General features: G+C 62.4%; 51 protein-coding genes (1 of these 51 cut by a window edge). 24 read left to right on the forward strand and 27 right to left on the reverse strand.

The window, feature by feature from the left end:
* The 9 genes from HMPREF1267_RS10770 to dacB all read right to left on the reverse strand — a co-directional run.
* On the reverse strand, positions 1–299 hold the 5' portion of the coding sequence (locus HMPREF1267_RS10770) for a DUF3180 domain-containing protein (RefSeq protein WP_005284844.1). 175 nt of this gene lie to the left of the window's left edge; 299 of the gene's 474 nt are visible here — the first part of the coding sequence; its start codon is at positions 297–299; the stop codon falls past the left edge of the window.
* Positions 296–781: a 2-amino-4-hydroxy-6-hydroxymethyldihydropteridine diphosphokinase gene (gene folK / locus HMPREF1267_RS10775; protein WP_023017989.1), complete on the reverse strand. Its 486-nt coding sequence runs from the start codon at positions 779–781 to the stop codon at positions 296–298. Before folK ends, HMPREF1267_RS10770 begins: the two co-directional genes overlap by 4 nt.
* On the reverse strand, positions 781–1,179 hold the full coding sequence (folB, locus tag HMPREF1267_RS10780) for a dihydroneopterin aldolase (protein ID WP_023017990.1): 399 nt from the start codon (positions 1,177–1,179) through the stop codon (positions 781–783). Before folB ends, folK begins: the two co-directional genes overlap by 1 nt.
* Positions 1,180–1,181: 2 nt before the next feature.
* Positions 1,182–2,087: a dihydropteroate synthase gene (gene folP / locus HMPREF1267_RS10785; protein ID WP_051141776.1), complete on the reverse strand. Its 906-nt coding sequence runs from the start codon at positions 2,085–2,087 to the stop codon at positions 1,182–1,184.
* A 95-nt stretch (positions 2,088–2,182) separates the two neighbouring features.
* On the reverse strand, positions 2,183–2,791 hold the full coding sequence (gene folE / locus HMPREF1267_RS10790; RefSeq protein WP_005284855.1) for a GTP cyclohydrolase I FolE: 609 nt from the start codon (positions 2,789–2,791) through the stop codon (positions 2,183–2,185).
* A gap of 11 nt (positions 2,792–2,802) precedes the next feature.
* Complete coding sequence (gene ftsH / locus HMPREF1267_RS10795) at positions 2,803–5,229, reverse strand: ATP-dependent zinc metalloprotease FtsH (protein ID WP_023029250.1); 2,427 nt, start codon at positions 5,227–5,229, stop codon at positions 2,803–2,805.
* Positions 5,230–5,241: 12 nt separating this feature from the next.
* Positions 5,242–5,829, reverse strand: coding sequence for a hypoxanthine phosphoribosyltransferase (gene hpt, locus HMPREF1267_RS10800; RefSeq protein ID WP_005284864.1), 588 nt, complete (start codon positions 5,827–5,829; stop codon positions 5,242–5,244).
* Positions 5,830–5,841: 12 nt separating this feature from the next.
* Positions 5,842–6,816, reverse strand: coding sequence for a tRNA lysidine(34) synthetase TilS (gene tilS, locus HMPREF1267_RS10805; RefSeq protein WP_232215140.1), 975 nt, complete (start codon positions 6,814–6,816; stop codon positions 5,842–5,844).
* Between the two features lie 21 nt (positions 6,817–6,837).
* Complete coding sequence (gene dacB / locus HMPREF1267_RS10810; protein WP_034667254.1) at positions 6,838–8,124, reverse strand: D-alanyl-D-alanine carboxypeptidase/D-alanyl-D-alanine-endopeptidase; 1,287 nt, start codon at positions 8,122–8,124, stop codon at positions 6,838–6,840.
* An 82-nt stretch (positions 8,125–8,206) separates the two neighbouring features.
* On the opposite strand from dacB, the gene HMPREF1267_RS10815 reads away from it, so the two are divergent.
* Both HMPREF1267_RS10815 and HMPREF1267_RS10820 read left to right on the forward strand, forming a co-directional pair.
* Complete coding sequence (locus tag HMPREF1267_RS10815) at positions 8,207–8,680, forward strand: inorganic diphosphatase (protein ID WP_023017995.1); 474 nt, start codon at positions 8,207–8,209, stop codon at positions 8,678–8,680.
* A gap of 258 nt (positions 8,681–8,938) precedes the next feature.
* Positions 8,939–9,769: a DUF559 domain-containing protein gene (locus HMPREF1267_RS10820; protein WP_005279489.1), complete on the forward strand. Its 831-nt coding sequence runs from the start codon at positions 8,939–8,941 to the stop codon at positions 9,767–9,769.
* A gap of 122 nt (positions 9,770–9,891) precedes the next feature.
* On the opposite strand, the gene HMPREF1267_RS10825 is transcribed toward HMPREF1267_RS10820, so the two are convergent.
* Positions 9,892–11,292, reverse strand: coding sequence for an FtsX-like permease family protein (locus HMPREF1267_RS10825; RefSeq protein ID WP_023029253.1), 1,401 nt, complete (start codon positions 11,290–11,292; stop codon positions 9,892–9,894).
* Entirely contained in the window at positions 11,289–11,975 is a 687-nt protein-coding gene (locus HMPREF1267_RS10830; RefSeq protein ID WP_034657794.1) for an ABC transporter ATP-binding protein, read from the reverse strand. Before HMPREF1267_RS10830 ends, HMPREF1267_RS10825 begins: the two co-directional genes overlap by 4 nt.
* Between HMPREF1267_RS10830 and HMPREF1267_RS10835 the strand changes: the two genes are divergently transcribed.
* From HMPREF1267_RS10835 to HMPREF1267_RS12855, 6 genes are all read left to right on the forward strand, one after another.
* Complete coding sequence (locus HMPREF1267_RS10835; RefSeq protein ID WP_232215141.1) at positions 11,974–12,783, forward strand: sensor histidine kinase; 810 nt, start codon at positions 11,974–11,976, stop codon at positions 12,781–12,783. The two genes, HMPREF1267_RS10830 and HMPREF1267_RS10835, sit on opposite strands and share 2 nt — an antisense overlap.
* On the forward strand, positions 12,780–13,448 hold the full coding sequence (locus HMPREF1267_RS10840; protein WP_023029255.1) for a response regulator transcription factor: 669 nt from the start codon (positions 12,780–12,782) through the stop codon (positions 13,446–13,448). The genes HMPREF1267_RS10835 and HMPREF1267_RS10840 overlap by 4 nt, the downstream gene beginning before the upstream one ends.
* Positions 13,449–13,472: 24 nt before the next feature.
* Positions 13,473–13,769, forward strand: coding sequence for a rhodanese-like domain-containing protein (locus HMPREF1267_RS10845; protein WP_023029256.1), 297 nt, complete (start codon positions 13,473–13,475; stop codon positions 13,767–13,769).
* A 37-nt stretch (positions 13,770–13,806) separates the two neighbouring features.
* Positions 13,807–14,265: a MarR family winged helix-turn-helix transcriptional regulator gene (locus HMPREF1267_RS10850; RefSeq protein ID WP_005284892.1), complete on the forward strand. Its 459-nt coding sequence runs from the start codon at positions 13,807–13,809 to the stop codon at positions 14,263–14,265.
* A 2-nt stretch (positions 14,266–14,267) separates the two neighbouring features.
* Complete coding sequence (locus tag HMPREF1267_RS10855) at positions 14,268–18,176, forward strand: Pls/PosA family non-ribosomal peptide synthetase (RefSeq protein ID WP_023029257.1); 3,909 nt, start codon at positions 14,268–14,270, stop codon at positions 18,174–18,176.
* Between the two features lie 156 nt (positions 18,177–18,332).
* Entirely contained in the window at positions 18,333–19,124 is a 792-nt protein-coding gene (locus HMPREF1267_RS12855) for an Abi family protein (RefSeq protein WP_023029258.1), read from the forward strand.
* A 103-nt stretch (positions 19,125–19,227) separates the two neighbouring features.
* Here the strand turns inward: HMPREF1267_RS12855 and HMPREF1267_RS10860 are convergent, their stop codons facing one another.
* The 6 genes from HMPREF1267_RS10860 to HMPREF1267_RS10880 all read right to left on the reverse strand — a co-directional run bounded on the left by HMPREF1267_RS10860 (position 19,228) and on the right by HMPREF1267_RS10880 (position 26,674).
* Positions 19,228–20,376 carry an alpha/beta hydrolase gene (locus HMPREF1267_RS10860; RefSeq protein WP_023029259.1) on the reverse strand — a complete coding sequence of 383 codons (1,149 nt, stop codon included), beginning with the start codon at positions 20,374–20,376 and terminating at the stop codon, positions 19,228–19,230.
* Positions 20,377–20,630: 254 nt separating this feature from the next.
* Positions 20,631–21,530, reverse strand: a complete 900-nt coding sequence (gene ppk2, locus HMPREF1267_RS10865) for a polyphosphate kinase 2 (protein ID WP_023029260.1) — start codon at positions 21,528–21,530, stop codon at positions 20,631–20,633.
* Between the two features lie 160 nt (positions 21,531–21,690).
* Positions 21,691–21,816 (reverse strand): hypothetical protein, encoded by a 126-nt coding sequence (locus HMPREF1267_RS13505; RefSeq protein ID WP_023029261.1) that lies wholly within the window; start codon positions 21,814–21,816, stop codon positions 21,691–21,693.
* A 24-nt stretch (positions 21,817–21,840) separates the two neighbouring features.
* Positions 21,841–22,020, reverse strand: a complete 180-nt coding sequence (locus tag HMPREF1267_RS10870; protein ID WP_023029262.1) for a hypothetical protein — start codon at positions 22,018–22,020, stop codon at positions 21,841–21,843.
* 727 nt (positions 22,021–22,747) lie between these two features.
* On the reverse strand, positions 22,748–24,391 hold the full coding sequence (groL, locus tag HMPREF1267_RS10875) for a chaperonin GroEL (protein WP_005279471.1): 1,644 nt from the start codon (positions 24,389–24,391) through the stop codon (positions 22,748–22,750).
* Between the two features lie 267 nt (positions 24,392–24,658).
* Positions 24,659–26,674: an OPT family oligopeptide transporter gene (locus HMPREF1267_RS10880; protein WP_023029263.1), complete on the reverse strand. Its 2,016-nt coding sequence runs from the start codon at positions 26,672–26,674 to the stop codon at positions 24,659–24,661.
* 179 nt (positions 26,675–26,853) lie between these two features.
* On the opposite strand from HMPREF1267_RS10880, the gene HMPREF1267_RS10885 reads away from it, so the two are divergent.
* The 8 genes from HMPREF1267_RS10885 (at position 26,854) to HMPREF1267_RS10920 (ending at position 36,600) form a co-directional block, all read left to right on the forward strand.
* Positions 26,854–28,221: a dipeptidase gene (locus tag HMPREF1267_RS10885; protein ID WP_034667402.1), complete on the forward strand. Its 1,368-nt coding sequence runs from the start codon at positions 26,854–26,856 to the stop codon at positions 28,219–28,221.
* A 246-nt stretch (positions 28,222–28,467) separates the two neighbouring features.
* Positions 28,468–31,476: a Na+/H+ antiporter subunit A gene (locus HMPREF1267_RS10890; RefSeq protein ID WP_023029265.1), complete on the forward strand. Its 3,009-nt coding sequence runs from the start codon at positions 28,468–28,470 to the stop codon at positions 31,474–31,476.
* Positions 31,477–31,977, forward strand: a complete 501-nt coding sequence (locus HMPREF1267_RS10895; protein WP_005279466.1) for a Na(+)/H(+) antiporter subunit C — start codon at positions 31,477–31,479, stop codon at positions 31,975–31,977. It begins immediately after the preceding gene.
* Positions 31,970–33,850, forward strand: coding sequence for a Na+/H+ antiporter subunit D (locus HMPREF1267_RS10900; RefSeq protein ID WP_023029266.1), 1,881 nt, complete (start codon positions 31,970–31,972; stop codon positions 33,848–33,850). Before HMPREF1267_RS10895 ends, HMPREF1267_RS10900 begins: the two co-directional genes overlap by 8 nt.
* Positions 33,843–34,370 (forward strand): Na+/H+ antiporter subunit E, encoded by a 528-nt coding sequence (locus tag HMPREF1267_RS10905; protein WP_023029267.1) that lies wholly within the window; start codon positions 33,843–33,845, stop codon positions 34,368–34,370. Before HMPREF1267_RS10900 ends, HMPREF1267_RS10905 begins: the two co-directional genes overlap by 8 nt.
* Positions 34,370–34,645, forward strand: coding sequence for a monovalent cation/H+ antiporter complex subunit F (locus tag HMPREF1267_RS10910; protein ID WP_023018012.1), 276 nt, complete (start codon positions 34,370–34,372; stop codon positions 34,643–34,645). The genes HMPREF1267_RS10905 and HMPREF1267_RS10910 overlap by 1 nt, the downstream gene beginning before the upstream one ends.
* Positions 34,642–35,022 carry a monovalent cation/H(+) antiporter subunit G gene (locus HMPREF1267_RS10915; protein ID WP_005279458.1) on the forward strand — a complete coding sequence of 127 codons (381 nt, stop codon included), beginning with the start codon at positions 34,642–34,644 and terminating at the stop codon, positions 35,020–35,022. Before HMPREF1267_RS10910 ends, HMPREF1267_RS10915 begins: the two co-directional genes overlap by 4 nt.
* 15 nt (positions 35,023–35,037) lie before the next feature.
* Complete coding sequence (locus HMPREF1267_RS10920; protein WP_023029268.1) at positions 35,038–36,600, forward strand: glycosyltransferase 87 family protein; 1,563 nt, start codon at positions 35,038–35,040, stop codon at positions 36,598–36,600.
* Between the two features lie 108 nt (positions 36,601–36,708).
* Here HMPREF1267_RS10920 and HMPREF1267_RS10925 read toward each other — a convergent pair whose 3' ends face one another.
* Genes HMPREF1267_RS10925 through HMPREF1267_RS10935 form a run of 3 tightly spaced genes read right to left on the reverse strand, consistent with a single transcriptional unit; the run spans position 36,709 to position 39,133 of the window.
* Positions 36,709–37,848, reverse strand: coding sequence for a glutamate--cysteine ligase (locus tag HMPREF1267_RS10925; RefSeq protein ID WP_023029269.1), 1,140 nt, complete (start codon positions 37,846–37,848; stop codon positions 36,709–36,711).
* Between the two features lie 44 nt (positions 37,849–37,892).
* On the reverse strand, positions 37,893–38,834 hold the full coding sequence (locus tag HMPREF1267_RS10930; RefSeq protein WP_023029270.1) for a LytR C-terminal domain-containing protein: 942 nt from the start codon (positions 38,832–38,834) through the stop codon (positions 37,893–37,895).
* A gap of 23 nt (positions 38,835–38,857) precedes the next feature.
* Entirely contained in the window at positions 38,858–39,133 is a 276-nt protein-coding gene (locus HMPREF1267_RS10935; protein WP_005279449.1) for a DUF3263 domain-containing protein, read from the reverse strand.
* On the opposite strand from HMPREF1267_RS10935, the gene HMPREF1267_RS10940 reads away from it, so the two are divergent.
* Genes HMPREF1267_RS10940 through HMPREF1267_RS10955 form a run of 4 tightly spaced genes read left to right on the forward strand, consistent with a single transcriptional unit; the run spans position 39,132 to position 43,091 of the window.
* Positions 39,132–39,755: a peptide deformylase gene (locus tag HMPREF1267_RS10940; protein WP_023029271.1), complete on the forward strand. Its 624-nt coding sequence runs from the start codon at positions 39,132–39,134 to the stop codon at positions 39,753–39,755. The genes HMPREF1267_RS10935 and HMPREF1267_RS10940 overlap by 2 nt on opposite strands.
* Positions 39,756–39,757: 2 nt before the next feature.
* A complete protein-coding gene (locus HMPREF1267_RS10945; protein ID WP_023029272.1) occupies positions 39,758–40,759 on the forward strand; it encodes an N-acetyltransferase in 1,002 nt (333 codons plus the stop codon).
* 58 nt (positions 40,760–40,817) lie between these two features.
* Positions 40,818–41,627, forward strand: a complete 810-nt coding sequence (locus HMPREF1267_RS10950; protein WP_023029273.1) for an exodeoxyribonuclease III — start codon at positions 40,818–40,820, stop codon at positions 41,625–41,627.
* On the forward strand, positions 41,628–43,091 hold the full coding sequence (locus tag HMPREF1267_RS10955) for a phospholipase D-like domain-containing protein (RefSeq protein WP_023029274.1): 1,464 nt from the start codon (positions 41,628–41,630) through the stop codon (positions 43,089–43,091).
* Positions 43,092–43,202: 111 nt separating this feature from the next.
* Here the strand turns inward: HMPREF1267_RS10955 and HMPREF1267_RS10960 are convergent, their stop codons facing one another.
* From HMPREF1267_RS10960 to HMPREF1267_RS10970, 3 genes are read right to left on the reverse strand one after another with little or no spacing between them, the layout of a single operon-like run.
* On the reverse strand, positions 43,203–43,979 hold the full coding sequence (locus HMPREF1267_RS10960; protein ID WP_023029275.1) for an ABC transporter permease: 777 nt from the start codon (positions 43,977–43,979) through the stop codon (positions 43,203–43,205).
* Positions 43,980–43,985: 6 nt separating this feature from the next.
* Entirely contained in the window at positions 43,986–45,005 is a 1,020-nt protein-coding gene (locus HMPREF1267_RS10965; protein WP_023029276.1) for an ABC transporter ATP-binding protein, read from the reverse strand.
* A 30-nt stretch (positions 45,006–45,035) separates the two neighbouring features.
* Positions 45,036–45,530: an NUDIX domain-containing protein gene (locus HMPREF1267_RS10970; protein ID WP_023029277.1), complete on the reverse strand. Its 495-nt coding sequence runs from the start codon at positions 45,528–45,530 to the stop codon at positions 45,036–45,038.
* Between the two features lie 70 nt (positions 45,531–45,600).
* On the opposite strand from HMPREF1267_RS10970, the gene HMPREF1267_RS10975 reads away from it, so the two are divergent.
* Genes HMPREF1267_RS10975 through HMPREF1267_RS10985 form a run of 3 tightly spaced genes read left to right on the forward strand, consistent with a single transcriptional unit; the run spans position 45,601 to position 51,082 of the window.
* On the forward strand, positions 45,601–47,046 hold the full coding sequence (locus HMPREF1267_RS10975; protein WP_023029278.1) for a hypothetical protein: 1,446 nt from the start codon (positions 45,601–45,603) through the stop codon (positions 47,044–47,046).
* Positions 47,046–48,065, forward strand: coding sequence for a glutamate ABC transporter substrate-binding protein (locus HMPREF1267_RS10980; protein WP_023029279.1), 1,020 nt, complete (start codon positions 47,046–47,048; stop codon positions 48,063–48,065). The genes HMPREF1267_RS10975 and HMPREF1267_RS10980 overlap by 1 nt, the downstream gene beginning before the upstream one ends.
* Positions 48,062–51,082 carry a serine/threonine protein kinase gene (locus HMPREF1267_RS10985; protein WP_023029280.1) on the forward strand — a complete coding sequence of 1,007 codons (3,021 nt, stop codon included), beginning with the start codon at positions 48,062–48,064 and terminating at the stop codon, positions 51,080–51,082. The genes HMPREF1267_RS10980 and HMPREF1267_RS10985 overlap by 4 nt, the downstream gene beginning before the upstream one ends.
* A 3-nt stretch (positions 51,083–51,085) precedes the next feature.
* Here the strand turns inward: HMPREF1267_RS10985 and HMPREF1267_RS10990 are convergent, their stop codons facing one another.
* Both HMPREF1267_RS10990 and pta read right to left on the reverse strand, forming a co-directional pair.
* On the reverse strand, positions 51,086–52,309 hold the full coding sequence (locus tag HMPREF1267_RS10990) for an acetate kinase (protein WP_023029281.1): 1,224 nt from the start codon (positions 52,307–52,309) through the stop codon (positions 51,086–51,088).
* A complete protein-coding gene (pta, locus tag HMPREF1267_RS10995; RefSeq protein WP_023029282.1) occupies positions 52,310–53,677 on the reverse strand; it encodes a phosphate acetyltransferase in 1,368 nt (455 codons plus the stop codon). It lies immediately after the preceding gene.
* A 228-nt stretch (positions 53,678–53,905) separates the two neighbouring features.
* On the opposite strand from pta, the gene HMPREF1267_RS11000 reads away from it, so the two are divergent.
* Positions 53,906–55,267: an FAD-dependent oxidoreductase gene (locus HMPREF1267_RS11000; RefSeq protein WP_005284969.1), complete on the forward strand. Its 1,362-nt coding sequence runs from the start codon at positions 53,906–53,908 to the stop codon at positions 55,265–55,267.
* 37 nt (positions 55,268–55,304) lie between these two features.
* On the opposite strand, the gene purT is transcribed toward HMPREF1267_RS11000, so the two are convergent.
* Positions 55,305–56,657 (reverse strand): formate-dependent phosphoribosylglycinamide formyltransferase, encoded by a 1,353-nt coding sequence (gene purT, locus HMPREF1267_RS11005; protein WP_023029283.1) that lies wholly within the window; start codon positions 56,655–56,657, stop codon positions 55,305–55,307.
* A 164-nt stretch (positions 56,658–56,821) separates the two neighbouring features.
* Positions 56,822–57,544 (reverse strand): class F sortase, encoded by a 723-nt coding sequence (locus tag HMPREF1267_RS11010; protein WP_023029284.1) that lies wholly within the window; start codon positions 57,542–57,544, stop codon positions 56,822–56,824.
* Positions 57,545–57,671 lie beyond the last annotated feature (127 nt).

The following is a 57,671-nucleotide window of genomic DNA, read 5'->3' on the forward strand; positions in this document are numbered from 1 at the left end:
GCATAGAGCCCGCCGACGATCGCACCCGTCCACGCCGATGCCTTGCCCACCAGCATAAACTGCGCGATGGTCATGGGATTAAGCTGCGAATTATCCAACCCGATGCCGTGATCCTCATCGGTGGCCTTATCCACCTTCCAGGTAAGCCCCAGGCACACCACCACCATGAGCCATAGCGTGGCAGAGACCGTAACCGGGATGGCCATCATCGAGCCATAAAAGCGCGTAGTGAGGATGGCGGCCGCGGCGGCCATGAATACCCCAACGCCGATAAGCGCACCGAGCGAGGTTCGTTTCATAGCTCCTCCATCAGACCCAAGCGGTGGATATCGGCGGTTTCCTGCGGGTCCAACGCGGCAACCAGCGCGGAGACATCCTTTCCCTTCAACTTAGCAGCGCCATCGGCGGCTAACCAGGGGATAAGCACGAATGCGCGCTCGTGGGCATAGGGGTGTGGGACGGTAAGTTCCGCATCGGCGGAGCTATAGCCCTCAATATCGACGATGTCCACGTCCAGGGTGCGCGGACCCCAGTGGCGCACGCGCACGCGCTCTGCCGCTTCTTCCAGCTTCTGGCCGCGGCGCAAGAGCTCCAGCGGGCTCTCCTCGACGTCCACGATGAGCACCGCATTCAAGAATTCATCCTGGTCCGTTACTCCCCACGGCGGGGTGGCATACACGGGCGAGGCTGCCACGATGTCCTCGCGGAACTCCGTAAATACCGTGCGCAAAAGCTCCACGCGGTCATCCATATTGGAGCCGATGGATAGTACCGCGCGCATTACCTACTCCCGGGGTTCGTGCCGGTGCGCGCGTGCTTGCGGGAGCGGCGGGCGACGACGGCGACATCGGCAAAAGTGCGCGGGATGGGCGCCTTGGGTTTGTGCACGGTCACTTCCACCGCGTGCAGGTCTGCGAAGGAAGCCATGATGGTATCGGCCACCTCGCTGGCGACGGTCTCGATGAGGTCGCGGGAGGGGCCTTCGACGATATTGGCGGCGACATCGGCAAGCTCGGCGTAATTGATGGTCTTGGTCAGATCATCGTGAGCTGCGGCCTCGGCAAACTCGGACCAGCAGGTGATATCGACGATGAAGGGCTGGCCGGTGCGCTTTTCCTCTTCAAAGACACCGTGGTAGCCAAAGCATTCCAGGCCGGTTAATTCGATGCGATCTGCCATGGTTAATTCCTTTCCGTACCCATCGCGGTGGAGGTCACTGTGCCCGTGCCGGCGGCGGCATTGCGGTAGCTGCCGGTGGCATTGGCGCCGCCTACATAGGACTTGCCGGCATTCCACGCAGCGGCCACGTCGACGGCATCGCGGGATACGCCCACCTCGTGCACGCGCACGCCCCACGCACCCATCTGGGCGGAGATGGCGGTCACTGCGGCGGTGGCGGGATCGGCAAGCAGCGGGCTTGTCTCTACCCCGCGGTCTTCCCGGATGGCGGCGAGGAAGCGCTTGCGCGAGGCGCCCACCAAGATGGGGAACTCGCCGTCCAGGAACTCGGGCAGGGCCTTAAGCAGCGCCCAGTTATCCTGCGGGCTCTTGGCAAAGCCGAGGCCCGGGTCCAGCACAATATTGTCCTTTTTCACGCCCGCATCCAGGGCATTATTGCTCAGGCGGGTGAGGGTCTCGTGCACGTCGCGGACCACATCGCCGCCGTGATCCGCCGTGCCCGCCGCGGATCCAAACGCGCCTTCCTGCAGCGTGCGCCAGTGCATGAGGCAGACCGGCACGCCGGCATCGGCCATGGCGCCATACATTTCAGGATCGGCGAGGCCGCCGGAGACATCATTAATCATGTCCACCCCGGCCGCGGCCGCCGCGGTGGCGACCGAGGCGCGCATCGTATCCACCGAGGTACGAATGCCCTGCTCGTGCAGCGCCTGGATGACCGGGACCACGCGGTCGGCCTCTTCCTGCGCCTCCACACGCACCGCGCCCGGGCGGGTGGATTCGCCGCCCACATCGATCATGTCCGCGCCCTGTTCCACCAGCTCGCGGGCATGAGTGGTGGCGGCGTCAAAGTCGAGCCACCGCCCGCCATCGGAAAAGGAATCCTTCGTAACATTCACGATGCCCATGACGAGCGTGCGCTTCGCGATGGTCAATTCTCCAACTGAGGAAGCCGGGTGCACTGCGTTCTCCTTCTCGCTCGACAAACTCGACTGCGTACGCGCTACGTACGGATGAAGCTGAGCACTTCCGCGCGCGAGGCCGCGTTATTTTTGAACCCGCCGCGCACCGCTGAGGTCGTTGTGGTCGCGCCCGGCTTGCGGATGCCGCGCATGGCCATGCACAAGTGCTCGCACTCGATGACCACGATGACGGATTGGGCCTCGAGGACATTCACGAGGGCATCGGCAATCTGCTGGGTCAGGCGCTCTTGAACCTGCGGGCGCTTGGCATACATATCCGCCAGGCGCGCAAGCTTGCTTAGCCCAGTGACGTGTCCATCCTTGCCGGGGATATAGCCAATATGCGCCACCCCATAAAACGGCACGAGGTGGTGCTCGCAGGTGGAATAGATAGGAATATCGCGCACCAAGACCAGTTCCTGGTGGTCCTCCGCGAAGGTCTTGTGCAGCACCTCCGTCGGGTCCTCGTGCAGGCCGGCGAATACCTCCCGGTAAGCGCGGGCCACGCGTGCCGGGGTTTCGCGCAGGCCTTCACGGTCGGGGTCCTCGCCCACGGCAAGGAGCAACTCGCGAACGGCCGCCTCCGCGCGCTCCTGGTCATACGGTGCTCGGGCGGGCACCTGCTGGTTATCAGTGTGATTTTCAGACATGCACGTACTTCTTACTCTTTATCATCGCGCGGCTTTTCCGCATCGCGCGCGTAGGGATTATCGCGGCGGGAAGACTCATTCCACCCTGGGGTAAACCATTGGCTGGTTTCTCCCTCTGGCTTGTGGTGCTTGCCCCTGCTTTCCGATGCCGAATCCGCTCGCCCTTCCCCACCGTCGCGGTCCCCGCGGTCGTTGTTGCCGTGGTTGCTGTGGTCCGCGCGGTCGTGGTCGCCGTGGTTCTCGCGGTCGTTCCGGTCGGCGTGGTCGCTCCGATTCTCGCGGTCCGCGCCGCGGCCATCGCTACCGGTGCCGTGGCCGCTGCGGTACTCGGAATCGCTGCCGCCGCCGTGCAGCTCGCGCACGGTTTCGGGGTTCACGTAATCGCCGGCGTGCTGGCCAAAGTTAAAGCCAACCTCGCCCTTGAGCTCTTCGCCGGCGAGGCGGCGCTCGCGGGCGGCCCGGGAGGCATCGAGAAGCGTCATGCGTTTGGGAAGTTCCTCGCCGCGCTCCTTGGCCAGCTCGACCGGGGTCTTGACCGGCGCGTAACCAATCTGGCGCGGGAAGCGATCGTCTTCGCCGGGGAAGACATCGTAGGCATCGCGCGGGACGATGCCGTCGAAGATGCTCTCCAGGTCCGGCCGGCGCAGGGTCTCCTTCTCAAGGAGAGCCTCGGCCAGCTTGTCCAGGAACTCGCGGTTGGTGCGCAAGATGTCGTAGGCCTGCTCGTGCGCGCGCTCGAGGAGGTAGCGCATCTGCTCGTCGATCTTGGCGGCAACGTCATCCGAGTAATCGATGGAGCCGCCGCCCCCGCCCATCTGGCTGAATGGATCGCCCTGCTCCTGGCCGTACTTGACGGTGCCCAGGTCGGGCGAAAAGCCGTATTCCGTCAGCATCGCGCGGGCGATCTTGGTGGCGTTCTCAATATCGGAGGACGCGCCCGTGGTGGGAGCGCCGAAGACCAATTCCTCGGCGGCGCGGCCGCCCATGGCAAAGACCAAGCGAGCAAAGAGCTCATCGCGGGTGTACATGCCCTTATCGTCTTCCTGCGAGGTCATGGCGTGGCCACCGGTGCGGCCGCGGGCCAGGATGGTGACCTTGTACACGCGCTCGATATCCTTCAGCGCCCACGCGGACAGGGTGTGGCCGCCCTCGTGGTAAGCGGTGACCTTCTTCTCGTGCTCGGAGATGATCTTGCCCTGGCGCCGTGGCCCGCCCACCACGCGGTCGGTGGCCTCTTCCAGCGCGTCGTAAGTAATGACGTTGCCGCCGATGCGGGCAGTGAGCAGGGCGGCCTCGTTAAGCACATTGGCAAGGTCCGCACCGGACATGCCGGCGGTGCGCTTGGCCAGCTGCGCCACATCGACCTCTTCTGCCAAAGGCTTGTCCTTGGCGTGCACGCGCAGGATCTGCTCGCGGCCGGCCAGATCCGGGTTGGTGACCGGAATCTGGCGGTCGAAACGGCCCGGGCGCAGCAATGCCGGGTCCAAGATATCGGGGCGGTTGGTGGCCGCGATGAGGATCACGCCCTCGCGGTCGCCAAAGCCGTCCATCTCAACCAGCAACTGGTTCAGGGTCTGCTCGCGCTCATCGTGTCCGCCGCCGGTACCGGATCCGCGCTGGCGGCCCACGGCGTCGATCTCGTCCACGAAGATGATGCACGGGCTGTGCTCCTTGGCCTGCTTGAACAGGTCGCGCACGCGGGAGGCACCGACACCGACGAACATCTCCACGAAGTCCGAACCGGAGATGGAATAAAACGGCACGCCGGCCTCGCCCGCAACGGCGCGGGCCAACAAGGTCTTACCGGTACCCGGAGGGCCATAAAGCAGCACGCCACGCGGAATCTTCGCGCCCAGGTCGTGGTAGCGCGTCGGATCCTCCAGGAAGTCCTTGATTTCCTGCAGCTCATCCACGGCCTCATCGGCGCCGGCAACATCCTCGAAGGTATTGGTCGGCATATCCTTGGTCAGCTCCTTGGCCTTGGAGCCGCCGATGCCGAACATGCCGCCGGCACCCTGCTGCATGCGGGACATGAGCCAGAACAGCAGGCCGAAGAGGATGATCATCGGCAGCAGGAAGCTGAGCATGGAGCCCAAGAAAGATTCCTGGGTGACGTTGGTCTCGTACTTCTCCGCACCCGAATCCTTGACCGCGTCAAAGACCTGCTCGGAGGCGCGCGCGGGGTACTGAGACACGATCTCTTCAACGCCCTCGCGCTCTTCTACCGTGATTTCATCCTTGAGCTTGATGCGCAGGCGCTGCTCGCGGTCATCAATTTCTACCTCGTCAACGTTTTTATCCTGCAGCTGTTTTAAGGCCACGGAGGTATCCGCGTCCACGTATCCGCGGGTCTCGTTGCTAAAGAACGTAAAGGCGTACAGCGCTACGAGGATCAGCGCCGCAATGCCGCCGTAGCGAAGGAGTTTATTGTTTTTCATTACTGCGCGATTTTAGTTGGTGGTATAGACATCAGGGTGAAGGGTGCCCACAAAGGGCAGGTCGCGGTAGCGTTCCGCGTAGTCAAGGCCATAACCAATGACGAATTCATTGGGGATATCAAAGCCCACATCGAGCAGATCGATCTGCGCCTTTACCACTTCCGGCTTGCGCAACAAGGTCACCACGTTGAGCGACTTCGGATTGCGCCCCTGCAGGTTCCGGATGAGCCAGGACAGGGTCAGGCCCGAGTCGATGATGTCTTCCACGATGACCACATCGCGCCCGGCGATATCGCGGTCCAAGTCCTTCAAGATGCGCACCACCCCAGAAGAAGACGTGGAGGCGCCATACGAGGAGACGGCCATAAACTCCAGCTCCGAGGGAATGGATAGCTTGCGCGCGAAATCCGTCAGGAAAAAGGCCGCACCCTTTAATACGCAGACCAAAAGCAGGTCCTGCTCGGCGTCGGCATATTTCTCAGATACCGCATCCGCCAGCTGCTGGACGCGGTCTTTGATTTCCTCTTCTGTGATGAGGATTGCTTCTACATCGTCTCCGTAGCGGTTTGCGGGGACGGCGAAGTCTTTCTTGTCGTGCACGTGTGCGCTCCTTTAATGACCAGACAATAGTGCCAGTTTGCCACCTATACGTGCTACTTCCAACCTCTGCCCCGCCTGCCGCGCCGAACTCACAGCCACCGGCCCTTGTCCGTGCCAGTTGGTACACAGCTTGCCGATGCCCCCAAGCCCTTCCCTCGTCACCTTCACTCCCCGCTCGACAAGCCAGGCCGCAATAGCGCGCCGGCGTCGCGGCTCCGGCAGCGCGGCCAATTCCGCGCAGTCCGCGGTGGCCGCCGTGGCGAGGTATTCTTCATCGCGCGCGGTATCCATCGCCGCCTGCGCCAGCGCCGGTACCGCATCACCGCCGATGACCCGCGACAGTTCCGGGATGATTTCCCGGCGCAGCGCTACCCGCCGAAAATCCGTATCCGCATTCTGCGGGTCCTGCCACACCTCTAACCCCAGCTCCGCGCACGCGCCCTCCGTATCGGCACGGCGTACCTGCAGAAATGGCCGCACCACCCGCGCGCCTTCGACCACTGCTCGCTCCTGCATGCCGGCCACCCGGCCGCGCAGGGCGCCAAGGAGGAGCGTTTCCGCCTGGTCATCGGCCGTATGCGCCACGGCAATCTCCAGCGCCCTTTCTCCCCTGCGCGCGGTTTTCCCGCGCGCAGCTCCGTCTTCGTGCGCGGCTGCGGACATCGCTTGGTAGCGCGCTTGCCGAGCCGCCGCTTCCAGCGAATTCCCCGCTTCCTCCGGCACTTGCACTTCGAGCACCCGTGCCCGCGCACCCAAGTTTTCTGCTTGCCGAGCGGCCCTTTCAGCCTGCTCACGCGAACCATCCTGCAATCCGTGGTCGACGCATAGCGCGATCACGTCGTGGCCCTCCGCGATCATCGCCGCGCAGAGCGCTAGAGAATCCGCGCCGCCGGATAGCCCCACCGCCACGGTGCGATCCATCCGTGCCGCGCGGACCGCGCGCCGGCAGGCCAAAAAATGCGGCGAAACCCGCGGCCAAAACGGCATAACTCCAGGCTGTGGGCTCATTTAAAACTCGTGCAGCGCCGCGGCGAGGTCATCTTGGGCCGCGCGCGCCGCCATAATCTCGCCATCATTGACCAAGAACGCAAAGGAATACACTCGCCCGGATTGGCCTTGCGCGGTGCCCGCCAGTGCGGATACGCCGGTCAACGTGCCGGTCTTTGCCCGGACAAACCCGCGCGCCGCAGACTCCCCGTAGCGCTCGTGCAGCGTGCCGTCGCCACCTGCGACCGGCAAATACGCCGTCAAGGGGCGCAGCTGCGGTTCTTCGACCGCGCCGTTGACAATCTCCGCCAGCACGCTCGCGCTCAACCGATTATCTACCGAAAGGCCCGAGTTGTCCTTGATATCCACGCCGCTGACATCGAACCCGTGCTCACGGAGCACGTCCAGCGTGGCTTGGGTGTCGGCCTGGAAGCTGGGCTGTTTGCCGCGGGCATCGGCAAGCTCGCGGGCAATGGCCTCCGCCATGACGTTATCGGAATGCCGCACCATCTCCAGCGCGCGCTCGCTGAGGGGCGCCGACTCGACGCTGGCCAGCTCCTCCGCGCCTTCCGTCACCGTGCCGGGGGCGAATTTATCCGTGCCCAGGCGCTTAGCCAGCTCGCCCGCGACGTCGAGGGCCGGGGTGTGGCTGCGCGGGACATCGCCCTCCGTAGCGCCGATCCGCCCGCCGTAGAGCATGGCCGGCTCCATGGGCGCGACGAAGCCCTCATCCACGTTCTCCGGATCCCAGCCCGGCGCCTGGGGCTCGCCCGCCCACGCGGAGGTATCGATGTACACGCCCGCCACCTGGGTGCCGGTCTTTTTAATCTGATTCGCCAGCTCATCGAGCTGCTCGTTGGTCATCCAGACATCGCCAGCCGCCTTGATCACCACGTTGTTCGGGTCCTTGCCGCGGTAGACCTTGGTGGTAATCCGCTTGGACTCATCCAGGGCCAGCGTTGCCGCGGCGGTGGTCAGCACCTTCGTCGAGGAAGCCGGGGTCAGCGCCTTATCTGCATCGCGCTCCCACACCACCGTGCCGGTCTCACTATCGATGACCTGCCCGCCAAAGGTGGCCAAATCCTCGTTCTTGCCCAGCTCATCGAGCTTTGCGCTGAGCGCCGCAAAATCCACGTCCTGCGCCTTAGCCGGCTGCAGGGGATTTTCCGGGGCCTGGACCGTTTCGGCCTCGCCATGCGAAAGATCGCCGTACTCGCGCTGGATGGTAACCCCCAGCGCAGCCGTGCCCCCGACCGTCGCCGTGACCACCAGCGCGGTTACTGACCACCAAACCTTCTTAGCTTTCATCGCCACCAACCCTAGCGCGGATGGGCGACGCGCTAGACTATTGACGGTAATTAACACCCAATCCCATATGGAGGACATCGCTGTGAGCGTTGAAGTAACCATTGAAATCCCAAAGGGCTCCCGCAATAAGTACGAGGTGGACCACGAGTCCGGCAAGGTCTACCTGGACCGCTACCTGTTCACCCCAATGGCCTACCCCGCCGACTACGGCTTCATCGACCACACGCTTGGCGAAGACGGCGATCCCCTCGACGCCCTAGTCATCCTCCCCGAGCCCGTTTTCCCCGGCGTCATCGTTGAAGCCCGCATCGTCGGCGTGTTCAAGATGACCGACGAGGCCGGCGGCGACGACAAGCTGCTCGCCGTCATCGATGACCCGCGCTGGGAGCGCTACCAGGACATCAACGATGTGGAACAGCACATCAAGGACGAAATCGAGCACTTCTTCGTGCACTACAAGGACCTCGAGCCCAACAAGGAAGTTTCCGGTTCCGGCTGGGGCGACAAGGCTGAGGCCGAGAAGATTCTGGAAGAGGCCAAGGCTCGCCTGAAGTAGGTCGCGGGGGCTCGGGGGCTTCGGGGGCTTTAGGGCTCGGTCCGCGCTTTTGCGGGGCCGAGCTCGGCGTTTTAGGGCCGTGAAGTCTGTTTTGAGGCCCAGCTGATGCGTTTTGACAAATAGGCCGCGGAAACCATGGGGTTTGAGGCCGCTATTTGTTAAAACGCATCAAGATCGCATCAAGAACGCATCAAACCGCATCAAACAAGCGCCCAACCGCGCCACACAACCTTCGTTTCGGGGGATCGAGGGATACGAATGGAAATTTTTCGGGGGAAAAGTGCCGCTCAGCAAGCGGTACGCCACGGCGCCGTCCGGATCGCGAACGGCTTCTGCCTGTCAGAGGAGCCGACGCCAAACCAGCTCGCGCGCATCATGAGCGAGGAGTGGCCGGATTGCGCGCTCGATGGCTACTCGGCCGCGCTCAAGCACGTGGAGAAGCCGCTGCGCTTTCCGCTGGAATTCCTGCGCAGCTCATCGCTGCCGTCGAGTAAGTACTTCACTTCGCGCCGCGCCCGGCCGAAGGGCGCGTTGACCTGGGACGGCGTCACCGTGTGCAATCCACTGCAGGCGGTCGAGGCGATGCCGGAGGATGATGCGGTCGCCTTCCTCGAGGACTTTTACTCCGGCAAGGATGGGGTCAGCCGGCTGGAGCTGAATAAGCTGGACTACCAGCGGTTTCCGCGGCCGGTAAAGCGTGCGTTGGACAGGGCGATCATCGGCACGGATAGCGTGCCGGAGCGCCAGTTAACGCGCGCCCTCGCGCCGCATTTCGCGGTCCAGAACAATATAAAAATAGGCCCCTACCACTGGGATCTGATGATTAAGGAGCACAAAATCGCCATCGAGGTCGATGGCTACGCCTACCACCGGGGCGAAAATCGCCGCCAGTTTGAGTTGGACAGGCACAAGCTTAACGATGCCGTCCATCGCGGCTGGAAGCCCCTCCACTTCACCGCGACGACGATTGACCACTACCCAGATTTCGTGGTGCAGCAGGTAATGGCCACGGCAAAGAATAAGCGACCCTTTGCGCGTCCTCCCTGGCAGTGGCACCGCTTGTGGCGGCATGAAAGCGCGCGGCGCTGAAGCAAGGCTGGCTCAACAGCTGACCAGCGCAAGGCCGGGCATAGGCCCAACCGGGCCAGAGTCTGGGCCAGGGCCAAGGCCAAAACCCCAGAACCACAGCCCGGCGCGCCCGAGGAAACCGGCTATTCCTTGCGGCGGCCACTGCGGAGAACGTGACCGCGCAGGGGCTCGACGAGCGCGATGGCGAGGAAGGTCACCGCCCAGCCCACGGCGAGGAAGCTGAAGGAAATGAGGAGCCGTTCGGCGAGGTCGACGCCTTCGTCCCAGACGATGCTCAAGAACATTGTGCCGGCGATGCCGGCACCGAAGAGGAAACCGAAGATACTGAGCGCGACGATGGGTCCCATCACGGCGAGGGTGTTCGTGCGGAATTGGAAGCGGCGCGGCACGCCCATCAGGTCGAGGGAGCGGGTGAGTTCTTTGTCCTCGAAGGCGGACGATACTTGGCCGAGGAAGATGGACATGCTGGTCAGCGCGAAGCCGAAGAGCAAGGTCAGGACGACGCCGGTGGAGACGTCTCGGAACACGATGCCCGTTTCTTGTTCTTCTTTCAGAGCGGTGGCAAGCGCATCGGTGCCATTGGGCGAGCCCATCAGGAAGCCGGCGAGGAAGCCGAAGAAGCCGATGGCCGCGCTTTGCCGCCAGGCGCGGCGGGCGTTGGCGCCCACGCGCTGGCAGGCTACGAGGTGCGCGGTGCCGGGGAGCAATGCCAAAAGGCGGGCGCCTAATTGCAGGAGGTAGGGCGCGACCAGGTTGATGCTCATGATCACCGCGAAGAGCGGGACGACCATGGAGATTTCGGGGGTACCGGATTGGCCTTTGAGCAGGACACCGCCGACGATGACGATGAGGAGGAAGGCGATGAGGCGCCACCATCGGAAAGCGGCGGGCATCTGGCGTTTAGCCACGCCGAGGGGGCTGACGCGCACGCGCCACATGCCAGCAAGGGCCGCGGCGAGGGCGAGGAGGAAAAGGACTGCGGCCACCGCGAGGTATCCCCACCAGGGCAGGATGATTTCCTCGAAGGCGACGGGGCGGTCCTGGAATTTCACGTGCGTGAAGACGGGGGCGATGAGCACGCTGATGAGCCAGCCCAGCACGATGCCGATGAGGGCTTGGATGCCGGTCTCCACGGCGGCCATGCGCTCGACCTGGTGGGAGCTTAGGCCCAAAAGGCGGAGGGTGGACAGGCGCTGTTCCCGGCCGGAGGCGCCGAGGACCGCGGCCTGCGCGGTCAGGTTGAAGAGTGCGGGAACGATGAAGGCGCAGGCCATGAGCGCGAGGACGAACCAGGGCATGAAGTAGTTTTCCGGGTTTTCGCCGGCGGCGGCGCGCAGGGCGGGCACGGCGTCTTCTGGGTGATGAACGCGCTGCCAGAACATCCAGGTGCCGCCGGCAACGAGGAAGGCGATGGCAGAACCCAGCGTCAGGCTCACGATGGAGAGCACGCTGACGATGCCCGCACCGGAGCGGGCGCGGACGGATTCGCGTTGGAGACTGAGGACTAGGGTCGCGGTATTCATGGCTGCACCCCCAGGCGGCGGTCATCGTGAATGATGCCGTCGCGGATTTCCACGCGGCGCTGCATCCAGTCCGCCACCTTGGGGTCATGGGTGACCATGACCAGGCTGGCGCCGGATTGGCGCACGGTGGTGGTCAGCATCTGCATGACCTCGTGGCCAGTGGCTTGGTCGAGGGCGCCGGTGGGTTCATCGGCAAAGACGACGCCGGGGTTGGCCACGAGGGCGCGGGCGATGGTCACGCGCTGGGCCTGGCCGCCGGAGACTTGGGCGGGGCGGCGCTCTGCGAGATCGCCGAGCCCCAGCTGGTCGAGCAGTGACAGCGCCTTCGAACGGGCCGCGCGCCGGCCCAGCCCGTTGAGCATCGCGGGCAGCGCCACATTGTCCAGGTTGGTCAGTTCCGGCAAAAGCTGGCCGTCTTGGAAGACGAAGCCGAAGTGGCGGAGGCGGGTGCGGGAGCGGGCGGCATCGGAAAGCGTGGAGATGTCTTCGTCACCGAAGTGGACGCTGCCATCAGTGGGCGTGAGCACGCCGGACATGCAGTGCAGCAGCGTGGATTTGCCGGAGCCGGAGGGCCCCATGATGGCGACGAGCTCGCCCGGGGTGATGTCCAGGGTGATGCCGGCCAGCACGGGGCCGCCGCCGAAATCCTTCGTGATGTCGTGGAGGGAAAGTGTCTGTGTCATGCTGTTCATTTCACCGTGCCGGGCGTGCTATTCCTACAGCGCTAAGGATACTTTCCGGGTAGTGCTAGCTTTACCCCTGCCTGGGGCGCGCGCGATTAGGCTTGGGGGCGTGATTTTCAGCAAGAAGCAGGCCACCAGCAATGAGGAGCGGCAGGCGCGGGTCATCGCGGAGCTGACGGCCTCGCGCCGCGCGATTGCGGATGCCTACGAGATAGAGCGCGCCCGCATCGAGCGCGATCTGCACGATGGAGCGCAGCAATATTTGGTGGCGGCAAGCATGAAGCTGGGCGAGGCCCTGCTGGATGCCACCGGCGCCGAGGCCGAGCTGCTCACCGCCGCGAAGCAGGACGTGGACCGCGGCCTGCGTTCGCTGCGCGCGACGGTGCACGGCATTCACCCACAGGTCCTCCAGGATCACGGTTTGGTGGCCGCGCTTGCCGATGCCGCCTCCGCCCACGGCCCCCACGTCAGCGTCTACGCCCCACACCCGTTGCCGCGGCTTTCCGCCAGCGTGCTGGCCTGCGGTTATTTCTTCGGCACCGAGGCGCTGACCAATGCCGCAAAGCATGCGCCGGGCGCGCCGGTTTCGGTGCTTATCACCTCGGATGCGGCCCTTCGTATCTCGGTGGTGGATGAGGGCCCGGGCGGGGCGCGGATTGAGCCGGGGCGCGGGCTGGCCGGCATGGCCGAGCGGCTGGCGGCCTTTGGCGGGGAGATGTCGCTGTCCTCGCCGGAGGGAGGCCCAACGCGGGTAAGGTGCACGATTCCGCTCCTTTTGGAGCGCGGGCAGACGGGAGTATCAGCATGAGTGGATTAAGGATTGTGATTGCGGATGATTCCGCGATCCTGCGCGAGGGGCTCGCCGGGCTCTTGGAGCGCCGCGGCCACGAGGTCGTGGGCAGGGCGGGAACGGCGGTGGAGCTGGAGGGGGTCATCGGCAAGCTGAGTGCCCAGTTGCCGGATGTGGTGATAACGGATGTGCGCATGCCGCCGGAGATGGGCGATGATGGGCTGAAGGCGGCGGTGGCGCTGCGCCGCGCCTATCCGGGCCTGCCGGTGATGGTGTTATCGCAGTACGTGGCGCCGGCGTATGCGGTGGCACTGTTTGATTCCCCGGATGCGGGCACCGGGTACCTGCTCAAGGATCGCGTCTCTGAGGTGCGCGATTTCCTGGCCAGCCTGGAGGTAGTGGCCCAGGGCGGCACGGTCATCGATCCGACGGTGGCGCAGGCACTGATGCGCTCTGGGCGCAGCGGACTGGGCGAGCTCAGCCCGCGCGAGCGCGAGGTCTTAGAGCTGATGTCGCGCGGGAAGTCCAATAAGGACATCGCCACCGAGCTGGTGCTCTCGAATGCCGCGGTGGCCAAGCACGTGTCCAATATCTTTACCAAGCTACGCCTGGACCCCAGTGAGGATAACCGCCGCGTGAAGGCGATCTTGCAGTACCTGTCCGCGGCCACCTACGGCGGCTAGCGCGCGGCACGTAGACTGCGGGGTATGCAAAACGTACAGCCAACCGAAGTTCCCGCAGGCGCGCAGCTTATCGATGTGCGCGAAAACGACGAATGGGCCACCGTGCACGCGCAGGGTGCCACCCATATTCCCATGAGTGAGATAACGGGTCGCATCCAGGAAATCAACCCGGACCGCGATATTTATGTCATCTGCCACTCGGGCGGGCGCAGCGCGCAGGTCTGCCAGTACCTGGAACACGCCCTGGGCTGGGACGTTATTAATGTCGAGGGCGGCACCAGCCAGTGGGAGGCGGATGGCCTGCCGGTTATCCGCAATTAATTGGCCTTTACCCATCTTTTAAGATTATGATGATGGTATGTCTTCCACTAATAATTCCGGCATACCCACCTCCCTGCTCGAATCCCCGTCCTTCCAGCTAGAGCGCCTGCGCCGCCGCACCCGCGATGGCGTCGAGGCGGCCCTGCAGACTAAGCAGACCACCATCCGCGAATTCTGGGTGCTTACCTGCCTCGTCGAGGCGGATGCCGCCTCCCAGTCCTTCCTGTCTGAGACCTTGGCCATCGACGCCTCCGATATGGTGCGGCTTATCGATGCCCTCGAGGACCGCGGCTGGGCCAAGCGCGAGCGCGATCCCAAGGACCGCCGCCGCCAAATCGTGGCGTGCACCAAGAAGGGCACCAAGACCCACAAGGACCTGGCGGAGCTCGTCGCCAACGCCGAGGATGATGCGCTCGACGTATCCACCAATAAGCAGCTCAAGCACCTGCGCAAGCTGGCCAAGGCCATCATCGCCGCGGATGAGGACGAGGCATAAGGATGGACGAGCCCGAAGAGTGTAGTAGACCTAGCGTCCCGCAGCAGTACCTCCTGCGCGATCTGGCCCCGCGCCCGCGCACGCTGTGGGACATCATCACCACCACGGCTGAGATTCACCCGGAAGCCGCCGCGCTTGACGATGGCGAAATCATCACCTACGCCGAACTCGTCCACGAGGTCCAACTGTGGGCCACGGAGCTGCACGTCAATGGCGTGCGCCGGGGCGATCGCATCGGCATCCGGATGACGTCTGGCAAGCGGGATCTCTACCTTGCCATCCTGTCCACCCTGGCCGCGGGTGCGGCCTACGTGCCGGTGGACGCAGACGATCCGGATGAGCGCGCGGAGATGGTCTTCGGCGAGGCCGATATCGATGGCCTGTTTAGCGATGACGGCTTCCGCTTCCTGCGCGAACACCCGCGCCACGCGGCAGAGGGCGTCGAGGCCCCGCGGCCAGAAGATACCGCGTGGATCATCTTTACCTCCGGATCCACGGGCAAGCCAAAGGGCGTGGCCGTAAGCCACCGCTCTGCGGCCGCCTTCGTGGATGCGGAGGCCAGCCTCTTCCTCATCGATCATCCCCACGGCCCGCTAGGTCCAGAAGACCGCGTGCTGGCTGGGCTTTCCGTTGCCTTCGATGCATCCTGCGAGGAGATGTGGCTGGCCTGGGGCCACGGCGGCTGCCTGGTCCCAGCCCCGCGTTCCTTGGTGCGGTCCGGCATGGACCTCGGCCCGTGGCTGATTCGCCGCGATATCACCGTCGTCTCCACGGTCCCTACCCTGGCGGGCCTGTGGCCTGCGGAGGCGCTGGATAATATCCGCCTGCTCATCGTCGGTGGCGAGGCCTGCTCCCAGGAATTGGTGGACCGCCTGGCCACCGAGGAGCGCGAGATGTGGAATACCTACGGCCCCACGGAGGCCACCGTCGTCGCCTGCGCGCAACGGATGATCCCGGGGCGCGCGGTATCGATCGGGCTGCCGCTGAATGGGTGGGATTTGGTGGTCATCGATAAGCAGGGCGAGCCCGTTGGCTTGGGTGAGACCGGCGAATTGGTCATCGGTGGCGTGGGCCTGGCCAGCTACCTAGACCCGCAGAAGGATGCGGAGAAATACGCGCCGCTGGAATCCATGGGCTGGCAGCGCGCCTACCGCACCGGCGACCACGTGCGCTTGGAAGAAGACGGCCTGTATTTTGTGGGCCGCGTGGATGACCAGGTAAAGATTGGCGGGCGCCGCATTGAGCTGGGTGAGGTGGACGCGAACGTCGCCGCGTTGGATAACGTCTATAACTCCGCTGTGGCCGTGCAAAAGACCCCCGGCGGCGAATCCGTGCTGGTGGGGTATGTCTCGCTGGAAGATGAGGCGCGCGGTTTTAACCACGGCGTGGCCCACGAGCGGCTGGCGGAGACCATGCCCGCGGCGCTGGTCCCGCGCATCTGCGTGATGGATGAGCTGCCGGTGCGCACCTCCGGCAAGGTGGATAAGAAGGCCCTGCCGTGGCCGCTACCCGGCGTCGGCGTGGAATCGACCACGCTGACAGAGACCGAGAAGTGGCTCGCCGAGCTCTGGGTCGAGACCCTCGGTGTCTCCGTGGAGGATGAGAACGCCGATTTCTTCGACCTTGGCGGTACCTCCCTGGCCGCGGCGACGCTGGTGGGCCACATCCGCGATCGCTACCCCACCGTGGCCGTGCGCGATCTCTATGACCACCCGCGCCTGGGTTCGCTGGCAGAGCTCATCGCCGGCGCCGAACCGCGCCCCGAAGCGGAGCAACAAAAACCGCTGCGTGAGGTCACGCCCGTGGGCGCGAAGACCCGCGTGGCCCAAACGCTGTTGCAGATCCCCGCCATGACGCTGGCGGCGACCACCTGGCTAGCCTGGCTCATGCTGGGCTCGACCGTGGCCTCTGCCTTGGGCGTGGACTGGGCGCAGTCCTTCCCGTGGTGGCTGGTCACCGCGCTGGTTGTCATCTTTGCCACGCCGCTGGGTCGCATCCCCATCGGCGGCTTTGGCGCACGCCTGATTACCGCAGGCATCACGCCCGGCGATTACCCGCGCGGTGGTTCGACCCACCTGCGGATCTGGGCCGCGGAGCGGTGGGCCGATGCCTCCGGTTCGCGCTCGATTGCCGGTGCCACCTGGGTCAATAACTACGCCCGCGCCTTGGGCGTGAAGATGAAGCGCGGCGTGGACCTGCACTCGCTGCCACCAGTGACGGGCCTGCTCACCTTGGGCAAGCACGCCGCAGTGGAACCGGAGGTCGATCTCACCGGCTACTGGCTCGACGGCGACGTGCTCCACGTTGGTGCCATCGATATCAAGGAAGGCGCCCGCGTGGGCGCGCGTTCCACGCTGCTGCCGGGCACCGTGGTGGGCAAGTACGCCCACGTGGAGGCGGGTTCCACCGTCACCGGCCGCAAGAAGATCAAGGACGGCCAACGCTGGTCCGGTTCACCCGCCAAGAAGGTGGGCCGCTCCAAGCACCGCTTCCCATCTAAGCCGCCCAAGCGCCACCCCTGGTGGGTGGCCATTTATGGTGCTACCTCCCTCTTCTTGGCAGCCCAGCCGCTTATCGCGCTTGTCATTGCCGCAATCGTGGATTTGGTGCTGGTTCACGCCACGTCCGGCAATCGCTATATCGGCGCAGTCCTCTTCGCTCCCCTCGCGGCGCTCGTGGCCTTTGCCACCTACATGCTGCAGACCTGGCTGGGCGTGCGCATATTGTCCATCGGCATCTCGCCCGGCGTGAACCCGGTGCGCTCTGCTGCCGGTTGGCGCCTCTGGGCCATCGAGCGCCTCATGGATGAGGCCCGCACGCAGCTCTTCCCGCTCTATGCCTCGCAGCTGACCCCGCGGTGGCTGCGCGCTTTGGGCGCGCGCATTGGCAAGGACGTGGAGATTTCCACCGCCGTGATGATCCCCGCGCTCACGGACGTCAAAGACGGAGCCTTCCTTGCCGATGACACCATGATCGGCGGCTACGAACTCGGCGGCGGTTGGATTCACTCCGGCGAGGCCAAGGTGGGCAAGCGCTCCTTCGTGGGCAACTCCGGCATTACGGCACCCGGGCGCAAGCTCTCCAAGAACTCCCTGGTCGCGGTGCTGTCCTCCACCCCGAAGAAGACCAAGTCCGGCGCCAACTGGTGGGGTTCCCCGCCAGAGCGCATGCGCCGCGTTGCCGCCCAGGTCGATGCCCCCGCCGAGTCCGCCGAGGCCCTGACCTATAACCCGGGTTTCAAGCTCAAGGCCGCCCGCGGCATCGTGGAGACCATGCGCCTGCTCGCGCCGATGTTCTCGGCCATGCTGCTCGCCGCCACCCTGGGGACGCTGTATTACCTGCTTGCCGATGTCGGCTTCCCCGCCACCTGGGCACTTTCCGGCCTCGTGCTCATGGCGATGGGCGCTATCGCCATGGCCGTGACCATCGCCGTGAAGTGGATCTGCGTGGGCACACATAGCGCGGCCGACCACCCGCTGTGGAGCGCCTTCGTCTGGCTCAACGAGTTGCAAGACACCTTCGTAGAGGTCGTCGCCGCCCCGTGGTTCTTCCAGCACACCTACGGCACAGGAGAGATCAACCTGGGTCTGCGGGGCCTGGGAGTGGACATTGGCAAGGGCGCCTGGATCGATTCCTATTGGTTCCCAGAAACCGATCTCTGCCACGTCGGCGCCGGTGCCTCCGTGGGCCCTGGCACCGTGGTGCAGACCCACCTCTTCCAGGACCGCGTGATGAGCCTAGATACAGTCACCATCGAGGCCGGCTCCACGCTCGCCTCCCACTCGGTGGCGCTGCCTGCCTCTCTCATCGGTGCCTCCAGCACCGTCGGCCCCGGCTCGCTGGTCATGCGCGGTGACCGCGTCCCCGACAACGCCACCTGGCAGGGCAACCCCATTGAGCCGTGGGGATAGCCCACGCCTGGATCCGGAGTTATGTAAGCAAAAGACCCCTCCTCAGCCAAGCCGCTGAACGGTTGACCACCACGAGGAGGGGAATACTATACCGAGTATAATCGGACGTGCCGCCTCAATCAAAAATATTTTTAAAGAGCCTTTAAGTTGGTAGCCATGAGTAGTAAACGGATTAAAAAAGAGTGGTTATCAGAAAACAGGTTGGAGCCCTACCTTACAAAAACTGGTGGATCCACAGATAAGGCTTTTGAGCTCTACGAACTCGATCGCCACCTTAGTGCTTCCCTTTTTCATGAGATAGCCTTCATCGAAGTAGCATTACGTAACTCAGTTTCTGGATATCTCAGCTCCGAATACGGAGATGATTGGTATTGCAAGCTCGAGATGGGGTTCGATAAACGGGTTCGAGACAATATCACAGAAGCATGGAATAGCCTGCCAACAGACTTCACCAAGAATACCGAACGAAGCAAAAGGCTGGGAGGACGGGTCATTGCTGCTTCCATGTTTAGAACTTGGACAAATATCCTCGATACAGGAGGCTCCACGGGCTTACCAGCCCCTTTCAACAATGCTGATCATGACAGAATTTGGTCCCGCCAAGCCTTAATTTCTGTCTTTCCAGGTGCGAATTCAGTAGCTCGGAAGAAAGATCCTGAATTTTCCACTCACGGTCTGACCCGTAAGTGGGTTCATTCCAAAATCCTCGAGATAAAGAAAATTAGAAATAGGGTTGCGCATCACGAGTCTGTAGTCCTTCGCGGCATCCCTGTCACGGGCACAGATACTCGATTACGGCCTAGAGAATGCCACGAGGCCTGCCAAGATGTAGCAGCGATGTTGGACCGTGATTTAGCCTCTTACCTCACGGAAAACCTGCCCACAACAGCAATTCTCACCGAGTTGGACACCTTCTACGCAAGTCTAAATAATTCAAACAAATCATAAATTACCCACCTTCCCTAGGCCGCTAAAGCCTAAGTACCAACCCAACGACAGGGAAAGCAGGTCATTGTGTGCCGGGCCTATTAAACCCGAGACACGCTATCTTCTACACGTGGCGGTCCAGCCAATCCACAACGGTATCGAGGGCCTGATCAGCGGCGGGCTCGTTAAATACCTCGTGCTTCTGGCCCTCCCAGTTGATGTATTCCACATCTTCAGAGGAAATGGAGTTGTACCAGTCTTGGGAGAAGTACGGCGGAACAATGCCGTCCTTGGTGCCGTGCATGATAAGCGTCGGCGCGGTGAACAAGTCCGCATTGACGGCATCATAGGTTGCAATAGCACCCAGCTGCAGCGCGGTACCGGCGCTGGTCTTTTGCGCGATGAGCGGGCTGGTAGCGTACTCGTCCTTGACGGCCTGGCTGGTAGAAATGCCCTCCGTGAAGGGGTTCGACAGCATAACCTTCTTGGAAAGCTCCGGCGACTGCGCACCAATGTGGGTCCGGTGCGGGATCAGGTTCTGCGCGTAGTTGGCGTTAAAGCTGGTGATATCCGCCAGCGGCAAGCGCTCGAACAGGGTGGGGTCGAGCTGCTTTTGCACCTCAGAAATCTCTTCTGGCGTGATGGTCTGTCCGGTTGCCTTCTTGCCGGACAGGTTCAACGGCGCACCGCCACCATTGGTGATGATGCCATCGACCTTGCCAGGCTCACGGATGCCGTATGCCTGAACAGTCAGCGAGCCCATGGAGTGACCCAACAGGAAGGTCTTTACATCGGGGTGCTCGCCTTTGGCCATATCGACGACGCGGTCGAAATCATTGAGGATGTACTGGAAGTTATCAATGTGACCCAGCGGCGTGCTGCCAGACGCAGATTTGCCGTGTCCGCGGTGGTCCAGGCGGTAGACGTTGTATCCGGCGTCCAGCAGGCGCTTGGCCACGTAGTCATAGCGACCAGAGTGTTCAGAGACGCCGTGCGCCAATACGACATTGCCGCGCGGGTTTTCAACCAGCTGCTTGCGGTAGTAGATCTTCACGCCTTCACCGTCGTGGCTATCAAAGTAGCCGTCTTCATCGGCAATCTGCTTGTCAGACATCGTCGAACGGCCAAGCACGTCGGTCTTATCGGCCGCTGCCTCCGCGGCTGCTTCGCCGCCACCGGCAAATGCGGTGGCAGTGAGCGTTCCCGATACTGCAATCGGTGCCATGGATACAGCGGTCGCGGTAGCCAAGACACACAGTTTCTTCCTTATCATGTACATACTCCTTAGATGTGGGTTATGCCACGCATACGGGCAAGATGACTCTTAGGTCACCCTAATAGTAGTTTTCCCGGGAACGTAACTCAAGAAGTTTTTATTTATGGCTGCTGATTCTTTAAGCAATAGCCCCCAAATCACGGTCCAGCCACAGTTGAGATTAAGCCACCATTGAAGCCGCAGACACGGCAAAGCGGGAAGACCGCTTATCACGATCTTCCCGCTACAAAAGGCGCTAAGGCTTAAAGCTACTAATCACCAATCTGGTCGCGCCCACGCTTAACAATGTTCGCGTCCGGCTCCCCCACTAATTCATGGTCTTTGTTGGTGTACTCGAATTTCGAGAGCACATAGCGCATCGCATTGACGCGTGCACGCTTCTTGTCATTGGACTTGATAGTAATCCACGGCGATTCTTCCGTATCCGTATAGCGGAACTGTTCTTCCTTCGCGCGCGTGTAATCATCCCACTTATCCAGGGAAGCCAGGTCCATTGGCGAGAGCTTCCATTGGCGCACCGGGTCAATCTGCCGGATAGCAAAGCGCGTACGCTGTTCCTTCCTAGTAACCGAGAACCACAGCTTGGTTAACGAGATACCCGATCCTAAGAGCATGTTTTCTAACATCGGCACCTCACGCAGGAACTCCGCATGCTGGGACTCAGTGCAAAAGCCCATGACCCGTTCCACACCGGAACGGTTATACCAGGAGCGGTCGAAGAAGACGATCTCTCCCGCGGCAGGGAAATGCTCGATATAGCGCTGAAAGTACCATGACGTGGATTCGCGCGGTGACGGCTTTTCTAAAGCCACGGTGCGCGCACCACGCGGATTCAGGTGCTCATTAAAGCGCTTGATGGTGCCGCCCTTGCCAGCAGCATCGCGGCCTTCAAACAGGATAATGTGGCGCTGGCCGGTTTCCTTGGTCCAGTTCTGCCACTTCAAAAGCTCAATCTGCAGCGAGCGCTTAATGGTGTCATACTCATCGCGCGTCATGCGCTCGTCATAAGGATAATTCTCACGCCACGTTTCCACGGGAGAACCATCCGGCATAATCAGCGACGGATCGTCTTCATCCGCTCCATCGACGACAAAGCCGTCCGTCTTTGCAAGGTCAATCTCAGGGAGTTCGTCGTCTTTAATATCAGCCATGCATTTAGTGTAACCCCATTGCCTACATCTAGCGCGCTGATTACGACGGTTACCCCTGCATACAGGGATATAGAACAAGAAAACGAAAGATGACCTGCCCCAAACGGGACAGGTCATTCTACTTCAGGAGCTTTATAAGCTCACTACTGAAGCGATGTTCTTATGCGAACATGCCGAGCAGCTTGGAAGCAGCGTCAGCGATGTTCAAGAACGGTTCGAACGCCTTGTAGATAGCCTCACCGAAGGTGTAGAGGTTAGAAGCAAAGGAAGAAAGTTGCTCTTGCATTGTGTCTCCTTAAAAAGAATTAAATTAGAATTCGTATACGTTCTGGTGGCTGGAACCAGCGAAGAGCGGGAAGTTGGAGCTTACCGCACCGAAGCTCTCCTTACCAGTGGTGACGAGGGAGTGAACAGCCTCGACAATGTTGTGCCACTGGGTCCAAGTGGTAACAAAGTTGTCCAGGTGAGTCTGGATGGTGGAGATGTCCATATTTGAACTCCTAAAGTACGTCCGAAGCTTTCTGCCCCGGAGGGGTTTGCAGTTTGCAGACACCCTCAGTGGGCGTCACAAGAGATATTTTGGCACAACTTCGATTGAAAGCAAGTCCACTTCGCGGAAAATTTTCGCCTTTTTCAACTTGCACTGAAATGGTCTTGTTTTTTATATAGGTACGCGATGGGATTTATGACGTCCAAGCAAGGCTGTGAGCTGCGATTTTAGTATTCTCGCACAGCGATTTAGTTAATTTCGGGTGAACACTGTAACACTCGAGGGTGCAAATACCGATATAAATAACTCTCCAACGTCTGTAGACCCAGCCAAAATTTTCTTGCGCCTACCGCCCGCTCGAGTACCCACATCGGGGGGTACTGTGACGCATGTGGCTAATGTTATTAGGTAAGGGGACACTTATTTAGCCTCAGTCACCTAGTTTTCGGCGCCCCATGAAGAAACTGTCATGACTCAAGAAAGACGCCAATGACTAGCATTTTCGTCGTTTATGCCGCGATTCAACGAAATTTCATCGTTGCGGTAACACATCGAAAGCACAGAATGCCTTAGACACGCCGAAGCGCCCCTCCATTGTGCGGTATATGCACATTGGAGGGGCGCATTGACACTTAACGTGCCCCACTGAGGCGTTGACGCGTAAATCTCTTATATCGCCTGAGAGGCCTATATAAGGGCTATACGGCAGGCTTTCTAGGCTCTTAGCCTAGAAGCCCATGCCGCCCATAGCGTCAGCGTCAGGCATAGCGTTGTTGGAGCCGGCAGGCTCTGGCTTATCAGCCACAACGGCCTCGGTGGTCAGGAACAGTGCAGCAATGGATGCAGCGTTCTGCAGTGCGGAGCGGGTGACCTTAACCGGGTCGTTGATGCCGGATTCCATGAGGTTGACGTACTCACCGGTGGCGGCATTGAGGCCCTCGCCGGCGGGCAGGCCGGAGACTTTGTCGGCCACGACGCCAGGCTCGAGGCCAGCGTTGTGAGCGATCTGCTTCAGCGGTGCAGACAGTGCCTCGCGGACGATCTTTACACCGGTTGCCTCGTCGCCTTCGGCCTCAATGGAGTCAAGAACGGAAGCGGCCTGCAGCAGGGCAACGCCACCGCCGGCAACGATGCCTTCCTCCACGGCTGCCTTGGCGTTACGCACGGCATCTTCGATGCGGTGCTTGCGCTCCTTGAGCTCAACCTCGGTGGCAGCACCGACCTTGAGCACGGCCACGCCGCCGGAAAGCTTAGCCAAGCGCTCCTGCAGCTTCTCGCGGTCGTAATCGGAATCGGAGTTCTCGATCTCGGCGCGGATCTGCTTGATGCGGCCATCGATCTGCTCCTGGGTGCCAGCACCCTGGACGATGGTGGTCTCATCCTTGGTCACAACGACCTTGCGTGCCTGGCCCAAGTACTCGAGCTCGGCGGTCTCAAGGGAAAGGCCGACCTCTTCGGAGATGACCTGGCCGCCGGTCAGGATGGCCATGTCCTGCAGGGTGGCCTTGCGGCGGTCGCCGAAGCCCGGAGCCTTCACGGCAACGGACTTGAAGGTGCCGCGGATCTTGTTGACCACGAGGGTGGACAGGGCTTCGCCCTCAACATCCTCAGCAATGATCAGCAGTGGCTTGCCGGACTGCATGACCTTCTCCAGCAGCGGAACGAGGTCCTTGATATTGGAGATCTTGGAGGAGACCAGCAGGATGTATGGATCCTCCAGGACTGCCTCCTGGCGCTCCATATCGGTGGCGAAGTAGCCGGAGATGTAGCCCTTATCAAAGCGCATACCCTCAGTAACCTCGAGGTCCACGCCGAAGGTATTGGACTCTTCCACGGTGATAACGGAGTCCTTGTTTACGGAACCGTTGCCCACGGTGTACATAGCCTCGGCGATCTTCTCACCAATTGCTGGGTCCGCAGCGGAAATGCCAGCAGTGGTAGCGATCTGCTCCTGGGTTTCTACTTCCTTAGCGGAAGACAGCAGGGAGTCCACAACCTTCTTGGTTGCGGTCTCGATGCCGCGCTTGATGCCCATGGGGTTGGAACCAGCGGCTACGTTGCGCAAGCCCTCGCGGACGAGTGCCTGTGCCAAAACGGTTGCGGTGGTGGTGCCGTCGCCGGCGACGTCATCGGTTTTCTTGGCAACTTCCTTGACCAGCTCGGCGCCGATCTTCTCGTAAGCATCCTCGAGTTCGATTTCGCGAGCGATGGAAACGCCGTCATTAGTAATGGTCGGTGCGCCCCAGGACTTTTCCAGGACGACGTTGCGGCCCTTAGGGCCGAGGGTGACCTTGACTGCGTCAGCCAGAGTATTCAGGCCGCGCTCAAGGCCGCGGCGGGCCTCTTCATCAAAAGCGATAATCTTTGCCATAGTGTTTGTGCTCCTTGGATTTATTGAGGACGACACTCACGTCTTTCTCGCTGCGGACGCCCGCGACGGCATGGCTGGTGAGTGTGGACCAACCTCAACCACAACGATGGAGATTTATCTAGCACTCATTCTGTGCGAGTGCTAACGACTATTCTGGCACTCTCCCACCCCGACTGCAAGGTGCAACGCGCTTGCCTCTAGCGATCTGGCACCTCCCGCAGAGGCGCCAAATGTAGACGTACATATGCGTATATATAAGGAAGCGGCCTACTGCGCGTCCGCCGCGGCCTTGTCCTGGTTCTCGGTCTGCTCAGGGGCTTGCACCTTGCGCGCGGTCCAGCGGTAGATGAAGCTGAGTGCGGCGATAAATAGCACGATGCCGAGCACCGTCGCGGAGGTACCGCCGGAAAAGACCTCCAGCGGGCTATCCCCGCCGGAGCCGGCGATGATGGCGGCATTGACCACACCGAAGAGGGACTCGCCCACGATGAGGCCGGTGGCCAACAGCGTGCCCATGCGCTTGGCAAACTCCGGGCGGGATTGGCGTGCGGCCCACTTATTATAAAAGGTACCCAGGATGGCGCCGATGGGAATGACGATGGTCAGTGCTGCGGGCAAGTACATGCCCATGCCGACGGCAAGCGGAGACAGCGAGCCCTTGGAAGTGAACTTGTGCAGGCACTCGTCCACGATGATGAGAACGGCACCAATGCCCATGCCGGTAAAGATAAGGCTCCAATTCAGCGAGTTTTCAAATATGCCGGAGGCCACCGAGGACATCAGGGCGGCCTGCGGGGCGGCAAGGGCATCCTCGCCGGCACCTTCCATGCCTTGGAAGCCAAAGCCGGTGAGCATGAGCTGCAAAATCGGCGGGATGACCAGGGAGCCGAAGACCACGCCAATGATCAGCGCCACCTGCTGCTTCCAGGGGGTAGCGCCCACCAGTTGACCGGTTTTCAGATCCTGCAGGTTGTCATTGGAAATGGTGGCGATGCCAAAGACGATGGCCGCGGTAAAGAGCGTATAGGCCACCAGGGAGAGCGGTTCCGCGCTGGTGCCGCGGGTTACGGCCGCGATAACCAGCGAGGCGGTAAGCACAGCGATGACACCGATGGAAGAAATGGGCGAATTAGACGCACCAATCAAACCGGCCATGTAGCCACAGACGGAGGCGATGATCAGGCCGACCAGCAGGGTAAAGAGTACGGAGACGGTAATGAGCACCACCATGTGGTCATGGATATCGGTACCCTGCACGAAGTCCCAGAGCAAGAGCGCGATGGGAACCATCAGAACCACGATGGTGGTGACCACATAGGGGAAGGGAATATCGCGCTCGGTCACATCGACCGCGCCGCCGGATTTGCGGGTCCGCGATGAGGCCAAGGACTGGCGGATGCCCACGGTAATCGGCCCGGCGATCTTGATGAGCGTCCAGATGGCGGCAATGGCCATGGTGCCCACGCCGATAAAGCGGATGTCATCGGCGAAGGTGGTATCGACGACATCGGCAAGCGCGGCAGCAGGCCCCACATCGCCCGCGGTGCGGATGGGCAGCAGGACGAAGTAGGAAATGACCACGCCGACTAGCATCGCAATGCCCACCGGCAGGCCTACCAAGTGGCCGACGCCAATGAGCGCGGTGGACAGGCTCGCGCCCAGCGTGGTGGCGCCGGAGCCGAGCTTGAAATAGGTAGACACCTCGGCGGCCGCGGCCTTCATCGAGGTCAATAACGCCATCGCGGCGGAGACCAAGCCGCCGACGACGATAACGCGCAAGCCCTTGGCATTCTCCCCGTGACTGGCGCCGTCGCCGCTTTCATCACCAACCCGGAGGACCTCCGCGGCGGCAACGCCTTCCGGATAAGGAAGATCGGAGCTGGTCACCAGCGCGCGGCGCAGCGGGATGGAATACATCACGCCCAGCACGCCGCCGATGATGCAGACGCCTGCGGTTTTGAAAAATCCGAAGCCCTGCCAATAGCCCACCATGACCAGGCCGGGCAGGACGAAGATGATGGCGGACAACGTGCCTGCGGCCGAGGCAATGGTCTGCACAATGTTGTTTTCTTTGATGTTGTGCCCGGCAAACCGGCGCAACACCGCCATGGAAATCACGGCGGCGGGAATGGAGGTGGCAAACGTCAGGCCCACCTTCAGGCCCAGGTAGACGTTGGCGGCGGTAAAAATGAGGGTAATCAGGCCACCGATGATGACCCCGCGCAGGGTCAACTCGGGCAGGCTGGCCTGCGAACCGGCGGCGGGAGCTTGCGTAGACGCCATGCCAGGTCCTTTCTAGTATTGCTTCACTGTTTTTAATCTCAACCATCTTCGCGTCGGCCACCAGAAGGCACCTGGCGGGAAGATGGGAAAAATTCTAGGCCACCGCCGCCCCGTGTACCTATTCCATTTAATTTATGGCTTACTTTATGGCCCGCGCACAGCAGGGTACCGTGGGTTGCATGACAAATATCATTGACAGCGTACGCAGTGACCGCGACACCATCTTCCGCCAGCTCAGCGAGCTCGTGGGATTCAATTCCGTGCACAATGAGCCGGGCTTGGAAGACCAGGCTCAGGGCGCCAGCCAGTGGGTGAAGGCCGCGCTGGAAGAAGCCGGGGCAACGGTAGAAACCATCGAGACCGCCGATGGCTCCACCGCCATTTTGGGCGAGCGCAAGGGCGAAGAAGGCGCCAAGACCGTACTGCTCTACTCGCACTACGACGTGGTCCCCGCCGGTGACCGCGCGGCGTGGGAATCCGCTCCCTTCACCCTGACCGAGCGCGCCGATGCCGAGGGAACCACCCGCTGGTACGGCCGCGGCGCGGCAGATTGCAAGGGCAATGTGGCCATGCACCTAGCAGCCCTGCGGGCACTGGAGGCCAATGGCGGCACCAAGGTGAACCTCAAGTACCTCATCGAGGGCTCTGAAGAGCGCGGCGGCGAGGGCCTGTCCCAGCTCATCAAGGACCGCCCGGAACTTTTCGCTGCCGATGCCATCCTGATCGCGGATGCCGGCAATGCCGCGGTGGGCCAGCCCACCTTGACCACCTCCCTGCGCGGCGGCGCGCAGATCGAGGTCGAGGTCAATACCCTGGCCGCGCCCGTGCACTCCGGCCAATTCGGCGGCGCGGCCCCGGATGCGGTGAAGGCGCTGATGCGCACGCTGGATTCGCTCACGGATGAGTACGGCCGCACCACCATCGATGGCGTGGATACCAGCGCCCACTGGCAGGGCCAAGAATACCCAGCGGAGGCGTTCCGCGGCGATGCGCAGCTGCTCGAGGGCACCGAGATCATGGGCTCCAAGGATCCGGAGGGTGCTACCCCGGTGGCTGACATGGTGTGGTCCCGCCCGGCCATTTCCGTGACCGGCTTTACCTCTACTCCGGTGGCTGAGGCCGTCAACGCCGTCCCCGCTACCGCGGCCGCCAAGCTGAACCTGCGCGTTCCGGCAGGCACCGATGCCCGCGCCATTGGTGAGGCCGTCTGCGAGCACGTGAAGAACCACGCGCCGTGGGGCGCGCACGTCAAGGCAGAGGTTGTGGAGGCCAATGCCGGTTTCTCCACCGACCCGGAAAAGCCCGCCGTCGCACTATTGGGACAGTGCCTCTCCGAGGCCTACGGCAAGGACACCGCGGCACAGGGCATGGGCGGTTCCATCCCGCTAACCACCGAGCTGCAGGAGGCACACCCCAACGCGGAAATCGCCCTCTACGGCGTGGAAGAGCCCAAGTGCACCATCCACTCCGCCAATGAGTCCGTCGATCCCACCGAGATCGAGCACGTCGCCGCCGCAGAGGCTCTTTTCTTGCAGCGCTACGCTTAAAAAAGCGCGCAACGGCGGCATATAATACTGTGCACGAAAAGTAATCTTTCGAAGTTGTGGAAAAACCGGTAAACTTTTGACGAGTTGACCCCGTTTCCGGCCACGCTACTTGCACAAGTGGGACAGTTCGCACTCGGCCGAGTGCGAACTGTCTTGGCGTGTATATGCTCCCGGCGCATATGCCCCACGCACCACGGCACCGAGGGTCTGAGAACTTGACACAACCTAAGGAGCGCAGATTCCAACGTGCTAATACTTCTGGGTGCCCTCATCGTTGCCACCGTGGTTGCACCGCTGCTCATTATGAATGTGGGCCGCCCAGCCTTTGGTTTATTGGCAATAGTTCCCGGTGTCGGTTTCGTGTGGACCCTCGCGCACTTTGCCCGGGGCACTTTCCGTGACGGCGGCACGCTGAATTACACCATCGAGTGGATGCCGGCCGCGCACCTCGCCGTGGATCTGCGCATGGATGCCTTGGGCGGGCTCTTTAGCCTCATCATCTTAGGGATGGGCGCTCTGGTCCTGCTGTATTGCTGGGGTTATTTCGATTCCACGCGCCGCCGCCTTGCCATGTTCGCCGGCCAAATGGTGGGCTTTGCCACCGCCATGTTTGGCCTTGTGGCCTCCGATAGCCTGCTGCTCATGTACGTCTTCTGGGAGATCACCTCCCTCCTTTCGTACCTATTGGTCAGCTACTACGCCGAGCGCGCCTCCTCGCGCCGCGCCGCGCAGCAAGCCCTGATGGTCACCGTCTTGGGCGGGTTATCCATGCTGATGGGCATCTGCCTGCTCGGACGGCAGACTGGGGCGTGGACGTTTAGTGAAATCCACGCCTACGATCACTTCCCCCAAACGCCGTACGTCACCGTCGCCATCGTGCTCATCCTGGTCGGTGCGCTGACCAAGTCCGCCATCGTGCCGGCGCACTTCTGGCTACCTGGTGCCATGGCAGCACCGACGCCGGTCTCGGCGTACCTGCACTCCGCCGCCATGGTCAAGGCCGGAATCTACCTGGTCGCGCGCCTGGCACCGGATATGTACGAGGTGGCCACCTGGCACCTCGTGGTCATTTCCTTAGGCGTCTTTACCATGCTGCTCGGCGGCTGGATGGCGCTGAAACAAAAGGACCTCAAGCTCATTTTGGCCTATGGCACGGTCTCCCAGCTGGGCTTTATTACCTCCATCGTGGCGGTTGGCTCCCGGGAGGCCATGCAGGCGGGCCTGGCGCTGACCTTTGCCCACTCGCTCTTTAAGGCCGCACTGTTCATGGTGGTCGGCGCCATCGATCACTGCTCGGGCACGCGCGATATTACGAAACTATCCGGCCTCGGCCGCAGGCAGCCCTTCCTCTACGGCATCGCCCTAATCTCCGCCCTGTCCATGGCTGGTGTTCCCCCGCTCTTTGGCTTTGTGTCCAAGGAGGCCGTGCTGGAATCCACCATGCACGAAGAACTACTCATTGGCATGCCGCGCAATATGATCCTGGTGGCCTATGTGGCAGGTTCCATCCTCACCATGGCCTATGCCCTGCGCTTTTTGTGGGGTGCCTTTGCCTCCAAGAATCTCCCTGACGATAAGGACGGCGTTTCTGCGGCTGTGGCCACGATGCACAAGGTCAACGTGGGCCTGTGGCTCGCCCCGGCAGTGCTCACCGCGCTGACCATCGCGCTTGGCATCGCGCCGCAGGCGCTCTCGGCGGCCATCGATCAGCACCTCGATTCCACCTTTGGCGCAGGCGAGCACCACGGCCTGGCCCTCTGGCACGGGTGGTCGGTGACCTTGGGCGTCTCCGCCATCATCATCGTGGCCGGAATCATCGTGCACTGGCGCCGCCAGGTGCTGGAGCAATGGCAGTTTGCGTACCCCGCGCTTGGCGATGCCGACGCCGTCTACGACAAGGTCATCTCCACCCTGCGCAAGCTCTCCCTGCGCACCACGGCCGTGACCCAGCGCGGTTCGCTGCAGCTCAACCTGACCGTCATCTTCGCCACCCTGATGGTGCTGCCGCTGACCATGCTGATTACCGGTGATCTCACGGATATTCGCATGGTGGTTGCGGAAAATCCCTGGCAGATTGTTGCCGCCATCATCATGATGGTGGCCGCCATTGCCGCCACGGTGACTGATAACCGCTTGTCCGCCGTCATCATCGTCGGCATTACCGGCTATTCCTTGTCTTTCGTCTTTGCCATCCATGGTGCCCCGGACTTGGCGCTGACCCAGCTGCTCACGGAAACCATCATCATGGTGCTATTCATGCTGGTGCTGCGCCGCATCCCGGCGTCTACCGAGTGGAAGCAGGACCCGAAGATGGGCCGCCTGCGCGCCTGGCTCTCCGTCGGCACCGGCTTGACCGTCACCATCGTGGCGATGTTCGCCATCAACGCGCGCTCGGCCGAGCCCATCTCGCAGTACATGCCGGAGCTGGCAAAGGAGATTGGCCACGGCGCCAATGCCGTCAACGTCTTGCTGGTGGACCTGCGCGCCTGGGATACCTTTGGTGAGATCACGGTGATCATCATCGCCGCGCTCGGTGTGGCCTCCCTGATTTATCGCACCCAATCCTTCTCTAGGGACAGCCGCCGGCCAACCCTGCAGGTCACGGGCCGGCGCTGGCTGGCCGCGGGCGCGGAATCGGAGCAGGCGCTCAACCGCTCGCTGATGATCGATGTCTCCACCCGCGTGCTCTTCCCTTCCATGATGGCGCTGTCGTTCTACTTCTTCTTCGCCGGGCACAATGCGCCAGGCGGCGGCTTCGCCGGTGGCCTCGTGGCCGCGCTCGCGCTCATCCTGCGCTACTTGGCCGGTGGCCGCGCGGAGCTCGATGAGGCCCTGCCTATCGATGCCGGGCGCACCATGGGCGCAGGTCTCTCCTTCTCCGCCTTGGCGGTGGTGGTGCCGATGTTCTTTGGCCATCCGCCGCTTACCAGCGGATATACCTCGCCCGAGATCCCGCTTATCGGCGCGGTCTCGCTGCCTTCGGCGCTGGTCTTTGACCTTGGCGTCTACCTCATCGTCGTGGGGCTCACGCTCTACGTGCTCAGCTCGCTCGGTGCCAAGCTGGATGAGGAAGAAGAGATGCGTAAGCAGCGCGCCCGCGACCGCGCCCGCTCCCTTGCGCGGAAGAACCGGGAGCGCAGCACCAAGCAGAAGGCCCAACGGTCACAAAAACAAGAAAAGAAACAAGAAAAGGTACCGGCCGCAACGAGCCCCTCCGGCCCAGACTCCGGGGACAACGCAGGAAAGGAGAAATAAATGCAAGCCAACCTCTTCCTCCTGCTCGCCGCCGGAGTAATGGTTTCTGCGGGCATCTACCTCTTGCTCGACCGCGCCATGACCAAGATGCTGCTCGGGCTGCTCTTGCTGGGCAATGGCGCCAACCTCTTCATGCTGCAGGCCGGTGGCCCGGCGGGCTCGCCGCCTATCGATGGCCGCGAGGCCCAGCCCTACGGCAGCGATATTGCAGACCCTCTTACCCAAGCGATGATCCTGACCGCCATCGTCATCTCCATGGCGCTAACGGCCTTCATCCTCACCTTGGCCTACCGCCAGTACCGCTACCGCACCGCCGACGTCATTGAAGATGACGCCGAAGATACCGCGATTGCCGCCAAGGCTTCCAAGCCTGGCAACGCCGCGGCGAGCGCGGACCATGATGCCTCCAATGACCCCGCCACCGGGCGCGCTACCAAGGAAGGCGATAATTTCGGCCCCGAGTCCTTCGAGGAGCCAGTGAAGGGAGCCGAAGATGACTGAGCCATTCCACCAGGCGGCCGAGGCGATGTACCCGTACGTCGGCGCCCTCATCCCGCTGCCGGTTATCATCCCGGCGGTGGCCGCGGCGCTCTCGCTGCTTTTTGCCCGCATGCCTAATGTGCAGCGCCAGATCGCCTTTTTCTCCCTGCTGATTACGGCTGCGGTAAACGCGAGCCTGATCATAATAGTGGATTTCCATGGCATACAGACGCTGCAAATAGGCGGCTGGGACGCACCCGTGGGCATCACGTTGGTGGCGGACCGGCTCTCCACGATGATCCTCTTTACCTCGTCTGTGGTGCTGTTCTCCGTCATTTGGTACGCCATTTCCCAGGGTGTGCGCGATGGCACCAAGGACGAACCGGTCGCGGTCTTCTTGCCCACCTACATGTTGCTGACCATGGGCGTAAATATCTCCTTTTTGGCCGGCGACTTGTTTAACCTGTACGTCGGCTTCGAGGTCTTCCTCGTGGCCTCGTACGTGCTGTTGACCTTGGGGGCATCGGCAGGCCGCGTGCGCGCCGGCGTGGGTTATGTGATGGTCTCGATGGCCTCATCCATGATCTTCCTGCTGGCGCTGGCATATGTCTATGCCTCCGTCGGCACCATGAACATGGCGCAGATTGGCCAGCGCATGCAGGACATCCCGGAGGGCACCCGCACAGCCATCTTCGCCACCTTGCTCGTGGCCTTTGGCATTAAGGCCGCGGTGGTGCCGCTGGCCGCCTGGCTGCCGGACTCCTACCCCACCGCGCCCTCGCTGGTCACGGCCGTCTTCGCCGGCCTGCTGACCAAGGTCGGCGTGTACGCGATTATCCGCGCGCGCACGTCCATCTTTACCAATGGTGGGCTCGATACCGTGCTGATGTGGGTGGCGCTGGCCACCATGCTGGTGGGCATCTTGGGCGCCATCGCGCAGACCGATATTAAGCGCCTACTGTCCTTTACGCTGGTCAGCCACATCGGTTATATGATTTTCGGCGTCTCCTTGGGCACCGCCCAGGGGCTATCTGGCGCCATTTTCTACGCCATCCACCACATTCTGGTGCAGACCGCGCTCTTCTTGGTCGTCGGCCTCATCGAGCGCCAAGCCGGTACGTCTTCGCTGCGGCGCCTGGGCTCGCTGATGTATTCCGCCCCTCTCATCGCCGTGCTGTATTTCATCCCGGCCATCAACCTGGGCGGCGTGCCGCCGTTCTCTGGTTTCTTGGGCAAGATCATCCTCATTCAGGCGGGCGCCAATGAAGGCTCCTGGCTGGCGTGGGTTCTCATCGGCGGCGCGCTGGTGACCTCGCTGCTCACCCTGTATGTCATGATGCTGGTCTGGGCCAAGGGCTTCCAGCGCGACCGCGCCGATGCTCCCGAGGGCAACGTCGCCCTGGCCCGCCCCGCCCCGCTTTCCGATATCACCGATGAGGTCGAGTTCTCCTCCCGCCAGGACGTCGGCCGGGTGCCATTCGGCATGCTGGGCGCCACCGCACTACTGGTCATCGCCTCGACCTCGATCACCTTCCTGGCCGGCCCGATTTCCGGGATTACCTCCCGCGCGGCCGAATCCGCGCAGGATACCTCCATTTATCAGTACGCCGTATTGGGCGAAAACGCCGATACCCCCACCCGGCACCTTGACCAGAAGGAGCGCTACGAAGGCGGCGCGGACTCCTACAAGGAGCGCAGCCACCTGTTGCCGGACCCCGGCCCGGCTCACGATCCGAAATCCGCCGCGCCGGAGACGTCGAGTGCGGAGACCCCGAGCGCAGAATCGTCGAGCTCGGGCACGCGGAGCTCGGAGACGTCAAGCAAGGATGCGCCGGGGAAATCGGGGGCATCGGAAAGCCCTACGCCAGTAAAGAAGGAGGCCCGCGATGACTAAGAGCCGCTTTGCCGGTGTGCGCTACCGTTTCCGGCCGTGGTTTACCGTCTGGATCACGGTCATGTGGTGCATGCTCATGGGTGAAATCACGGTGGGCAATGTGGTCGGCGGCCTCCTCGTCGCACTGGTCATTGTCTTCGCCCTGCCGCTGCCGGCGATGCCCATTGCTGGCGTCGAGGTCGCGTGGGGCAAATTCTTCCGCTACATTCTGCGCTGGTTCTGGGAACTGTTCTATGCCTCCCTCAAGGTGGGTTGGTTGGCCTCAAGGCCGCAGCCGCTGCCCAAGACCGCCATCCTGGAGCTGCCGATGCGCCTGGAAAATGAGTTCATCCTCTCCCTTGCCGTGACGCTATATAACCTGCAGCCGGGTGGAACGGTGACGGATATTGACATCGCCAATCGCATGATCACCATCCACATCCTGGATGCCCGGGATGAGGCGCAGATCCAGCGCGAAATCGATGCCGTATCCCGCCTAGAATCTTCCATGATCGAGATCTTTGAAAGGAGCCACCCATAATGGATCCGCAGATCTATCACGCCATCCTGCTGGTTCCCGCATTCCTGCTGTGGGTCTCCGTATTAATCACTGTCTGGCGCATTATCACCGGGCCCAACTCCCTCGACCGGCTGGTGGGAATGGATGGGTTTACCGCCATGTTCCAATGCGCGCTGGCGACCTATATGTGCTGGTCGCTCGATACCTCCGTGGTCTCAGCCATGCTGGTCATCGCGCTGCTCGGCTTCATCTCCACCGTGTCCGTCACCAGGTTTAGGAAGAGGGATAACCAATGAGTTGGTCTTTAATCGCCGATATCCTCTCGCTCATCCTCGTCATCAGCGGCAGCCTGCTCATCCTCGCCGCCGCCATTGGCCTGGCGCGCTTTAAGGACACGATGTCCCGCGTGCATGCCGTGAGCAAGCCGCAGACCACCGGGCTCATCCTCACCATCATGGGTGCGTTCATCCGCATCACCGGGGCAGAATCATTCAGTATGGCCGAGCGTGGTGATTTGGGTATGCTTATTTTGCTGGTACTGTTTGCGATGTTTACCAGCCCGGTGACCGCGCAGCGCACCTCACGTATCGCACGCCGTGAAGGCCTGTACGGTTCCGAGGAATCGATGTCGCGCAATGACCGCCCCGCCGGCCGTTCGCTGCGCCGCAAATAGGAGGCACCTTTAACCGTGAAAAAGCTATACGGACTGCCTACTCTGGCTACCCTTTTGGTTGCCTTCTTCATCTTCAGCATCTCCCGCTATAGCAAATACGACGGTCCCAATGCCTTCATCTGGCGCGTGCCGCTGGATTTGAAGATTTACTGGCTCGCCGGCGGCGAGGTGGCCGAGGGCGCCAACCTCTACGACAACGCCTACATTGGCAACCTACCTTTTACCTACCCTCCCTTTGCCGGCACGCTATTCAAGTGGATTTCCTCGCTTGCCGATGACCCCCTTATCATCCTCTGGCAAGGCGGCACCATCCTTGCCTTATTGGCCGTCATCCTCATGGTCTTCCACGAGCGCGGCCTCAAACTATCGCCGTTGACCTGGGTCGTTGCCATCCTGCTGGTGCTGTGCGCCCCGGCCGTGGAGCCGATGTACGGCACCTTGTTCTACGGCCAGATCAACGTCTTTTTGATGTTCCTGGTCGCCCTCGATGTCATCCCAAAAAAGTGGGCCCTGCCCGGCATCGGCATTGGTCTCGCCGCCGGCCTGAAGCTCACCCCAGCCTTCATGGGCCTGGTGCTCCTATTCCAAAAGCGCTGGTGGCAGGCGGTCATCAGCGTCCTTACCTTCGCGGTGACCGTAGCGATTGGTTTCGTCACCATCCCGGACGCCGAGGTGTTCTGGACCGATGCGATCTTCAATTCCTCCCGCGTGGGTGAACACACCAACCCGGGCGCGCAGTCCATCCGCTCGCTCATGGTGCGCGCGTGGGGCATCGACGGCGGCTGGATGTGGCTCGCCGCCGTCGCGGTCGTCTTCGTCCTGACCTGCCTGGCACTGCGCACCGCAATGAAGCACAAGAATAACTCCGCCGCCATGGCCTTGGCCGGCATTAGCGCGTGCTTGGTCTCGCCCTTTTCCTGGTACCACCACTGGGTCTGGGTCTTCCCGCTGGCCATCGTGGTCCTCATCTCCGTCAACCAGGCACTGGGCAAGCGCCTGCGCGGTGTCATCGGCGCGCAAGTTGCAGCGCTGGTCTCCTTCGCGGCCATGTGCGTGGTGCTCTTGCCATACGTCTCCGCGGCGTTCTGGCTCGAAGGCGCGAACCGCTCGCTCAACCACTGGGATTTCCAGCCCTGGGCGATGCTCTTTTTCACCGGCTCCGGCATCCTCTACATCGCCTTTTATGCCCTGTGGGGATTTATCCCCGGCACCCAGCCCAGCGAGGACGACCTCCACGGCGACCCCCATGGCGGCCAACACGCTGGTCAGCACGCTGCTCAATCGCAGCACCATGCCCCGGTGCAGCAAGGCCAGCCGCAGCACGCTCAGCCCCAGCACTCCCAGGCGCAGCGCACCCGAGCAGCCGGAGCTCCCGCGTCTGGCGTTTCCGCAACCGGCACAGCCGCATCCGGCACAGGTGCGTCCGGCACTGCCGCACAGGGGTCTGCCACCGCCGATGAAACCGCAGAGTTCCCAGTCTTTAACCCCGAGACCCGCGAGTTTCCCTCCACCGAGGGCTATACCGACATCCCGGCTCCCCCGTCCTACGGCGGCCGCCACGCTCGAGACAACGGCTAGGCAGCGCACACGTCGCGGATAGCTACCTGCTGTGTGGCACTAGGCGTGCGGTCACTGAGCGCGCACGCTTAGCGCTGGCCATCGGTTCGCTGATTAGTAGTTAGCTGATTAGCGCACCGGCCGGAAGGTGTGCAGCTCCCGGCAGGTTTCTTCGACGACATCGCGCCAGCTGCCGGTTTCTTGGAAGAGGCGGCGTTGGCGTTCGTATCCGGCGCCGCCGTCGATAATTTCGTGCACTAGGGCCAGCTCTTCCGCGCAGCCTAGCTCACGGGCTAAGGGAGTGAGCTCTTCTACCATCTGGGCCAGTTCATCTTTGACCCAAGCCTCGTCGGTGTCGCGCGAGGTAATAACGAGGGCATCCATGCCGTAGCGCGCCCCGCGCCATTTGTTTTCCGCCACGTGCCATGGCTGCAAGACGGGCAGCTCCTCGCCAGCATCAATCATGCGGTCATAGTGCACGACCAGGCAGTGCGTGAGCGCAACGACGGCGGAGAGCTCCCGCAGGTTCGAGGTCGCATCGGATACGCGCACCTCCACGGTGCCCCACTTCGAGGCCGGGCGGATATCGAAGTGCATCGAGCCGGTGTGGTTAATGACCCCGGAGATAGCCTGATCCCGCATATAGGACTGCCACTCGCCCCACGTGAAAAACTGGTAGGGCATGCCGGCGGTGGGCAGCTGTTGATAGAGCATCGTGCGATTGGAGGCGTAGCCCGTATCCAAGCCTTCCCACCCCGGCGAGCAGGCAGAGATAGCCAAGAGGTGGGGGTACTTTGTCATCAGCGCATTGATGATGGGCCAGACGCGATCCTCGTGGCTGATGCCCACGTGGACGTGGGTGCCCCATAGCAGCATCTGCTTGCCCCAGTACTGGGTACGGGCGATGATCTCTTGATAGCTGGGTTTATCTGACAGCGGGTTTTCCCGGAAATCCGTAAACGGGTGCCCGCCTGAGGCCCACACATCGATGCCGAGCTTATCCGCGGCTTCCTCCACGGCGGCCAGCGAAGTTTCTAGCTCCGCCATGGCTTCCGGCACCGTGGTACAAATGCCCGTGACTAGTTCCACCGTATTCTGCAGGAATTCCTTTTCCACGTGAATATCGGGGTGGGCGGCAGTGGCGAGATCGATCAGCTCAGCCCCGCGCGGGACGAGATCGCGCGAGTCGCGGTCCACGAGCGCGACTTCCCATTCCACCCCGAGCGTGGGCTCGGGGGAACGGGCGAATACTTCTGCCGGAATCTTCACCTGTCCAGCTTAACGGGTAGGCGGTAATATTCCATGAATTTTATTTAGGCCTGGGGGACGGCGAGAGCGACCACGACGGCGCCGTCCTCGGTGGCTTCCTTGGGCAGGTCCTTATTCATGGGCTTTACTTCTGCCTGGTAGCGCGCGGCTACCTCCTTAGCCAGCGACTCCGCGGAGGCATCGCCCTCAGGGTAGAAGACGGTGGTCTTGGGCACGGTCAAAACGTCGCCTGGCAGGTTGCCCACATAGCCCACCTTGAAGCCGCCGTCCTTCAACACATCGGCTTCGTTCTTGGCCTTATCGGATTCGCCGGAATTATTAAGAACGCTGACCTTAATGTCATTGCGGTCGCGCGCAGCGGAGGGCGCATCGTTGCCGCCGGCCCGGGCTTCATCCCCGCCGCGGCCTTCACCGTGCTGGTCGCGCGCGCCAGCATCGCGGTTGGCGTCGCGGTTAGCCTCGCCCTCGGCGCCGCCGTTCGGGTGCGCGTTCTCACCCTCGCGAGGCGGCTGGTTATTGGCGCCATCAGCACGGGAACCATCACCGCGCGCGCCATCCGCGGCAGGGCCGTCGGCGCCGTTGCCCTCTTGGCCGCCATTGGCGGAGCCGTCTGACTTCGACTGCTCGGAATCGGAAGCGACGGTCGAATCATCGTCCTCCGAGGTCATGGCATAAAGGCCCCACAGGCCAAGCATCACGGCCACGGCGATAAGCACCATGGCGAGCCCGCGCAGTGGTAAACCGCCCTTCTTGGCGTGGGCTCCTCCCCCACCACCGCCGGTTCTGGCCGCGGCGGCCCCGGCCCCGGCCCCTGCTCCGGCACCTGCAGCAGCGTCCTCGCCGTCTACCTCATCGTCATAAGCGGCGTCATAATCGCCGTCGTAGGCGTCGTCATAATATGCATCGCCGTAATCGGCCGCGGCGGCCTCGCCGGCGGCGTCGTCGAATTGCTGGTCGTATAGATTATCCGGATTCTCTTTAGTCACTTCAGTAACACTAGTAGCAGGTTCTAACGCGGTGGGGTATTTCCCCGCGCGGCGCGCCGCGTATTTTCGCGCTCCTCCCGCAGGCGCTTCAACCGGGCCACCAGGAGGGGATGGGATTCGGCGGCAGCGGGGGCATCGAGAAGCAGGTTCAGCCGTTGGTGATAGCGCACCGGCGAGATATCCAGCTGCGCGCGGATGGCCTCTTCCTTGCGGCCAATGCTGCGCGGGGCGGTTTCCTCAAAGTCCAAAATGGCGGCGTCTAGGTCAGACAAGGGGTTCATGCTTAAACTGTAGAACATGACTATTCGTCCCATCGTTATCCACGGCGAGCCCGTGCTTCATCAGCCCACCACACCGGTGGAAGAATCCGAGATTTCCAGCCCCGAGATGCAACAGCTCATCGCGGACATGTACGAGACCATGGAAGTTGCCCATGGCGTGGGCTTGGCGGCGAACCAGGTGGGCATCGGCAAACGGCTCTTCGTGTACCACTGCCCCGATACCGAAGGCCCGGATGGCACCGAGCTGCCTGCGGATAAGGCCGGCATGCGCAAGGGCTGCGTTATCAACCCGGTGCTGGAGACCTCCGAGATTCCAGAGACCATGCCTGCCGATGACGGCTCCGATGACGAAGGCTGCCTCTCCGTGCCGGGCGAGGGCTTTCCCACCGGCCGCGCCGACTGGGCGCGCGTGACCGGCAAGGACGAGCACGGCAACGACATCACCGTGGAGGGCTACGGCTTTTTCGCCCGCTGCCTGCAGCACGAAACCGGCCACCTCGATGGCTACTTGTATACCGATACCCTCATCGGCCGCTACAAGCGCCAGGCTAAGAAGGCCATTAAGCGCAATGGCTGGACCGAGCCGGGCTATTCCTGGATGCCGGGCGAGGACGAAGACCCCTTCGGGCACGACGATTAATCATGTCCGGCATCTTTCGCTCCGATAACGTGCAGGTAGGCGATCGCGTCGTGGCCCGGCGCGATTTCGGCGGGGTACATAGCGATGTCATTGGCCACGTCCTCAGCCTCGAGCCGCTGGTCATCCGCCCGCAGCAGGTCGGCGGCTACCCTTCCGATCTCGAGGCCGTGGAAATCGCCCCCGAGCAGCTGAAGATTATCAAGCGCCTTTCACCGCGCATGGTGCGCAATTCCGATATCCGCGCCGTCGAATACGCCACCGCCCAGGCCTTTCCCGGCAAGGAACACACGTGGACCTCGGACGGCGCCTGGCTCATGCGCGCCGGCGATGGCGTGACGGGCCGGTCCAATTCCGCCGTCCCGCTCGGGCCCTCCGCGGGCTTCAACCCGGTGCCGCTCGCGGAAATCACGGAGTTCTACCGCCGCCACGATCTCCCGGTCCGCCTGCTCATCCCGGAGCGCATTGGCAAGCCTGCAGAGCGCCTGCTTGCCGATGCCACCTGGCACACCGAACCCGAAATCCTCGTCATGGTCCTGCGCGATCTCGAGGCGCTATCCGCCGAGATCCCGGGCTCCCACCCCAGCGGCGCGGAGTTTCGCATCGATGACCAACCCGATGAAGCGTGGCTGCAGATGTACCACTTCCGCGGCCAGGCGCTACCCGCCCAGGCCCTGGAATACCTGCGCGCCCGCATCGAGGGCTCGATGGGCTTTGGGCGGCTCGTTATTGGCGGCGAGACCGTCGCCATCACCCGCGGCACCATCACCGAATCCGGCGACGGCACCGCCTGGCTGGGATACTCCGCCGTGGAGGTATCGCCCGCGCACCGCCGCCAGGGCTTAGGAGCGCTTTTGGGCGAGCATATGCTGCGCTGGGGGCGCGAGCAGGGCGCGAAGCACGCCTACCTCGATGTCCTGGCTTCTAATACCGCCGGCATTCGCCTGTACGAAAAGCTGGGGTTCATCGAGCAACACCGCCAGATCTACGCCCGGCTGCGCGACTAGCCCGCCGCCCGCGGCCTGGACTAGTCCGGGCCATTGCCCGCGCGGTACTGTATTATCCATGCGCATCACCACGTGGAATATCAACTCCGTTCGCACCCGCGCCCAGCGGGCGCTGGACCTTCTCCACACGCACGACATCGACGTGCTGTGCTTACAAGAGACGAAGGTCAAGGACGATAAATTCCCCCGCGAGGCCTTCGAGGACGCCGGCTACCACGTCACCTGCCATGGCCTGAACCAGTGGAATGGCGTGGCCATCATTTCCAAGGAGGAACCGGAAGAAGTCTTTACCGGATTCCCCCACCAGCCCGGCTTTGCCAAGGACCCAGAAAAGCCCCAGGACCGCGAGGCCCGGGCGCTTGGTGCGCGCATCCGCGGGGTAGAAATCTGGTCGCTGTATATCCCCAACGGCCGCGAGATCACGGACCGTCACTATGACTACAAGCTGGATTTTCTCTACCAGCTCGCCCGCTACGCCGCCGGCCGCGCCCAATCCAAGCTGCTATTAACCGGCGATTTCAATATCGCCCCGCGCGATGAAGACGTCTGGGATATCGAGGCATTCCGCGGCAAGACGCACGTTACCGAACCCGAGCGCGCCGCCTTCCAGATGCTTGAGGAGGCCGGCCTCGAAGAGGTCACGCGCCGGTTTACCGAGGACCAGCGCTATACCTACTTTGATTACAAGGGGATGCGCTTTCAAAAGAATGAAGGTATGCGCATCGATTTCCAGCTGGCGTCACCGCCGCTGGCCAAGCATGTCACCGGCGCCCGCGTAGACATGGAAGAACGCGCCGGCGAAAAGACCTCCGATCACTGCCCGCTTTATGCAGATTTCGATCTGCCCGATTTCGATTCCGTGCGTTAAATGACCTGGTCGCTCGATCTCAGCTTCTGGCAGCTGGCCTTCCTCATCGTCGATTATTCCATCAAGATCATCGCCGTCGGCTTCGTGCCAGAAGGCCGCCGACCCTCCAATTCCACGGCATGGCTGCTGGCTATTTTGGTGCTGCCCGTCATCGGCCTGCCGCTGTTTTTGCTCATGGGCTCGCCGTATATCAACCGGCGCCGCCACCGCATCCAGCAAGAGGCCAATGAGCGCCTCGAGGATATTTCCGCCCGCACCCCGGATCACCCGAAGGGCATCCTGTCGGCCGAGGTGGAATCCGTCATCAAGCTCAACCGCGAGTTAACCGGCTTTCCAGCGCTCATTGGCCACAACCTAGGCCTGCATGCGGATTACGATGAATGCATTCGCTCCATCGCCGCGGCCGTGGACCGCGCCGAAAAGTACGTCTCCATCGAGGTCTATATCCAGTCCTGGGACGAGGTCACGGATGTGTTTTTCCAGGCCCTCGCCCGCGCCACCGCCCGCGGCGTCAAGGTCCGCCTGCTACTGGATCAGATTGGCAGTTTTAAGTACAAGGGTTATTCCTCGCTGGGGGACAAACTGACAGACATCGGCGTGGACTGGCGCCTCATGCTGCCCATCCAGCTGCACAAGGGCCGCTTCCGCCGCCCGGATCTGCGCAACCACCGCAAGCTCGTCATCATCGATGGCGAGGTCGGCTTTATCGGTTCCATCAACCTGATCAAGCGCCAATATAAAACCACTGACCGCTTTTGGATCGATTACATGGTGGAGCTATCTGGCCCCATCGTCACCGCCATGACCGCGGTCTTCGCGGTGGATTGGTACACCGAATCCGGCGAGAACCTCCCGCTAGATGAGCTGCCCTATGACGATGCCCAAACAGTCGACGCCAACTACCTGCAGATGATTCCCTCCGGCCCCGGCTATACCACCGAGCCCAACCTGCGCATGTTTAATTCCCTGGTACACCACGCCAAGCAGCGCCTAGTGCTGTGCTCGCCGTATTTCGTGCCGGATGAATCCCTCTTAGAGGCCGTGACCACCGCCTGCTACCGCGGGGTGGATGTGGAGCTTTATGTCTCCGATACCGCGGACCAATTCATGGTCAACCACGCCCAGTCCTCGTATTACCAGGCGCTGCTTGAGGCCGGGGTGCATATCTACCAATTCCCCTACCCTTATGTTTTGCACTCCAAGTTCATCATCACGGATCCGGATGACCAAGAGTTCAATCCGCTGTGCATGTTCGGTTCGTCCAATATGGACCCGCGGTCCTTCGGCCTCAATTATGAGACCACCATGCTCGTGGCCAAGGGCGATCTCCTCGCCCAGTTCAACCAGCTCGCCGCCAATTACCGCGCGGTCTGCCACGAGCTCACCCTTGAGGAGTGGAACCAGCGCGGCTTTGTCCGCCGCTACGTCGATAACGTCATGCGGCTAACTTCGGCCCTGCAATAAGCTTTGCTTGCCGATGCCCCTCCCAACCCCCGAATCCTTCGCAAGGCTAAGACCGCCTCGCCCAAGGCATCCGTTGCTCCCTCCCCAGGGACTAACCCTGGGGAGCAGCGATTAAGCATCGCGCTTGTGCAGCACCAGCACGCCGAGGGCCCACAGCACCACGGCCCAGATGAAGAATACGACGCCGCTGCCTGCGGCCTCCGTCCACAGCGCGTTATCCACTGGGGTATTGAACAGCCAATTCTGGAAGGCGGTAAAGGGCATGTAGCTGCCGATCTTATCGCCGACGACGGGAATCATGCTGACCATCTGGTCCACGCCCAGGTACAGAATGAGGCATAGCGCCACAGAACCCGCGGTCTGGCGAATGAGCATGCCAACGCCTTGGGCAAAGGCCACCACGAGGGCTGCGGCCAGCGGGTACTTCCACAGCTGCTCGCGGCCGACTTCATCGTTCCAGGGGTCGAAGGTGGCGGAAATGGAGCTATCAGCAAGCAGATCCGTAAGCAGGTACGCGCCCACCACACCGATGAAGGTCAGTACGGCCGCGATGACCGCGTATAAGACCAGCTTGGCCACGGCCACGCTCCCGCGCCGCGGGGAGGCCATGAAGGTAATCGCTTGGGTGCCGAAGCGATATTCCGTGGTCACCAGCATGATGGCCTGAATCATCAGCACAGGCAGGCCCAAGGTCACCAGGAATACGACGGTAAACTCGGGCTCAATAAGTTGGAAGCCCATGTCAATGGCCTCCGGCTCGAGCGGCTCCATCAACGCGGCGCTGGTGCCGGCCCAGCCCCACGAAAACAGGAGGAATAGTGCGGTGGTCCACCAGAAGGAGCGGGTGGTACGCAGCTTAATCCACTCGGATTTCAAGATATTCAACATGGCGGATTAAACCTCCTGCTCGTTGGGGCGGGCGAACCCACCGGATTGGCCTGGCTGGCCGGATTGGCCGACCTGTCCCGACTGACCTGCCTGCGTCCCCGAGGCACCAGGCGTGCCGGCGTGATACTGCACGGCATCGCCGGTGAGATCCATGAACGCATCCTCCAGCGACGCGCTTTTCAGGGTGAGCTCGTGCAGCGGCACCCCAGTGGAATAGGCAAGCTCGCCCACGAACTCGGTGGTCTGGTTGATGACCTCGAGCCGCGGGCGGCCCTCCTCGTCCTTGGATTCGGTAAAGGAAACGCCCTCCTTCTTGAGGGCCTCCCCGAATTCCGGAAGGTGGTTAGAGCGCACGTACACCAAGGACTGCGAGTGGCCGCGGACGAACTCGTGGGTGGGCTTATCCGCAACCATCTTCCCCTTGCCAATGACCACGAGGTGGTCAGCCGTCTGGGCCATCTCGGACAAGAGGTGGGAGGAAATCAAAATGGTGCGGCCTTCTGCGGCCAGCGCGCGCACGAGCTGGCGCACCCAGCGGATACCCTCTGGATCCAGGCCGTTGACCGGCTCATCCAGGATGAGGATTCCCGGATCGCCCAATAGCGCGCCCGCAAGGCCCAAGCGCTGGCCCATGCCGAGGGAAAAGCCGCCGGCTTTCTTACCGGCGACATCGGAAAGCCCCACCAGCCCCAGCACCTCATCCACGCGGGAGGTGGGAATGCCGTTAGCCGCCGCCATCCACTTCAGATGATTCGCGGCCGTGCGGTTGGGATGCACCGCCTTCGCGTCCAAAAGCGCGCCCACCTCGCGCAGCGGGTGCGCGAGATCGCGGTAGTGCTTGCCGTTGACGCGAACCTCACCGGCCGTGGGCTCGTCTAGACCCACGATCATCCGCATGGTGGTGGATTTGCCGGCACCATTGGGCCCCAGGAAGCCGGTGACCACACCGGGCTTTACCTGAAAGGTGAGATCCTCAACGGCGCGGACAGACCCGTAATCCTTAGTCAGTCCTTGTACTTCAATCATGAGCACTAGAATGCCATATTTTTGGATACCTTACCGGTTCAATTTTTCCACCCGCCGCCGCAGGGCGGGAAAGGCGTGGCGAAATGGCGCGATAAGCGGTAATTTTTCCACCTCATCTAGGCCCACCCAGCGCAGCTCGTGGGATTCCTCGTTGGCGGTGGTGGGCAGGCGCAGGCCGCTGCGGGTGCGCGCCAGCACGGTGGTATAGGTCCACTCCCCCGGCAAATCCCCCGCCGGTGGATAGGGCCCGGCCGTTACTTGGGTCTCGAGCACCTCGACATCGGCAGGCGCGATGGCGCATTCCTCGTGCGTTTCCCGCAGCGCGGCCTGGGTGGGGCTTTCTTGTAAGTCCCGCGCCCCGCCGGGAATCCCCCAGGTATTGCCGTGATTGGTCCACGCGGCGCGGTGTTGCAGCAGCACCTCGCGCCCAGCGACGAGGAAGAGGCCGGCGGCACCGAATTTTCCCCATACGCGAATGCCACTGGGGCCCGCCGCCCAGCCGTCTCCACTGTGAGGGTTATGCATATTTCCTATCCTAGCCACACACGCGGGTAAATGGTGGCGCCCAGCACACTAGGGGCGTTATTCTAAGTGAATGACTGAGCAGGCAGTGCGGGTAGAGTCAGAGCGCGGTGAGGACGCTCACCCCAGCGATCACTGGCTGGATGAGGTTACCGCACCCTCTCGCCCGGCCCTAAGCGGGCTCACCCATCGCGCCATGGAATGGTTTGCGGGCCCGGCGCGCCTGCTGCGGCGGTTTTATTACTTCGCCTCCACCACCCCGGGCAAGCTTTTTACCGTCACCCTGATCCTCACAGTGGCATTGGGAGCCGCCGGCTTATCGATGTCCCAATCTTCCGCCGCCCGCCACTCCGACCTCGACGAGCTGCTCAATACCACCGAGCCGATGTCCAATGCGGCCCACCACCTCTATAGTTCCCTGTCGGTGGCCGATACCATCGCCACCACCGGGTTCGTGCAGGCCGGCGTGGAATCAGAGGGCAACCGCGAGCGCTATAACGATGCCATCGACGCCGCCTCCATCGCCGCGACCGAATCCGTCCTGGGCACCACGCCTGACGATGCCCGCGTGCGCGATCTCGTTACCTTCATCCAGCGCGAGCTGCCCATTTATACCGCGATGATTGAAAAGGCGCGCTCGAACCACCGCGCCGGCAATGCCGTGGCTAATTCCTATATGTCCAATGCCTCCTCGCTCATGCGCGAGCACATCCTGCCGGCAGCCTCTGAGCTATTCCAGCTGACCACTGCGAAGGTCAACCAGCAGCAGCAAAAGCTCACCTCGCCGCAGTGGGTGCCGCTCTCTGGCCTTTTAGCCGCGGTCTTCTTCCTCATCGTGGCGCAGTGGTGGCTGTGGCGCCAGACCCGCCGCCGGTTCAACCGCGGCTTTTTAACCGCAACGGTGCTGCTCTTCTTGGCCATTTCCTGGGTCGCTCTGTCTAATTTGGCCACCTGGTCCACCGGCCATCAGGGCTTTGAAACGGCCTCGCGCCCGTGGGATTCGCTGACAGCCTCGCGCATTGAGGCCCAGCAGGCGCGCACCTCAGAAACCCTCGCGCTGGTGCTGCGCTCCTCTGAGGAAGATACGCTCGAGCGCTTTTCTGGATCCGTCGAGTCCATCGAAAAGGCGTTGGGGGATTATGAAAGCGCGCTGCACGACGATGACGTCGAGGTCAACGATCCCGAGCTCATCCACAGCGCCCGCGCCGCCACCGAACAGTGGCAAGACTCGCACGAAAAGCTCATGGAAGCGCTGAGCGAGGGCGACTATGACGAAGCCGTCTACCAAGCCACCATCACCGATCCCGAGGATGGCGAGACCACCGCCGCGCAGTCCTTTAATGAGCTCGATAGCGAGCTTTCAGAGCTCATCGGCCAGGCGCGCATCGCCATGCGCACCTACTTAGAGCGCGGACTGACCGCCATGACCGCGGTCTCCTCCGCTGTCTTCCTGCTCACCCTGTGCGCCATCTTCGCGGTGTGGCTGGGCATTCGTCCCCGACTGCAGGAGTACCTCTAATGCGCTACCGAGCACGGCTTACAGGACCCCTGACTGCCATCGTCGCCACCTGCAGCATCCTCGCGCTGGCCGGCTGCGATATTCGCTCCGTCCCGCCGCTGGAATCGCCCGAACAGCAAGCACTCGATGCCAGCCCCGGCCCGCCGCTGCCGGAAGGCTCCTCCATAGAAGAGGCCGGCACCAACGCGCCCAAGCAGGAAGACGATACCAAGCTCAAAGGCACCTACCGGCCGGATGATAAAACGGCGAAGGAGCGGGTGCCGGACATCGTCAAGCGCGGGCGCCTTATCGTGGGCGTAGACCGCTCCAATAACCTGCTGAGCTACCGCGATGCCGCCTCCGGCGATGTCCGCGGCTTCGAGGTCGATATCGCACACGAGATTGCCCGCGATATCTTCGGCGATCCCAATAAGGTGGACTTCCGCTTCGTTGAATCCTCCGACCGCACCGCCGCGCTGGAAAATGGCACCGTCGATATCATCGTGCGCACCATGACCATTAGCCCCGAGCGCGAGAAGGAAGTGGCCTTTTCCATCCCCTATATGACTACGCAGACGCGCATGTTGGTACTCACCAGCTCCGGGATGAACTCCATCGATGACGCGGAGGGCAAAAGGCTCTGCGGGGTGCGCGGGTCCACCGCGCTGGATACCATCCGCGAGCGCGCCCCCCAGTCCGATATCCTCATCACCCGCTCCTGGGGCGATTGCCTCATGGCGCTGCAGCTCAACCAAGCCGATGGCGTGGTGGTTGATGATGCCCTGCTTTCCGGCATGGCCGCGCAGGATTCCTATACCTCCATCGTGGGCGAGCCCTTAAAGACCGAGAACTACGGCGTTGCCGCGCGCCTTCCCAACAAGGATCATGACACCCGCCCGCTGCTGCGCCAGGTCAATTCCACCTTAGAGCGCATCCGCCGCGACGGGACATGGTCCGACATCTTTGATAGGTGGCTAGGCGCTTACCTAGACGAGCCCACCCTGCCGTCGGGGACATACATCGAGGAAGATAAGTCATGAACCATAACCCGAATTTCAGCGAAGACGAGCTCGAATACCTCGAGCCCGAAAACCTCGATACCCAGCGCCAATTCCGGCAGCCCACCAAGGCCTCCTACCGCGACGCTGACCCCGACCGGGACCGCGATCGCGACGCCGCCGATTCCCCCAACACAGCCAGCACAGCCGATGACGCTGACACCAACGCCGCCAACGCCGCCAACGCCGCCGCTGGCTCGGATACCGCCGCTGCCAACGCCGGCGCGGACTCCCCCACCGCGAGCACCAACGCTGCCAACCGCAGACCTGCCAACCGCGACGTCGGGGCCGATACCGCGGCCACCACTCACAACGCTGATGCTAGCGACAATGGCACTAGCGAAGCTGATGTCGATACCGCCGCGGCGCAGGTCCCTGGCACAGCCCCCGCCGCTGCCTTCCCGGATACGGAGGCAACGAGCAGGCAAACAACGGACGGCAGCACGACTGGCCCAAGCACTGCTGCCCAGGGCACTTCGGGCCAAAGCACAGCTGGACAAAGCACAGCTGGACAAAGGACGGCAGGCCAAAGCACGGCTGGTCAGGATACCGCGGCCCAGGGTGCGCGAAACGGAAACACCGCCGACGAGAGCGGCAACGCCGGCGATACCGGCGGAGTGGGCACGGCGGCCGTGGCGTATGACCCATTCGCGAGCGAACCCATCGAGCACCGCGGGGATCCGGGGACTTCGGCGGTGGCCTTTGATCCTTTCGCCGATGACGATGAAGACGACGACGGTTCCATCGACCCGGATCACCTCTCCAGCCTGCTCGCGGACTTAGAGAATATCCGTGCTCAGCGCGAGAGCGAGCGCGATGAGAAAACGGCCCAGGAAAAGTCCTCGGAACGCTCGCGCCGGCAGGCGATCGATACCTTCCGCGAGCGCCGCGGCACGCAGCGCACCGAGCGGCCGGTTGCTGATGGCATGGTGCGCCTGCCGTTTATCACCCCGGCCGATCCCACCGCCGCCCTCATCGACCCCAAAGAGAAGATCAAGGGCAAAAAGGTTCCGCCGCCGCAGCTGGAACCGGGCGATATGGTCGCGGAGCAATACGAAATCCTCGGCGTCATCGCCCACGGCGGTATGGGCTGGATTTACCTGGCCAATGACCACTACGTCTCCGGGCGCGTGGTGGTGCTCAAGGGCATGCAGGCCCAAAAGTCCGCCGATGAGACGGCCGCGGCCGAGGCGGAGCGCGAGTTTCTGGCAGACATTACCCACCCGGGCATCGTCAAGATTTTTAATTTTATCGACGATGACCGCGTGCCGGGTGGATTCATAGTCATGGAGTACGTGGGCGGGCCATCGCTAAGAAGCAGGCGCAATAAGCAACCCAACGAGCTGCTGCCCGTTGACATTGCCATTGGCTATATCCTGGAAATCCTGCCGGCGCTGGAGTACCTGCACTCGCGCGGCGTGGTCTATAACGACCTGAAGCCGGATAACATCATCGTCACCGAGGACCAGGTCAAGCTCATTGACTTGGGCGCGGTCTCCGGCATCGGGGCGTTCGGGTTTATCTACGGTACCCAGGGCTTCCAGGCCCCGGAGGTCGCGTCCAAGGGGCCGTCCATCGCCAGCGATATCTACACCATCGGCCGCACCCTGGCCGCGCTATGCCTCAAGCTGCCCAGCGAGGACGGCGTCTTCCTCCCAGGCATCCCCAACCCGTCCAAGGAGCCGGAGCTGCGCCGTTTCCTCTCCCTCTACCGCCTGCTGCTGCGCGCGACCCACCGCGATCCGCAGCGCCGGTTTAGCTCCATCAAGGAGCTGCGCACCCAGCTCTACGGCGTGCTGCGCGAGGTACTGGCCATCCGCGACGGCCGCCAGTACCCCTCCCAGCACTCGCTCTTCTCGCCGCAACGTACCACCTTTGGCACCAAGCACCTGGTCTTTCGCACGGATCAGCTTATCGATGGCATCGACCGCACCATCCAAATCACCGCACCCGAGGTCGTCTCCGCCTTGCCGACGCCCCTGGTAGACCGCGACGATGTCGGCGCCAGCCTGCTACAAGGTACGTCCTACGCCGAGCCGCAGGAAGCCCTCGAGACCCTGCGCCAAGCCATGCGGACTCCGGAATACGAGCATTCCGCCGAGATTCCCCTCGGCGTGGTGCGTTCCATGATTGATTTGGGCTATACCGACGAGGCCCGCCAGTGGTTAGGCTCCATCGAGGACCGCCTCGGCCAAGACTGGCGCTACCAGTGGTACGCCGGCATCACCGAGCTCTTGCACGATGATTACATCGATGCGCAGGAATACTTCGCCACAGTCCTCGATTTATTGCCCGGCGAGGCCGCCCCCAAGCTCGCCATCGCGGCCATCAATGAGCTCATCTTGCAGCAAATTGATTACAGTGAAACATCGCTTATCGATGCCACCGTAGCCCGCGCCTGCTCCAACCTCTACTCCACCCTGGCCGATCTCCCCTCTTCCGCCTTTGAGGGCCAGCCAGAAATCTGGTCGCATGTCACCCAAGACCCGGGCGCGCTGCGGTTTAATTCCATGCGCCTGTACGGCATCGTCTGGGCCACCAACCCCACGACCGTATCCTCCGCTTTTGGGCTTGCCCGCCAATTGCGCGCGGAAGGGCAGGTGGAGCTGTCCGTAGCAACCTTGGATAAGGTCCCCAATGCCTCGCGTCACTTCCGTATGGCGCTGCTGACCACCGTGCTGCAGCTTATCGTGCACAATCTATCGGAATCGCGCATTCGCCGCGCTGCCCGACGCCTCGAAGAAGTCCCCACCAACGAGCCGCGCTTTCTCCAAATCAAGATCGCCGTCATCTCCGCGGGACTGAACTTTTTGCGCAACGCCGATCTCGCGCGGGCGTCCTCGCCCAACGATCTCTTCGAGTACGCCTTTACCCAGCGCGGCCTGCGCACCGGCCTGGCCGAGACCCTGCGGGCCCTTGCCCGCCAGGCCCCGTTTAGCCGCCACCGCTACGCGCTGGTGGACTTGGCCAACCAGGTCCGGCCCATCACCACCTTCTAGGGCCTACTTAAAAAGGCCGGCCTCGCGCGCCTGGGCGGCGACCTCCGCAGACTTCTGCGCGATGGCCAGCTCCTCGTTGGTGGGAACCACCAAGACCTTGACGGGCGAATCATCGGTGGAGATGACCCGCGGCTCATCGGAGCGGACGAGGTTGCGCTCCTTATCAAAGTCGATGCCGTACATATCCAAGTTGTACAGCGCGTCCTGGCGCACCTCGGTGTCATTTTCGCCCACGCCGGCGGTGAAGGTAATCGCGTCCACGCGGCCCAGGGCAATCATGTAGGAGCCGATGAAGCGGCGCAGCTGGTGGATGTAGATGTTATACGCCAGCCATGCGTCTTCATCGCCCTTATCAATGTGCTCGCGCAACGTACGGAAGTCATTGACGCCCGCGATGCCCTTGACACCGGATTGCTTGTTGAGCAGCTTATCGATGTCGTCGATGCTCATGCCCGCCTGGCGCACCAGGTGGAAGATGATGCCTGGGTCGATATCACCGGTACGCGTACCCATGGCGAGACCAGCCAGCGGGGTAAGGCCCATCGAGGTATCGATGGCACGGCCATTGCGGATGGCCGCCGCAGAGGCGCCATTGCCCAGGTGCAGCGTGATCTGGTGCGTGTGCTCCGGATCGCGGTCCAAGATCTTCGGCACTTGCTGGGAGACGAACTCGTGTGAGGTGCCGTGGAAGCCGTAGCGGCGGATATCGTACTTGGAGGCAACCTCGCTATTGATGGCATACAGCGCTGCGGCCGGCGGCAGGGTATTGAAGAAGGCGGTATCGAAGACCGCCACGTGCGGAATATCCGGCAGGATCTTGCGCGCAACGCGGATGCCGTCCAGGTTGGCCGGGTTGTGCAGCGGGGCCAGCGGGATGAGATCCTCGATCATCGATTCAATTTGATCCTCGATGAGCTGCGGTTCCGAGAAGAGGCGGCCGCCGTGCACGACGCGGTGTCCCACGGCGATGATATCGACGTCCTTCGTTCCCACCTGATGATCATCCATCAGGTCAAAGGCGCGCTTTAGGCCAAAGGAGTGATCGGGAACTTCCAGTTCCTCAGTGACCTTTTCCCCGCCGACCTTGATGGTAATGGCGCCGCTCGGCTCGCCAACCTGTTCCACCAGGCCAGATACGAGTGGATCATCCGTGGCACTAGCGGTTGGGTCCACTAGCTGAAACTTGATGGATGAGGAGCCCGAGTTGAGGACCAGTACGTATGACATTTATTTCTCTCCAGCCTGGATAGCGGTAATGGCAACGGTATTGATGATGTCCGGAACGGTAGCGCCGCGGGATAGATCATTGACCGGCTTGTTCAGTCCCTGCAGGATGGGGCCCACGGCCAAGGCGCCGCCGGTGCGCTGCGCGGTCTTATAGCCGATATTGCCGGCATCCAGATCGGGGAAGACGAAGACATTGGCCTTACCGGCGACATCGGAATCCGGCATCTTCTTTGCGGCAACACCCGGATCGCAGGCGGCGTCGAACTGCAGCGGGCCGTCCACCTTCACCGAGGAATCCAGCTTCTTGGCGGCCTCGACGGCCGCGATGGCGCGCTCGACGTCCGGGCCGGTGCCGGAAGCGCCGGTGGAGTAGGACAGCATGGCTACGCGCGGGTCGATGCCGAACTGGGACGCGGTCTGCGCGGAGACCACGGCGATTTCGCCCAGCTGTTCCGCGGTGGGGTTTGGGTTCACGGCGCAGTCGCCGAAGGCCCACAGGCGCCCGCGCATGACCATCAGGAAGATGGAAGAGACCACCGAGGCATTCGGCTTGGTCTTGATGATCTGGAAGGACGGCTTAATGGTGTGGGCGGTGGTGTGGGCGGCGCCGGATACCATGCCATCGGCAAGCCCCTTGTGCACCATCATGGTGCCAAAGTAGGAGATGTCCTGCATGGTCTCGCGGGCCTGCTCCAGGGTCACGCCCTTCTTCTTGCGCAGCTCCGCGAAGTCCGCGGCGAATTCCTCTGCTAGCGGCGATTCCAGGTGGTCGATGATATCGGCGCCCGAAATATCCAGCCCCAGCTCCTTGGCGCGGGCCTGGATATCGGATTCCTTGCCCAAGATGGTCAGCCGGGCGACCTCATCGCGCAGCAGGGCATCGGCGGCTTCAAGGATGCGATCATCATCGCCCTCGGGCAGGACGATGTGGGAGCCGGTGGAACGGGCCTGGTCGATGAGCTGCTTCTGGAAGAGGTCCGCGGACATGACGGGCGCGGTCTCCTCAGCGGCCTGCAACGCACCGGGCACGGCCTCCAGATCGGTGAAAACGCCGGCCACGGTGGCTCCAAGGGACTCGGCCTTGCGCTGCGCCAGCTCCGCCGCGCGCTCAGGGGCGCCGGAGATGATAACCAGCGGCAGGCCCAGCGCGGCGGCGACCTCCGCATCGAAGGAGATCTCGCCGGTGCCTTGGACCAGGAGGGCATCGGCAGTGGCGGTGGGCGCGTTGGCCAAAACATCCGCCACGGTGGGATCAAAATCTTCTAAGCGGAGCAATTCAGCGCCAAGGCTATTCGCCAAGGCGGGAATATCGAGGCCATCGAAGCCGCGGCCGATGGAGCTTAACACTGTGGACTGGGATGCAGACATGCGGATTACCTTTCCTTTACCGTCACGGGGAACTCTGGGAACACGCGCCGTAACATTATGCCGTACATCACAGTTACTAGCACGTGGTGACGTCTCCACTGTACGTGAATCAGCCGCTTTTCCGCGCCCTGGCGCCCTCCTAAACTAGGGGTTGTGAGCACCGTGACAATTAATACATTGCCACCGCGTAGAATGTGAGAAAACCTAAAGAAAGGACACCCTAAACAGATGACTAGCCCAGTGCGTGTCGCCGTCGTCGGCTCCGGACCGGCCGGCATTTACGCCTCTGACCTCCTCGTAAAATCCGATGTGGACGTGCAGATCGATCTCTTTGAAAAGATGCCCGCGCCCTTTGGTTTGATTCGCTACGGCGTTGCCCCGGATCACCCGCGCATTAAGGGCATCGTGCAGTCGCTGCACAACATCATGGAGAAGGAAGAAATCCGCTTCCTGGGCAATATCGAAGTGGGCAAGGACATCACCGTCACGGAGATGCGCGATTACTACGACGCCATCATCTTCGCCACCGGCGCCACCGCCGATAAGGAAATGGGAATCCCCGGCGAGGATCTCGAGGGCAACTACGGTGCCGGCGAATTCGTGGGCTTTTATGACGGCAACCCCAACTTCGAGCGCGACTGGGACCTGTCCGCGGAGTCCGTCGCCGTCGTGGGCGTGGGCAATGTCTCGCTCGACGTGTCCCGCATTCTAGCCAAGACTGCCGACGAGCTGCTGGTGACGGAGATCCCAGACAACGTCTACTCTTCCCTGAAGGAAAACCGCGCCAAGGAGGTCCACGTCTTTGGCCGCCGCGGCCCGGCGCAGGCCAAGTACACGCCGAAGGAGCTCAAGGAGCTCGATGAGTCCCCCACCATCGAGGTCATCGTCAACCCGGAGGACATCGAGTACGACGAGGCTTCCGAGGAGGCCCGCCGCGCCGCCAAGTCCACCGACCTGGTCTGCCAGACCCTGGAGTCCTACGCCATGCGCGAACCTGGCGATGCCCCGCACAAGCTCTACATCCACTTCTTCGAGTCCCCAGTAGAGGTGCTTGGCGATGCCGGCCACGTCACCGCCATCAAAACCGAACGCACCCAGCTCAATGGCGATGGCTCCGTGAGCGGTACCGGCAAGTTCACCGAGTGGCCCGTGCAGGCGGTTTACCGCGCGGTGGGCTACCACCCGCAGTCCGTTGACGGCATCCCCTTCAACGAAACCACCGCAACCATGCCCAATGACGGCGGCCACGTGCTTGCCAATGTCGACGGCGAAAAGCTGCCCGGCCTCTACACCACCGGCTGGATCAAGCGCGGCCCGGTGGGGCTTATTGGCAATACCAAATCCGATGCCAAGGACACCACCACCATGCTGCTGGCGGACTACAAGTCCGGCGACTTAGAGCCGGCGACCAAGCGCGATCCGCAAGACATCCTGGATCTTCTAGAATCCCGCGATATCGCCGTGACCACTTGGGCCGGCTGGCACCGCCTCAACTCCGCCGAGCAGGCCGCCGGCGAGCCCCACGGCCGCGAGCGCATCAAGATCGTCGAGTGGGACGAGATGGTCAAGCACGCCGGCCCGCAGCGCTAACCAGCGCCGCGCCGAGCGGGGGCCGGCCGGCGCGGGGCTAGTCGGTATCGTCTACGCCTGAGGTCAGCTTGGGGTCGAGCTCGACCCCGCCCTCGTATTCAACGACCTCGATATCGGGCACGTTTTCTGACTGCGGGTCGATGCCGCGCGCACCGCCCTGCGCGAGCAGGCCAGGCGTGGAGGTCACGCTCACCTTGTGCGCCGCCAACGCGGCGCGGTCGCGTGCCTCTTCCACCGTTTCCGCCGTCGTGGTCACAAGCCCCATGCGCCGGCCCTTATAGGCATCGGGCTTGCCAAAGAGCTTGACGTCCGTCTCGGCATAGTGGAGGGCGGAGGCGATGCCGGTAAAGGCGACATCGGCAAGCGGCTCTGGCGCGTGTAAGAACACGCTGGCGCCCGGGGTTATCAACGTCGCGTCGATGGGGTAGCCCAAAATGGCGCGGGCGTGCAGATCGAACTGGGAAAAACGCTGCGTATAGGTGGTAAGCATCGCCGTATCCGAAGGCCGCGGGGAAACCGAAGAAAAGTAAACATCATCGCCAGCGACGAATAGCTCTACGCCATACACGCCGCGCCCGCCCAGCTCATTGGAAATGCGCGCCGCAACCGACCGCGCGTTCTCCAGGGCAATTTCGCTCATGCCGGTGGGCTGCCACTCCTCAATCAAATCGCCCCTCTCGTGGCGGTGACCAATGGGCTCGCTAAACCACGTGGCCAGCTTGCCCGTAGCCGGATCGATGGACCGGATGGCCAAGAGCGTTACCTCCAGGTCGAAATCCACGAAGCGCTCCGCCACCACGCGCTGCGAATCCGAGGACACGCGGCGCACCGTCTCCCACGCCTCGCGCACGTCTTCCACATCCCGCGCTAACATGTGCCCCTTGCCCGAGGTGGAAACGTCTGGCTTCACGATGCACGGAAACCCCAGCTCCGTTGCCGCTTCTTCCAGCTCCTCAACCGAGGTGGCAAAACGGTATGCCGAGGTCGGCAGCCCAATATCCTCTGCCACCGCGCGCACCCGCTCGCGGTCCTGCGTGAGGGCGCAGGCGCGGGCCGTAGGCACGACGACGGCGTCGCTGGACTGCTCGACCTGCTCCAGGGCCTCCACCGCGACGATTTCCACCTCCGGCACCACGTAGTGCGGCTGAATCTGCTGCACCAATTCCGATACCTGCGCGGCGTCAGTAATATCCGCGACATAGCTATAGTGCGCGACCTGGTGCGCCGGCGCCCCCTGGTACTTATCCACCGCGTGCACCTCAAGGCCCAGGGACTGGAAGGAAATAGCCAGCTGCTTTCCCAACTCGCCCGCGCCGAGCAGCAATACCTTCGTGGCATTGCCCGTCAGCGGCGTGCCGATATGACCGGCGATTTTGCCTGGAATATCCATGACTTTGCTCCTTTGATTCCGCTCCTAGCAGCAGATACTTCCCCAAATTATTTCATAGATGCCCGCCGCAGCCTGGACGCACATGCGTGAAGTGCACAAACGCAAGCGCCCGGCCCGGGAAAATCTTCCTCGAGCCGGGCGCTTCTAAGCCACAGGGCTACAAGCTATGCCTGCGCCTGTTCCGGTGGGACCGGGGCATCGACAGGCTCTGCCACGGTAATAATGTTGTCCTCATAGCCCAACGCACCACCGACGAACTGGCCGCCGCAGGTGATAAGCACCAGGCGGTTCGCCCCGTCCGCGTCATTGACCACGTCCGGGAAATCCGCGCCCTTAGGCAGGCGGTACGGCTTTTCCGTCACGCGAAAGGTGCGCTCCTCACCATCGATGACCACGGTAAATTCCTGGTTTTCCTGCAGCCGGGTGAATTTCTCCGCATAGCCTGTGCCTTGGCCCTGGTAGTTCACGTGGCCGGTGATGACACTGGAGCCGATGTTGCCGGCATCGCCAGGCACCGCCGAGGCGGAGTACCAACCCAGGCGGGAGACATCGTGCGGCGGCAGCAGCACGCCCTGGTCCGTCACCTGCACCGGGTCCACGGCGGCGAAATCGCCGTCGATGCCCACAGACATGCCCTCAAAGCCCCGGAACTCGCCCGGCGCCGGCTCGAATTCGTGCTCTTGCTCACCGCTTTCATCAACGAAGGCGTCGCCTTCATCCCTGGCCACGCTTTCCGATGCCCCCTCACTCACCTCACTCCCCTCCTCACCGCCGGTGAGGTACAGGGCCAGCTGGATCAGCACCAGAATTACGGCCACCACTAGCACGATAAAGCCGACGATTTTGCCCCGGCTCATGGATTCCTTGCGGCCCGTCTCCTCAGACATTGCCCAGTCTCCTTATTCGGTCTTCTCAGTGGTTCATCAGATGGTTTGTCCCCTCCAGCGTGTGCAGTGACACCCTGAAGGGGACGTGATGTGCCCAGGCGCTTTGGCCTGTTAGCGGCTCGACGCG

The sequence above is a fragment of the Corynebacterium sp. KPL1824 genome, assembly GCF_000478095.1.
GTDB classification, from domain to species: Bacteria; Actinomycetota; Actinomycetes; order Mycobacteriales; family Mycobacteriaceae; genus Corynebacterium; species Corynebacterium accolens.

Coding starts and splice junctions, on each gene's coding strand:
- folK (WP_023017989.1), bottom strand. CDS start 781: ATGCGCGCGGTACTATCCATCGGCTCCAATATGGATGACCGCGTGGAG.
- folB (WP_023017990.1), bottom strand. CDS start 1,179: ATGGCAGATCGCATCGAATTAACCGGCCTGGAATGCTTTGGCTACCAC.
- folP (WP_051141776.1), bottom strand. CDS start 2,087: ATGGGCATCGTGAATGTTACGAAGGATTCCTTTTCCGATGGCGGGCGG.
- folE (WP_005284855.1), bottom strand. CDS start 2,791: ATGTCTGAAAATCACACTGATAACCAGCAGGTGCCCGCCCGAGCACCG.
- ftsH (WP_023029250.1), bottom strand. CDS start 5,229: ATGAAAAACAATAAACTCCTTCGCTACGGCGGCATTGCGGCGCTGATC.
- tilS (WP_232215140.1), bottom strand. CDS start 6,816: ATGCCGTTTTGGCCGCGGGTTTCGCCGCATTTTTTGGCCTGCCGGCGC.
- dacB (WP_034667254.1), bottom strand. CDS start 8,124: ATGAAAGCTAAGAAGGTTTGGTGGTCAGTAACCGCGCTGGTGGTCACG.
- HMPREF1267_RS10820 (WP_005279489.1), top strand. CDS start 8,939: ATGGAAATTTTTCGGGGGAAAAGTGCCGCTCAGCAAGCGGTACGCCAC.
- HMPREF1267_RS10825 (WP_023029253.1), bottom strand. CDS start 11,292: ATGAATACCGCGACCCTAGTCCTCAGTCTCCAACGCGAATCCGTCCGC.
- HMPREF1267_RS10835 (WP_232215141.1), top strand. CDS start 11,974: ATGCTGTTCATTTCACCGTGCCGGGCGTGCTATTCCTACAGCGCTAAG.
- HMPREF1267_RS10830 (WP_034657794.1), bottom strand. CDS start 11,975: ATGACACAGACACTTTCCCTCCACGACATCACGAAGGATTTCGGCGGC.
- HMPREF1267_RS10840 (WP_023029255.1), top strand. CDS start 12,780: ATGAGTGGATTAAGGATTGTGATTGCGGATGATTCCGCGATCCTGCGC.
- HMPREF1267_RS10845 (WP_023029256.1), top strand. CDS start 13,473: ATGCAAAACGTACAGCCAACCGAAGTTCCCGCAGGCGCGCAGCTTATC.
- HMPREF1267_RS10850 (WP_005284892.1), top strand. CDS start 13,807: ATGTCTTCCACTAATAATTCCGGCATACCCACCTCCCTGCTCGAATCC.
- HMPREF1267_RS10855 (WP_023029257.1), top strand. CDS start 14,268: ATGGACGAGCCCGAAGAGTGTAGTAGACCTAGCGTCCCGCAGCAGTAC.
- HMPREF1267_RS12855 (WP_023029258.1), top strand. CDS start 18,333: ATGAGTAGTAAACGGATTAAAAAAGAGTGGTTATCAGAAAACAGGTTG.
- HMPREF1267_RS10860 (WP_023029259.1), bottom strand. CDS start 20,376: ATGATAAGGAAGAAACTGTGTGTCTTGGCTACCGCGACCGCTGTATCC.
- ppk2 (WP_023029260.1), bottom strand. CDS start 21,530: ATGGCTGATATTAAAGACGACGAACTCCCTGAGATTGACCTTGCAAAG.
- HMPREF1267_RS13505 (WP_023029261.1), bottom strand. CDS start 21,816: ATGCAAGAGCAACTTTCTTCCTTTGCTTCTAACCTCTACACCTTCGGT.
- HMPREF1267_RS10870 (WP_023029262.1), bottom strand. CDS start 22,020: ATGGACATCTCCACCATCCAGACTCACCTGGACAACTTTGTTACCACT.
- groL (WP_005279471.1), bottom strand. CDS start 24,391: ATGGCAAAGATTATCGCTTTTGATGAAGAGGCCCGCCGCGGCCTTGAG.
- HMPREF1267_RS10880 (WP_023029263.1), bottom strand. CDS start 26,674: ATGGCGTCTACGCAAGCTCCCGCCGCCGGTTCGCAGGCCAGCCTGCCC.
- HMPREF1267_RS10885 (WP_034667402.1), top strand. CDS start 26,854: ATGACAAATATCATTGACAGCGTACGCAGTGACCGCGACACCATCTTC.
- HMPREF1267_RS10895 (WP_005279466.1), top strand. CDS start 31,477: ATGCAAGCCAACCTCTTCCTCCTGCTCGCCGCCGGAGTAATGGTTTCT.
- HMPREF1267_RS10900 (WP_023029266.1), top strand. CDS start 31,970: ATGACTGAGCCATTCCACCAGGCGGCCGAGGCGATGTACCCGTACGTC.
- HMPREF1267_RS10905 (WP_023029267.1), top strand. CDS start 33,843: ATGACTAAGAGCCGCTTTGCCGGTGTGCGCTACCGTTTCCGGCCGTGG.
- HMPREF1267_RS10910 (WP_023018012.1), top strand. CDS start 34,370: ATGGATCCGCAGATCTATCACGCCATCCTGCTGGTTCCCGCATTCCTG.
- HMPREF1267_RS10915 (WP_005279458.1), top strand. CDS start 34,642: ATGAGTTGGTCTTTAATCGCCGATATCCTCTCGCTCATCCTCGTCATC.
- HMPREF1267_RS10940 (WP_023029271.1), top strand. CDS start 39,132: ATGACTATTCGTCCCATCGTTATCCACGGCGAGCCCGTGCTTCATCAG.
- HMPREF1267_RS10935 (WP_005279449.1), bottom strand. CDS start 39,133: ATGTTCTACAGTTTAAGCATGAACCCCTTGTCTGACCTAGACGCCGCC.
- HMPREF1267_RS10945 (WP_023029272.1), top strand. CDS start 39,758: ATGTCCGGCATCTTTCGCTCCGATAACGTGCAGGTAGGCGATCGCGTC.
- HMPREF1267_RS10950 (WP_023029273.1), top strand. CDS start 40,818: ATGCGCATCACCACGTGGAATATCAACTCCGTTCGCACCCGCGCCCAG.
- HMPREF1267_RS10955 (WP_023029274.1), top strand. CDS start 41,628: ATGACCTGGTCGCTCGATCTCAGCTTCTGGCAGCTGGCCTTCCTCATC.
- HMPREF1267_RS10960 (WP_023029275.1), bottom strand. CDS start 43,979: ATGTTGAATATCTTGAAATCCGAGTGGATTAAGCTGCGTACCACCCGC.
- HMPREF1267_RS10965 (WP_023029276.1), bottom strand. CDS start 45,005: ATGATTGAAGTACAAGGACTGACTAAGGATTACGGGTCTGTCCGCGCC.
- HMPREF1267_RS10970 (WP_023029277.1), bottom strand. CDS start 45,530: ATGCATAACCCTCACAGTGGAGACGGCTGGGCGGCGGGCCCCAGTGGC.
- HMPREF1267_RS10975 (WP_023029278.1), top strand. CDS start 45,601: ATGACTGAGCAGGCAGTGCGGGTAGAGTCAGAGCGCGGTGAGGACGCT.
- HMPREF1267_RS10980 (WP_023029279.1), top strand. CDS start 47,046: ATGCGCTACCGAGCACGGCTTACAGGACCCCTGACTGCCATCGTCGCC.
- HMPREF1267_RS10985 (WP_023029280.1), top strand. CDS start 48,062: ATGAACCATAACCCGAATTTCAGCGAAGACGAGCTCGAATACCTCGAG.
- HMPREF1267_RS10990 (WP_023029281.1), bottom strand. CDS start 52,309: ATGTCATACGTACTGGTCCTCAACTCGGGCTCCTCATCCATCAAGTTT.
- pta (WP_023029282.1), bottom strand. CDS start 53,677: ATGTCTGCATCCCAGTCCACAGTGTTAAGCTCCATCGGCCGCGGCTTC.
- HMPREF1267_RS11000 (WP_005284969.1), top strand. CDS start 53,906: ATGACTAGCCCAGTGCGTGTCGCCGTCGTCGGCTCCGGACCGGCCGGC.
- purT (WP_023029283.1), bottom strand. CDS start 56,657: ATGGATATTCCAGGCAAAATCGCCGGTCATATCGGCACGCCGCTGACG.
- HMPREF1267_RS11010 (WP_023029284.1), bottom strand. CDS start 57,544: ATGTCTGAGGAGACGGGCCGCAAGGAATCCATGAGCCGGGGCAAAATC.